A 46,808-nucleotide genomic window follows, 5' to 3' on the forward strand; every position below is an offset into this window, starting at 1 on the left:
GGTTGCTTTTAGTGGCTATTTTTAGGGGTTGGGGCAGCATACAAGCAACTCTTTTACTCATAATTTGTCAATATGGTTGCATTTTCCGGTCGATTTCCCCCATTCTTACGATAAAACACAGTGAAAAGACAACTCTTTTTCCTATTTTCATGCATTTGGGTTGTTTTCATGTCAAAAATTTTTTTCATCATGCAACGCTTTTATGATATAAAGCCCATTTAGGTTGCTTTTGATACGCCAAAGGCTTTATGGCAAAAAAATAAGACCTACCGGTCTTACACAAAACTTTTTGAATCCTATAAAAGCTGTTAACGGGACTCGAACCCGTGACCTCCGCCTTACCAAGGCGACGCTCTACCACCTGAGCTATAACAGCACCGTGGTCATAAAAGACCTTACGAGTTGATATTCTACCAAAAGAATTGGTTCGTGTCAACTATTTTTTTCTTGAGTTTCCGCAGTTAAACATCTGGACTGATAGAACAAAACACCAACACTCACTTGCCCCTAGCATTTTCCCACCATTTGAATTAAAATAAACCTAACAAAACCATCACAAAAACACTCAGGAGGATGCTGCTATGAAGAAACGCTTACAATTTTATCTGAACTACTACGAAACATTAACAACAAAAAAATCCCTGACCACCGCAGAGGCCGCCAGGGAACAAGAGCAATTGCTCATTCAAATTCAATTTTTTCAGCACGAACGCCTGATTCACTTAATCGTGACGGCACTTTTTGCACTACTCACGATACTAAGTTTATTCGCCAGTCTGCTTCTTCCAAAGCAGCCGGTACTGCTTGCACTGGATGTATTATTCCTTGTGCTTTTAATTCCATACATCTTTCATTACTACCGCTTGGAAAACGGCGTACAGAAGTTGTACGAATATTACGACAAACTTAATTGCCGGTGAAACCGCCATATGCTTTTCCGTTGTGCATAACAGCACCTTTTCGCTTGGCAAGCTCGGAAACCGTCAAGATGTCATAATCATTTTTTACAAGCCACGGAAGAACCTTCTTCAGCGCCTCCACGGTAGTCGGGTGAATATCATGCATCAGAATAATGCCTCCATCTTTGACATTTTTCTTGATTTCCTTCATGATAGCTTTTGTATTTTTTGATTTCCAATCCAACGTGTCGGTATTCCACAGTACCATCGGATGTTTTAATTTTTTACGCATTTTCTCACTGATGGCACCATATGGTGGACGTAGCAGTGTAATGTCGTAACCAACTAATTTCTTCACCAAATCCGCCGTCTTATCGTACTGTTTATCCACTTTTTCCATACTCAGTTTTGCTAAATTGGCATGATCCCACGTATGGTTTCCAATTTCACATCCCTGTGCCACTTCCTGTTTCAAAACTTCTGCGCCTTCCTTTACACGGGATCCTACCACAAAAAAGGTCGCATGTGCCTGATACTGTTTTAATAAAGCAAGCACTTTTGGTGTATTCACTGTGCTTGGACCATCGTCAAACGATAAGGCAACCGCTTTCGAGCGAATCTTTGGCACAGGTGTCGGAATGGTCTGCGGCGCAAGTGTCGGAACCGCGGCAATTTCATTTGCAACCCCATCCGGCGCATAGGTTGCCTGTCCCTTTTCAGGAACTTTTGTCTGCTGTGACGCAGCACTTGCACTATTCGCTGCCGCCGTCACTGCTGCCGTTGCCTGTGCCGTCTGTGTTACCGTAACACCGCTTCCACTCGCCACAGCCTGCCCTTTTGGCTGTTCATCATCAGAGAACTCAGCCTGAACCAAGCAGACGGCACCCACTGCAATCAGCACAATTACTGCAATGAGACAGACAATCCATCGTCCTGACACTGCCTGTCCCATACTACTTCGATATTTACTTCTGCTTGAATATGAACTGTTTCCTATATAGTTATCAGAGCCTTTAGAAAAACGGCTGCGCCTTCTTCTTCGTCTCTCGCGATTATTATAACCTTTCATATAATTCATCTTTACACCTCATTCCGAGAGCAATTCCCTGCTCCCATTACGTAGCCCTAGTATAACACTAATCTTTCGGCTTTTCAATGACGATTTTCCCTCCAATAAATTCCAGTTTTACTTTATTTCCATCCATTCCCATTTGTTCCAGCAACTCACTTGGAATCTGCACACGTCCGGCGCGGTCAAGAACCGCAAACTCTTCCTGCGTCTCTTCTTCCTGCCAGTCAATGTCCAAATGTTCCATGCGCTCGCGGTAATCATTTTTCATAATACGCTCGCTGCTCGTTTTCCCATCGCGGATAGAAACAACACGATTTACCTTTTTTGCCAACTCTTTATCATGCGTTACAATGACAATCGTAAGTCCGAGTTTCTCATTTAACTTGCGGAACATTTCCAAAATGTCATCCGCAGTCTTTCGGTCAACGGCACCGGTTGGCTCATCCGCCAGTAACAGTTTCGGATTATTGGCAAGCGCAATTGCAATCGCAACTCTTTGCTGCTCACCACCGGAAAGCTGGCTTAATTTACTGTCCTTTCTGTGTCCAAGACCTACCAGTTCCAGAAGTTCCAGTGCCCTTTTCTTTTTTTCCTCCTCAGAAACTGCCTTTTCTTTTTCTTCCACAAAAAGCATCGGTGTCATTACATTTTCCCACGCAGTCAAATAAGGAAGAAGATTTCTCGCATTGTTCTGCCACACAAAACCAACGGTACTTCTCTTATATTTAACCAGTTCGTTTTCCGTCATTTGAAAAAGATTTTTGCCATCCACATACAGTTTACCCGCTGAAGGCCGATCTAATCCACCAATCATATTTAAAAATGTGGACTTACCGCTTCCGCTGTTTCCAATAATCGCCATAAGTTCTCCACGCTTCACGGTCAAATCCAACCCTTGAAGCGCCAGCACTTCAATATCTTTGGTCTTGTAAATTTTAACCAGACTGTCACACTCAATCATCACATCGTCCGGCACATCCATCGTCTGTTCCGGATTTTCCATTGCAGATTCAGGACTCTTTATTTGTTTTACTTTGCTTATTTTTTCTTTTAAATTAATCTTCATCGGCAATCTCTCCATCCTCAATATGATAGATGCAGTCGGCAATCTCCATCAATCCGGTATCATGCGTCGTCATTACTATGGTTACTCCCTGTTTTTCAATCAGTTCCTTAAAAATCTTCATCACCTGAAGCCCGGTATTGCTGTCAAGCTCCGCCGTCGGCTCATCGGCAAAAATAATCTTTGGCTTGTGTGCAATCGCACGTGCAATCGCCACTCGCTGCTGCTCACCACCGGAAAGTTCCTGTGGCATATGATGCATACGGCTTCCGAGGCCAACTAATTTCAGACATTCTTCCGTCCGCTTTCTCCTGTCCCCTTTGTATCCGGCGAGTCTGAGAACAAACTCAACATTTTCGTAGGCGGTCATCATCGGAATCAGTGCCACTGACTGAAAAACAAATCCAATCTGCGTTTTCCGCATCTGCTCCCTGTCATGTTCCGGCAAATCTTGAATCGGTTTTCCTTCAAATAAAATTTCACCGCTTTTCGGGTAATCGAGTGCACTCAAAAGATTCATCAGCGTCGTTTTACCGGAGCCGGAACGTCCTCTTAGCATCGTAAGTTTCCCGGTCGGAATCTGAATGTTAATGTTTTTCAAAACCACTAACTCCTTGCCACCGGCAATCGGAAAGCTTTGAATCACATCTTTAGTTTCTATCATATTTTCCATTCTGACACCTCCCTAGTCTTCACCAAGCTTCAACGCCTGGGAAATATTAATCTTACTAATCAGCTTACCAAGAACTACCATGCAGATTACAATCACAATGCCGATGACGCTAAAGAGACGAATCATATCTAACGCCTTAAACACAACTGCAAGCGGTACCGTCTGGTCGGTTGATGCATAGAAAATCTGCACCAGTGGCACAAACAGAATGGATGACAAAACACCAAGTCCGGCACCAATCAGAATGGAAATTCCGGAACTGAAAATCTGTTCATTGATTAACATCTGAATAATCTCTTTTTTTGTCATGCCCATCGCACGGAATACACCGAAAAGCAATTCTCTCTGCCGGATTGACAAAATCCAGTAAATCAAAAATCCGGTACTGCACAAAATCAAGATAATGATAAAACTCATCGTCAAAATACCATTGGTTCCTTGGAACAGTGCATCGTTTTTAACGTCTACCAGTTTGGATGCCACATCATCAAACACCGTATATTCGATGCCGTTTTTCTTCGCATAATCGTAAATAAATTTCGAAGAACCGTTGGTCTGAATCCACACCTGATACGGCTTCACGCCAAGCGTCTGTTGAACCGGTGCCAGATTGGCAACAATCAGATAATGATCCGTTGTCACAAGCGTATCCTGCTGATTTAGTTCATGCGTCTGCTTCACATAACTTGGAAAATAATCAAAGAACCCATACACAACTCCTGTCATTTCTTTTTTATCTTTTGTTGTATAGGTTACTTTATCCCCCAGCTTGACGCCCATTTTTTTCTGAAAATTCATGCTTAGAAGAATGGCATCCGGATTACCCGCCATTGCATTCAAATAATTGTTCAGATGCGTCGGCAAAAGTGTCGAATCAAAATCACTTACCGTCAATCCAAAATTTTTCGTGTCAATTGCCATCAACGAAGTTTCTGTTTCATTGTCACTCATTTTTTTGCCAAGTGATGTAGAAATCTCATCCTCACAGTAAACTTTCGTTGCATGTTTTACACCTTTCATGCTCTCATAGGTCGAAAAATCCGGCTCCGTATAGGATACTTCCTTATCCGGATTATCCGCAAGGAACGCTTCGTTGCTCTCCCATTGCTCTTTAAGAACAAGTGTTGCTCCCGTTTCATACCGAATATTACTCTCCGAATTGGAAAGAATCGTCCGCGCCACCGTTGCGTTAAAAATACCAAGTGCAACCGTCAGCATCAAAAAGACCATCATAAAGCTCTGTTTTCCCTTTGTTCTCAAAATCTGTAAAAACGAAGCGAAAAATGCCGGTTTCCAGCGTTTTTTCCCAATCAGATAAACCAGTTTAATCAAAAGCGGCTGAATACGCAGCGCTACCAGACTGGCACTGATGATAAACAGCGAAGAACAAATAAACAAAAACGGGTCTAACGATTCTCCTTCTAGCATCTGCGTCATAAGACTTTCCTTCTGCTCTGTAAAATTATACAAGCCATACAGGGAAATCACGAGCAGTATCACATCCATATATACTCTCTGGAAAATGTTTTTATGCTTTTTGTTTTTGTTTCTTTTTACATTAACAATCGTAACGTTGGCGTCGCGGAAGACCGGTAACACCATGAACGCAATGGATATAAGCATCGCACCAAGCATATACAAAAATACCGAAGTACCAAGCGTGATATGTAATGCTTTTCTTTGAATAAATTCCAAAAATCCATTCGTTGAGCCAAGTGCTTTACATAGGAAATAGCCAAGCGGCAGTCCCACAACAGCACTCATCGCTGACAAAATAACGGACTGCAAAAAATAAATCAGTATAATTTGTTTCTTACTCGAACCACGGCTTTTTAGCAGGGCAATTTCATTTTGTTCCAAATCTAACATCTGTCTGGAAATCATAAAAATGAAAGCCAGCAAAAGCGCCAGTACCGGGAACTGTAAAATAAGAAGTGTTGTGCGCACTTTCTTTGCAGATGTCTGGTATTCACGGAGAACCTCCAAGTAAGCCGGCTCATCAATTTTACAATTATATGCATCCGATGTTTCCTGCATCATATCTTCCGTTTCGCTTACGAACGAATCAATCTGCTCAGCAGCCAGTTCTTTGTAATCGAAAACCAACGACCATGTGGTGGTCATTACAAAAGACTGTTTCTTTAAGTTTATAAAATCACTTTCAAATACTTTTGGTGAAATAAACAAATCCATATAATAATCGGACGGAGATTGTACCCAGTAGGTATCATCTGCCTCTTTATTTGTAAACACACCAACAATTTTTACTCGGATGGCATTGCCCTTAGCATCCATAAAACGGTTGAGCTCAATGATGTCACCCACCATAATATCTAATTTGCTCATACATTTCTGGGAAACAATTGCTTCCAATGCACCATCTGCACCCACTTTATCCTGATACATTTTTCCGGACAACATCGTGCTGTGTTTCTCCAGTTCTGACAAACTGCTGATTTTAATTGTCTTTGTCATGTCATCTTTATTGCGGGTTCCTACATAGTGTCCTCTGGTTTTTGACGACTCGTTATATGTCACAAAATAGCTTTGCTCCACATCAAGGCGGTCTGCTGCACCGGCAGCCTCTTCCTTCATGCTCTGATATTCCTTTTCCTGTCCATCCTGCCCTTTCATGTTGGCCTCAAAAGAAATCACACCCGGGTTTTGATTCTCCTCTTGGATATACTCATCCAGTTTTGAGGACAATGTTTTCTGCAGTGCCGCTCCTTGATACATTGGATTGCTGCAAGCAATGGCAATCAACAAAATATTACCGATTAAAAGACTTACAACCATCCATTTTTTATGGAGAAGTTTCTGCTTGATAAAATGAATCATAACGACTTACCTCTCCTTTCTACTTTGATACAATCGCCAGCGTCTGGCCTTCTTCCAGACCTTGGTTTACCAAATACGTTTTTTCCTGTTTATAGTTACTAACAATATAGCGTTTATGTAATTTGCCGTTTTCTACAAGATAAACAAAATTCTTGATTTCCTCATTCTCCGTTTCCTCGTATACGGCATCCGCATCGACAAGTAAGGCATCCTCAATTTTCAAACTCACTCCTGTGATGTAAATGTTATATTTTGAAAATTGGTAGGATTCTCTATCTTTCTTAGAAAGACGAATTAACTGAGCACCGCCGCTTTCATTTTGCTGCTCACCGCCATTGTCATTTCCATCCTGCAAATCCTGCTGCAAATTATCGGTCGAAATCACTTTGCCTTTTAAGTGATACTTAATACTATCAAGTGTTGCTCCCAAACCAACATCTACCGTCATGTTATACCGCAGACCGGAAGCATCTTCTGCACTTAACAGAAAATCTTTTTTATCACGAATCAGCATAATATTTTCACCGGACGCCTCATCACCGATAGAATCCGTTATCTCTGCAACTGTTCCGCTGTACGGAGACGTAAGTGTGGCAGATTTCCGTTTTTGTACCAAATCGTTATATTCTTTCTCTTTTTTCTGAATGGATTTTCCCTGCTTCTGCAAATCTTTGTACTCACTTTTTAATTTGTTTAACTGTAGCACTGCCAGTTTTTTTTCAGTTGCATCCGTGAGCGTTTTTATCGTTCTTTCCTGCTGCAGCACTTCGTTTCTCTTGCTCTTTAGGTTCACGTCATACTCAGACCTTGCCTGTTCCGTTTCCAGCTTTTTCTTTTTTAACTTTGTATCTGAAATCTTTACGTGATAAGTGGCAAGTTTTTGTCCCTTCACTACCTTCTGTCCGTTCTTTACCAAAATCTTATCCAGATAGGCATTGGAATCTTTAATCGTTACTGCTTTATCATTCTGATAAACCAAGCTGGCTGTCGCCGAAATTTTCTCTTCGTAGGTACCTTTTTTCACCTTCGTCGTTTTATAATGCTCTTCTTCCTTTTTGTTTGTATCTCCTTGATACAGCATTACTTTGGACTTCTGCTGCTCACCGCTTCCACAGGCGGTAAGCACCATACATAAACCAAGGAGAATTGCCAGTTTTTTAATCCTGCACATAGACAACATCTCCTTCCTTTAATCCTGACATAATCTGTGTATACGCATCGGTCTTTGTTCCCAGTGTCACTTTCACTTTCTTTTTCGCATCTCCATCCATACGGTATACATAATGCTCGCTTTTTGCTTTAAAAACCGCATTGCTCGGTACAACCAAAGCGTCTTCTGTGGCATTGTTGTAAAACTCCAGCGTCACTGAATCTCCAACCGAAACATTCGCATCTTTTTCATAATCAAAATAAGTACTTGTCGGGAGATTACCCATCTCCACATCCATCTGTGAAACGTCCTGTTCCTGTGCCGTTACTTTATATTTTTTTCCATTAATCACGGCCTGGTAGCCGCTTGCACGATCTAACACCGAAGAACCAATGTATTCGGTGCGAATCTGTGTTTTATCCATATCGGCAATTGTAATCACCGAAACACCGCCTGTCACAAAATCTCCGGGCGCCAGATTTTTCGCAATTACTTCTCCATTTACCGGGGAATACAACCGGTTCAATTTGCTTGTTTTTTTCGCATTTGCAATATCACTTTTTAATTCACCGATGTACTGTTTCTGCGTCTGTTTCTGCAATTTCAACCGTAGTCTTTCCGTTTTGATTTCTTCCTGTTTCTGCACAATCTGCTTACCAAGGTTGTTCTTATCTTTCGTATTTTTCGCTTGCTTTTTCTGTTTTTTCACCGCTTTTAATTCGATGTTTAACTGCTCGATTTTACTCTGAGAGGAAGCATTTGTCTCCGCATTTTCTGCAATCTGAGATTCTAACTCCTTCTGCAAATCTTTCACCGTCGATTCCGAACCGGTAAGTGTAGCCAAAAGCTGACCTTTCTTTACCTTATCGCCAATTTCTACTTTCACGGCACCAGCCTGTCCCGAATTTGCAAAATAAGCGCCAACCATATCCGGCACTACCTCGCCGGAATAGGAATTCACACTACTTAAATTCATTTTCTTTACTTTTGCCGTATCCACATCAACGCCAACCGGGTCTTTGAGTTTTGGCACGTTCGCTGTCGATTCCTGTCTGCCACAGGCAGAAAGTCCCATCAGCGATAAAATCAAAAGTCCCATCACCAATACACGATACTTTTGCACTTTACAATTCATGGTTTCCTCCCTTTTTGCAAAATACTCCATTAGTTTGTCAATATCTGCTCGTTTTCTTTTAATCCACCGGTAATTTCGATTTCATTCTGAATCTGTTCTCCGGTTGTAACTTCTCTCGTTTCCTTTACTCCCTCTTTTCCCTCTATGTAAACAACTTTTTTGCTTCCCATATCAAAAACAAGTGCTGACGGAACATAAAGAACATTTTTCTTTTCTTTCAAAACCAAATCTACTGTTCCTGTTACTGCATTTTTCAAAGCCAATTCCTGCTTCGGGACAAAATAAATCTGTTTCCCTTTTCCTTTTTTCACCGTGGTCTTGTACTGCTGTCCCATAACCGTGACGGTTGCCTCACTTCCCTGCGAAAAATGGGACGTATATTCGGTTTTACAGGAAAACCGGTTCTTCTTCGCCGCCCTTATCGTGACAAGTAGATTTTCCTGATTTGCATAACCGCCCTCAAGCGATTTTTCTACAAATGTCACCGTTCCGCTAATCGGCGCCTTCAAAGATGCTTCCCGTATCGTTTCTTCCAAACTTTGAATATCTAATTTTGCTAATTCTAAACTTGACCGGCAGCTCTTAATCTGCGCATCATACTGCGTCTTTACGTTTTCTTTTTCTTCTTTACTGCCACCTGTATGATTTAACTGCTCTAGTTCTCTCTGCCGCATCTGTTTTGCCTGACTAATCTGAAGGGTAAGCGTACTGACCTGACGTTTACTGGTCTTTAGCGACTCTTCTTCATCTTCCAGATATTCCTGTAAAAGGACATCACCTTTTTTTACGTGCTGCCCTTTGGAAACACACAATTTCTTAATGCGGATACCATCATCCGTACCATACACATCGGATTTTTTCGTACCTTCATACCGAACGGCAATCGATTCGCTTTGAATCATATCCCCCCTCGTAACAGTATATTTTCCTACATTTTCATCGCTGTACTCTTTTACTAACGGTGCTGCGTCAAACTCTTCTTCTGTTGGCAGAATACCACATCCACACATCATACAAGCTGCTATCCCTATACATAACAAACGGCTGCCCCTTCTCATATCCTTCATCCTTTCTTATTTTCGTCCCCCGGCTCCCAGGCATCATCCCATGCCTTGCAGTAACATTCTGTCTCCGTCGGCAACTGCTTTTTCGCAAGCCGTCCGGCACAGAACCGTTTCACCATGCGGTAAATAACGGCAAACACCGGGACTGCACAAATCATACCTAAAACTCCAAACAAGGAGCCAAAGAATAAAATGGAAAATAAAATCCAAAAACTCTTTAAGCCAATGGAATCGCCAAGAATTTTCGGTCCTAATACATTTCCATCAAACTGCATTAAAATGATAATTAAAATCAAGAACAAAACACCTTTGCTCGGACTTGCAATAAAAACCAGCACCGCACTCGGAATAATACCGATGTACTGGCCAAAAAACGGAATGATGTTTGTCACACCAATTAACACGCTTATCAAAATGGTGTACGGAATTCCCGCAATGTTCATAATGATAAATGTCAATACACCAACAATCAGGGAATCAATAATTTTTCCGCTGATAAATTTTGCAAAAACACCATGCGTTTCGCTTAACACAGACAACACGCTTCCCGCTCTTTTTGCCGGCAGAACCGCAAAAATCAGTTTTTTCGCCTGAGCACAGAAGTTTTCTTTTCCTGCCATTAGATAAATGGAAACGATAAGCCCGATAAAAAAGTCAACCAAAACACTGGTTGCATCCATAACACCGTCGGTAATTGCCCCCAAAAACTTATCACTATTTGGAAGCAAATCATTTTGCAGCCAATCTAACAATTTATCAAATATATCTTTAGAGGCTTTCGTAAAATAATCCGCAAATTCCGGATTCGATTTAAAAATATGTGTCCCCCAGTTCTTCACATTGTTATAATACTCCGGCATACTCTTTGCAAGCCCTGTGATACTGTCAATAATCTCCGGTATTACTAACATCATAATTCCAAATACAACAAATATCGCCAGAAGAAGTACAAAAAACACGGAACATCCCCTCGCAACATTTGATGCTTTTTTCTTTTTCCCCTTAAAAATTTTACTCCACAACGGAATAAATATATAACGGTCCGATTTATTCACAAGCGGACTGAGAAGATACGCAATCACAACGCCTATGTACACCGGCATCAATGCCGAATTAAGTGCGCCAAATATTTTCCCAAGCCCCGTCAAATTACTCGTTATTGCATAAACTACCAACGCTGCCACAATAACAAAAAATCCCGTGAGTCCGGCGTACCAATACTTTTCCAATTCCTTCCCCGGTCGTTTCAAACAAGCTCACCACTTTCTATAAACTCTTATTCACTATATGCCAAACCGACAAGGGGTATCAGCCAAACGACACCCCTTTGCCCCTTTGGAAAACATTGTATCACAACCGCTTTTTCAAGTAAATGTACAAAACGATAAAAACGTGGATATTTTACATCATTTCATTTTTGATTTAAAAACAAGGCTTGCCAGATATCCCATAATTAATGCACCGGAAATACCGACCGCCGCACTTTCTAATCCCCCATAAAAAGTACCGATAAATCCCTGCTTGTCAACTGCCTCCTTAACGCCCTTAAACAATAGATGCCCAAATCCAATCAGCGGCACGGATGCGCCGGATTTTGCCCAGTCGGCAAATGGCTCATATAGTCCAAAGAAACTTAAAATAGCACCTGCACAGACAAGTCCTACCATAATTCGTCCCGGGAGCAGTTTCGTATTATCCATAATAACCTGCACAATCGCACAAATTGCACCGCCAATCAAAAACGCTGTTACATAGTCCATTCTCCCACCCCCTTTCCGGAGCCGGAAATTTCCTCCAGCATAACTGCATGGGCAATGCCCGGTATCGAATTTCCCTCGTTAAAACTTACTGTAGATAACAGCGCACCGGTCGGAACAAACAGCACCCTTTTCCACTCTTTCTTTTTCATTTTCTGAAGAATATATCCACAAAGTGTTATCGCACTGCATCCGCACCCACTGCCGCCGGCATTGGTTCCCTGCTCTTTATTGTAATAAATTTCGGTACCGCAGTCGAAGTGCTGTTTTTCAATGTCGTAGCCATAGCCCCGCAGCATATCAATCAAAATTCTCTGTCCAATGGTTCCCAAATCGCCGGTCACAATGCAGTCATAATAATCCGGTCCGATTCCCATATCTTTAAAGTTATGAAGAATGGCATCGCAGGCAGCCGGGGCCATACAGGCTCCCATATTCATGCTGTCTTTGATTCCATAATCGGTTATCGTTCCTGTTGTAATCCCCGTCACTTCCACATAACCGGTCTCTTTGCGTTTCCATTTTGCCCGTGAAGATGCTAAAACCACTGCACCACTGCCCGTCACCGTCCACGTTGCAGAATACGGACGCTGGCTGCCATAGGCAAGCGGATAACGGAACTGTTTCTCCGCACTGGCAAAATGACTTGAAGTTAATGCGACCACATAATCGGCAAACTCTCCATCAACGAGCATCGCTCCAATCGCCAGAGACTCTCCCATCGTTGAACATGCACCATATACACCAAACATCGGGATATTGAAATTCATGATACCAAAAGAAGTGGCAATTAACTGTCCAAGCAAATCTCCTGCCACTAAATAACGGATTTCCTGCGGCTCTAGCCCCGCTTTTCTCAGTGCAATCCGGGTCGCCAGCTGCTGCATTTTGCTCTCCGCTTCCTCCCACGTTTTTCCGCCAAACAAAGGGTCTTCCTCAACCATGTCAAAGCACTTGCCAAAAGCACCGTTTCCTTCTTTTTCCCCGGCAACACTGCCCGCACCAATGATAATCGGCGGTCTGGAAAATAAAACGCTCCTTTTGCCTACCATTTTTTTCTCATTCATAACCATGTATCCTTTCCGCTTAACTTAGGATTTAGTATGGTTTATGGATTTGTTCTTTATACATTTGAGATTAAAATTCTGCGTGACCTTCTAAAAGATAATCATAAGAAGTTTCGAGTACACGAGTCAATTGCATTAACGTATCAACAGAAAAACCAAAGCCCTGCTTTTCAATTTGAAAAATATATTTAGGCGAAATCCCTGACATATCCGCCAAATCACCTCTGCTAAGCCCCTTTTTCTTTCTCACCTCTTGGATTCTCAATCCAATTTCCTGATTCATTCTTTTTTCCTCCTTCTTTTCTTCACCAAAGCAAAGACATGCTATTTTATCATTCCCCAAAAAAGCCTATATTCTTTTTTCATAACGCATCCCTTTTATGGCATGAAAGCATTATTATTTTCCAATTTCATAAAAATCTATGCGTTTATTCTAAAAAATCTTGCACTTATGCATATTTGTCCATTTTAAAAAACTATCACCTTATACTGCTTTTGAAGTGGAACGGTGGGGAAGGCGCAGCGCTAAAGGAATCTATGCAGAAAGGAGATACTCATTCATGAAAAAGTTTAACAAATCTTTTTTGTACAAAATCAGCTCTTTATGTATCGCTCTTGGCGGTCTTATCTATGCACAGGGAATGTGCATGATGTTTTTTGGAGAGCCTGACTTCAAAGAAGTAAAAGAAGATTAAGAAAAAAGGCTGCAAGTCACTTTCGATTTGCAGCCTTTTTACAATTTACAAATCCCCCCTCTTCATGATTTCATATAACGAAGATAACATAAGATACACTTTTCCCAATTGATTTGGTTCAAATTTTTCTATCAACTCTATAATTTCATTTTCATAAGGAAACTCCGTATGCCCTCTAAGCAGATAATCACAGGATGAATCCAGTGCTTTGGTCAGTTTTAACAATATGTCTACCGAGAAGCCTGTGTGCTGCCGTTCAATCTGGAAAATATATTTTTCCGATACTCCCGACATCATGGACAAGGTATCTCTTGTATATCCTTTGTCCAGTCTCACGTGTCGTATTCTCTCTCCAACCTCTTTGTCCATTGCAAATTCCTCCCTTTTCTTTATTTAGAGATGAAATATTTTATCATTTATAAAGAAATGAGTGTTTTTATTTTCATAACGTATTTATTTTCTTGCACAAAAGCAATTTTCTTATCCTTTTTCTACTATATGACGCTTTTATTCCGTGCAGTATTTACACTTACGCATATTTTTCCTCTTCCAATTTTTTCTTTTCTATACTGGCTTGCAAAAGGAGGGAACAGCATGAGCGTCTATGATAAATCGCTGGAACAAATTCAAAGTTCCTATCAGTTTACAGACTTGGAAATGGCAAAAATGGACTACACATTAAAAGTGTTCGCCTATGAGTTATCAAAGCTCGTTTTCTTTTTCGTATTTTTCGCTGTCATCGGAAAATTTTCAGAATTTGCAGTTTGCTTGGTTGCTTTATTGCCGTTTCGCTGGATTTCCGGCGGTATTCATCTGAAACATTATTGGAGTTGTTTTATTTTCAGTTTTTGCTTTTTTGCTGTTATTTTGTTCATGGGTGAAATGTTTACACTTCCCCTATATGCACAAATCAGTTTGTTTGTTTTAAGCAATTTACTTCTCTTTTTTATCGGACCTGTTCCCTCTGCCAAAAGAAAGGTAATGACAAAAAAACAGTATACAAATAAGCGTTTTTTGTCTTCTTTAATTCTTTTGGTTTACACCATTCTTTATTTTGCCTTGCAAAATGTGCCCCATCGCTCTGTCGTTTTTTGGAGCATCATTTTACAAATTATACAATTAATTTGTGCCAAGTTGACACGGAAAGGAGAGATATATGAAAAAGATTAACAAATCATTCTTGTACAAGTTTAGTTCCTTGTGCATCGCTCTGGGCGGTATAATTTTTTACCATGGTCCATGCTTAATGTTCTTTGGTGAACCTGAATTTAAAGAAAAATAAAAAACAAGCTACAAATCATCTATTTTCGATTTGTAGCTTATTTTTTTCTAAATCACAATCCACAGTTCGAAACAATCAAACCCATCCCTTTGTCCATTCTGAACAATTAAATCACCCTTATTTTTATGAACCAGCATTTTGACATCATAGAGTCCGATTCCACGCCCTTCACCTTTTGTACTATATCCATACTCAAATAATTGCTCTAGTTCATCTTGGCTTTTCTTATAATAAGCATTAGCAATATAGATTGATACCTTTCCCGTATTTCCTTTTTGTTCTTGTATTTCAATCCACATCTTCTTTTGTCCAACAAATTCTTCCTCCGCTTCAATTGCATTATCAAGCAAAGTGCCTAAAATCTGTACCCAAATAACATCAGAAACACCTCTATGCAGCATACTACAAGAAAAAATCGTATGAACTTCAATTCCTTCTTCAATCGCTTCATTAATTTTCTCATATATTAACGCTACCACCGCTGGCTCTTCCAAAACAATTGCATCCGTTGGCAGTTCGTAATCCCATATTCTTCCTAGAAATTCCTTCTGCTTCGCAACTAATTCGTCGTAATTGTCATATAAGCGATACATCCCAAACGCTGTATCAAACTGATTCTTAACTTTATGCTGTCTCCTCCGAATTTGCGAAATAATCTCGGTAAAGCTTTCCAAATACTTTTTACGCAATTGATTTTCAATTTTATTTTTCTGTATTTTTGATATCAAAAACCACATAACCAAAATACAAACTGTAATGTAAAAATATTCCGCTACGACCAATTCTTTAAATGCTCGAAGCACAACAACTGGGGCAAAAATCATTAAACTCAAAAACGCAACAAAGAAATATGAGACATCCCAGCGCTCAAAAAGCCCCATAAGCCTATAAATTTTTAGTTTTGACAAGAGTGCGCTTACAACCACTAACAGCGTAGATGATATTGCCTCTAACCAGCCATCTGCCAAATCAAGAGGCACAAAATAATAAACTCCCTGAGACAGTAACAATTCAACAACACCAAGTATTATTAAGCCCATTACACACATAGCCAGTGTCTTTACAATTCCATCATGATAACACCAATAAATGTATGCATATAATAAAACATATCCAATCACAGAACATATCTGAGGCAGCCCAAAATACATAAAAGCTGCATAATATAACATATTTCCTAAGAAGTATACCCCTGCCTTTTTAGGTTCTATGTGATACTGTTCATCTCCCAGAGCTTTCACCACCAAAACAATCCCGACCCATTCCATCAATGTTATATAGATCCAAAGCCAGCTCATCATCTCATCCTTTGCAATTCTTCAATTTCATCTAAAAATTGTTTCTTCATTCTTGTTCCAATTTCTATGAGTTCGTCCCGTCCGCGCAGTTTCACATAGCGGTTCACGGGATCCACATACTCCAAATAGGCGTAGTTCACCGCAATTCCTTTGGTTGGAATCAAAAATTTCTGTGTTCTAATTTGTTTTAAAAAGTGATTTAGGGATAGATTTGGAATTTCTAACTCATCATCCGTCTTAATAATATATAACTTCTTATGTCTGCTGGAAAGCATAACAATATCCTTTTCATGCACAGCGTAAGAAACTTTATCTTTTCTAACAAAACAGACGGCATCCTCCAAAACTGTACTGTGCATTTTACGGAATGCCTGCATGACGACCTTACGGACACGACTTTCTTGAATTGGTTTTTCTATATAATCATAGCAATGTATCTTTCGTAAAAGTTCTGCCTCAAGTCCAATCAGACTTGTTACAAAAATAATATCCACACCAAAATATTCTTCCTGTTTCCTTACATACTCTGCAAACTTTATCCCTGAAAAATCATTTGCAACTTGTGGTTTTAATATAATATCTACAAAGAACAAATCAATATGATTTTCCATCATACATGCAAGAGCAGGTCCCACCTCAGAAAATGCATACGCTGTAATTGCATCATCACATGATTCCACAATACGCTTCAATGCAGTCCTTGTGGTTTCCATATCCTCCAAAATAAGTACCTTTTTTCGCATCACATATTCTCCTACAACATTTCTTCAACATAAGAAATAAGGCGGGCAAGAATAAGTTTTTTCTCCACACGACTTGCCGTAAGCCAAAGCTGCCGCAAATGATTGTCAAAATCAGGCTTATTACCTGTTAAAAGATAAGTGATATCAATCTCATATTTATCATACAACATCTGTGCTTTATCAGAAGTTAATAAAGAGCAGCCCGTCTCAATTTTACGATATGTATTCACATCCCAGTGCATTTCTTCTGCAAATTCTTTTTGAGTCATATGCATCGATAAACGGAATCCTTTCAACCTTTCACCAACAGCTTTCTTAGAAAAGCTCTCCTTCAAAAGAAAACACCACCTTTAACCTTCTTTTTCCTATATTTTATCAATGTGTTTTCTCTTTGTAACTGCACTTTATATTCCGCTTTATCGTATTTATTTTACTATCCGAGAGCCACATCAAGAACCATCATCAGTGTAAAACCAACCGCCACACCGATGGTTGCTATATTGGTATGCTCCCCCATTTGTGATTCCGGAATCAATTCTTCCACCACAACGTAAATCATAGCACCTGCCGCAAACGACAAAAAATAAGGGAGAAATGGAACAATGATACCGGTTAGCAAAATTGTAAGCATCGCTCCCACCGGTTCAACAAGCCCGGACAACACGCCATACAAAAAAGCCCTCTTTTTCGACACACCAAGACTGCAAAGAGGCATAGAAATAATTGCTCCTTCCGGAAAGTTTTGAATCGCGATTCCAAGCGCCAGGGCAAAAGCACCCGAAAGTGTAATCCCTGTATTGTCAATCAGCACTCCCGCAAATGTAACACCGACTGCCATCCCTTCCGGAATATTATGCAGTGTCACCGCCAGCACAAGCATGGCTGCCTTCCCAAGTTTCGTTTTCGGTCCCTCCGGCTTATCACTATCCAAATGAAGATGTGGAATCACACTGTCTAACAATAACAAGAATATCATGCCAAGCAAAAAACCGACACACGCAGGAATCCACGCAATGCCGCCCGCCTGCTCCGTCATCTCAATTGAAGGTATAAGAAGCGACCACACTGAAGCTGCAATCATAACACCGGCGGCAAACCCCAAAAGCATTTTCTCCAGCTTTTGATTCATACTTCCCTTCATGAAAAATACCATGCCTGCTCCCAATGTTGTTCCCAGAAAAGGAATCATTAATCCAGAAAAAATCATCAATTACCTCCTTGTTTTCCGACAACAAACCATCCTTTGGTTATCTTATTGATATGCCAAAAAAGCTCGTCTTGTTATCCATGTTTGTTCGTTATCGCCCACAGTATATCACAACGAGGGGGGGCTGTAAAATGCTTCCTTGGAAATATTTCTTTATTATTGACCCCATCCCCATTCTCCGATATACTTAAATCAGCATAGGAGGGATTCACATGAAGACTACATCAAGAACCATTTCACAAATTGTCCGGGCGCATACGCTTACCTATTTCAACTTGCTGAATGTAATTTTAGCAGGTTTTATCATTCTCTCCGGACAATATAAAAATATGCTTTTTATGGGAATTGTCATTTCCAATTCTTTGATTGGAATTATTCAGGAATGTAAGGTAAAATCCCTCATTGATAAGCTTTCCGTAATCACGGCAACAAAAGCAAGAAAACTTGCAGCCGATGGCACAATCACAGAAATTCCGATTGAATCCCTGGCAGTTTCCGACACCATACACATTATGACAGGCGACCAGATTGTCGCAGATGGTGAAGTTCTTACCTCGGATGGATTAGAAGTCAATGAATCGCACCTGACCGGCGAGTCCATTCCGGTATTTAAAAAGCCGGGTGACTTTCTCTATTCCGGCAGTTTCATTGTAGCGGGTTCCGGCACGGCAAAAGTTTTGAAATCCGTTGAAGACAGTTATGCAGCCAAATTAACGAAAAAGGCACAGACAAAACGTCGGGCAACGTCTGAAATGCAGGATGCCATTAAGCGAATTATACGCTATGTTAGTTTTGCCATTGTACCAATTGGTGCTGCCCTTTTCTGTATTCAGTATTTCCGTGCGGACGACACCTTATCAAATGCTCTGGTAAGTACGGTTGCCGGTGTTCTTGGCATGATTCCGGAAGGACTGGTGCTCTTAACCAGTGTTTCCTTTATTCTAGGCGTAGGACGCCTTGCGAGAAAAAAAGCACTGGTGCAGGAAATGGAAGCAATTGAGGCGTTAGCCCGCGTAAATGTATTATGTTTAGATAAAACCGGAACGATTACCACCGGCGAACTGACCGTTGATGAAGTAATTCCTTTCGGTGTGGACAAAGAAATGATTCACGATATCATGGGGACACTTGTCTATGCATTTACTGAAACAAATGCCACAAGCACGGCACTACAGGCTTTTTTCAAAGAAACTGATACATATTCGGTAACTGACAGTGTTCCATTTAGTTCCCGACGCAAATTTATGGGAATCCAAACGAAAGACAAATGTTTTCTTCTTGGTGCTCCGGATTATCTCACAAAAGATGACGAAATATTAAAAAAAGCAGCCACTTACTCCAATGAAGGACTTCGTGTACTGCTGCTTGGTTCGTGCCAAAAATTATACAAGGATGCAAAAGAAATCGAGGAATTCACCCCACTTTCTCTTATTGTACTCTCTGACTGCGTAAAAGAGGATGCGCTCGATACATTCGCCTTTTTTGCAAAACAAGGTGTAGCAGTCAAAGTCATTTCCGGCGACGATCCGGTTACTGTTTCATACATTGCAAGACTTGCCGGAATACCGGGGGCAGATGCATATATCGATGCCGGAACACTTCCGGATGATATCGATGAGCTTTGTAAAATAGCACCAAAATACAGCGTATTTGGGCGCGTTACACCGGAAAAGAAGCAGGCACTCGTTCACGCCTTCCAAAACACCGGACATGTTGTCGGTATGGTGGGCGACGGCATTAACGATGTTCTCGCACTCAAAGATGCTGACTGTGGAATTGCCATGGCAAACGGAGCGGACGCTGCAAAACAATGTGCACACATTGTACTGATGGATTCCAATTTCGCCTCTATGGAAAATATCGTAAAAGAAGGACGAACTACCATTGCCAACATTGAGCGTGTCAGTGCGCTCTACCTGACAAAGACAATTTACTCCGTCCTTCTGTGTACCATATTTATTATTATTGGAAAATCCTATCCGTTCATTCCGATTCAGCTCAGCTTAATTGGTGCTACGGCAATCGGAATTCCAAGTTTCTTTCTTGCCCTCGAAAAACACGAAGAGCCGACAACAACCGGATTCTTACGCCATGTCCTGCGTATTTCGCTTCCTGCCGCACTCATTCTGTGTGTCGGAATTTGCGCCATCCAGTTTTTGTCCCTTCGTTTTGGTTTTACAACAGCATTTCATCAGACGCTGAATCTGTTAGCCGGTGGCGTTGTCTCCCTCGGTGTCGTAGCACGCGTCTGCCATCCATGGACAAAGCGCAGAACGCTTTTATTCACCCTAATGACAATTATTTTCGTTTGCGCCATCCTTGTCGCACCACACTTTTTCGGAGTCTTGTCCCTGCGGGAATTTATTCATGTAATATCATTCATATAAGAACAGGTTCTTCCTCTAACAAACAGATCGCCTGTGCCGATATGCCCTGACCGCTTCCGGTGAAACCAAGCCCTTCTTCCGTTGTTGCCTTAATGTTAATCCGGGAAACATCTACACACAAAGCTTTCGCTACATTTTCACGCATTGATTCAATATACGGACGCATCTTCGGTTTCTGTGCAATAATGGTTGCATCCACATTTCCAACAACATATCCCGCCTCTTTCACTTTGCCACGGACACACTCTAACAGCCACAGACTGTCTGCACCACGATATTTCTCATCATTGTCCGGAAAATGTTTGCCAATGTCACCAAGAGCAGCCGCACCGAGCAGAGCATCCATAATCGCATGCAGTAAAACATCCGCATCCGAATGACCTAAAAGTCCCAGTTCATAATCGATCGTCACACCACCAAGAATCAATTCTCTATTTTCCACCAAGCGGTGCACATCATATCCCATTCCAATTCTCATCGTGTCTTACCTCACTTTCTTCTCATGCTATGTCAAGATATACAAAAGACCTCCGAAGTTACCTTCGGAGGTCTGTAGTAGCGGGAAAGGGATTCGAACCCCCGACACCACGGGTATGAACCGTGTGCTCTCGCCAACTGAGCTATCCCGCCATCTAAACTGCCAAGACGAAACTGTCTTGACATATATAAAAACTTTTCACAATTGAAAAGTTCAATGGGACCTACAGGGCTCGAACCTGTGACCCTCTGCTTGTAAGGCAGATGCTCTCCCAGCTGAGCTAAGATCCCATGCGTCACTCACAGCGACTTCTTCATTATACCAAAAACATCCATTTTGTCAACACTTTTTTCAAAAAAATTATACTTTTTCTTGACGCTCCCTACATATATCATGTACAATATGGATTGGACTTATCCAACAATTGTTTATTATTAGGAGAAATATTATGTTTGTAAAATATCTGATTTTGTTTTTCATTTCCATGGTGCCTATTGTTGAACTGCGTGGTGCCATCCCTTATTCCGTTGTTTTCGGACTGCCGCTTATACCATCTTACATCATCTGTGTAATTGGTAATATGCTGCCGGTTCCTTTTATCTACCTTTTCGCAAGAAAAATTTTGATTTGGGGTTCCGATAAAAAGGGCATTGGCAAGTTCTTCCGATTCTGCTTGGAAAAAGGCGAAAAGGGCGGACAGAAATTAAAAGAAAAAGCAGGACGAGGTACATTCGTCGCACTGCTTCTCTTTGTTGGTATTCCGCTTCCGGGCACCGGTGCATGGACCGGCACACTCGCTGCCAGTCTTCTCGATATGGATTTTAAATCCTCGATTTTAGCATGCATGGGTGGCGTACTGCTTGCCGGAATTATTATGGCTGTTGCCAGCACCGGCGTATTCAACGCAATTTTAGCACTTTTTTAGTAGGGCATTTCACACATACGAAAATCTATTTTCCCATCTTCACGAATTTCCATCACCGTGTAGGTGGGAATTTTATTATCCTGTCTCGGTTTTGAAATACTCCCCGGATTCAAAAGAATCAAATCATCGGTTTTCTCTAAATATGGCACATGCGTATGTCCAAACATAACAACATCGGCATGATTTTGCAGCCCAAAGTAGCGCAGAGCGTCCGGCGCCCCGCCATACGAAAGATATCGGTGTCCATGACACATCGCAATGCGCTTGCCGCCAAATTCAATCACCATACTCTCTTTGAGCGAAGATGAAAAGTCACAGTTTCCTCTCACCATATAAACCGGATACGGCGTCAGCGAACGGATATAAGCCTCATCATTTCCTACATCCCCAAGATGAAAAATCGCCTGAAAATCCGGATACCTGTCCATCGCTTTTACAAGATTTTCGGTTCTTCCATGTGAATCACTAAAAATCAGTGCCTTCATTATGCCTCGCCTCTCTTTTTCAAAATCTCAACCATTTTACGGATTGCAATGCCGCGGTGGCTGATTGCATTTTTCTCTTCCGGCTCCATTTCTCCGGTCGTCATGCCTCGCTCCGGCAGATAAAAAATCGGGTCGTAGCCAAATCCATTCTCTCCTTTTGGCTCTTTAGCAAGTTTTCCTTCAATAATTCCCGTTGCCGTATCAACTGTTCCGTCCGGGTAGGCACAGGCAATCACGCAGACAAACCTGGCGTCTCTCTTTTCATCCGGCACACCCTCACAGCGTTTGAGAATCTCCGCATTTTTAATTGAATACGGGGTATCTTCCCCCAAATATCTCGCCGAATAAATTCCCGGCTCTTTGTTCAGATAATCCACCTCAAAACCGGAATCGTCCGCAAGAACCATCTCACCGGTCTCTTCCATAACTGCTTTCGCTTTAATCACAGCATTTTCTTCAAATGTCTTTCCGTCCTCTACAATATCAATATCCACACCAATATCTTTCATAGATAAAATCTCATAGTCATCGCCTAGCATCTGGCGGAATTCGTTGACTTTTCCCTGATTTCCGGTTGCAAAAACCAATCGTTTTTTACTCATTTTCTTTTTTATCCTTTCTTCTCGCCGGCGGTTTTTCGCCCATGTACTGATACAAATACGTTTTCATCATGCCATTGTAAATTTTACGGTTTTTCGTTGCTTTTTTTCGGTTTCCGCCCGCTGCCACAGCCTTTTGCGCATCCTCATATCCACTTAGCAAAAAGAACGACCACGTATCATTTTCCGACATCACACGTCCAACCGTTTTGTACAAATCAAACATTTCTTCTTTGGTCGAGAGACGCTCGCCATACGGCGGATTGCTGATTACAAAACCATACTTTTTCGGTGTATTAAAATCAGCCACATCACGCTGCTGGAAATGAATGTACTCATCCACACCGGCAAGTTTTGCATTTGCCCTCGCCATTTTCAGCACCTCATCGTCTATGTCATATCCCTGAATATGAATCTCTGCATCATTTCGGATAGCGTCTTCCGCTTCATCAATCGCATCGTACCACGCCTTTTTCGGCACGAGATTTTTCCAGCTCTCCGCAGTAAATTCACGGTTCATCCCCGGCGCCATATTCAAAGCAATCATCGCTGCTTCAATTGGTATCGTTCCACTTCCGCAGAATGGATCAATCAGCATACGATCGGCATGCCACGGCGAAAGCAGAATCATCGCTGCCGCCAATGTCTCCGTAACCGGTGCCGGTGCCGTAAATTTGCGGTAACCGCGTTTGTGAAGTGACTCTCCGGTCGTATCCAGCCCAATCGTCACAATATCTTTCACAATACTAATCCGAAGTGGGTAAGACGCCCCGGTCTCTTCAAACCAATCCGTGTGGTAGGTCTGTTTGAGTTTTTCAACCATTGCCTTTTTCACAATTTTCTGAATGTCCGACGGACTGAACAGTTTACTGCTCACAGAGTTTGCCTTCGTCACCCAGAACTTTCCGTCTTCCGGTATGTAATCCGCCCACGGAATCGCTTTTACCGCCTCAAACAAGTCATCAAAACTCGTCGCACGGAAACTGTCAATTTTCAGCAAAATTCGTTCCGTTGTCCGCAGAAAAATATTGGCACGGGCGATTGCCGCCGCATCTCCGAAAAATGTCACTTTGCCATTATCCACCTGCGAAATTTCATAACCAAGATTTTGTATTTCACGTTTCAGCACCGCCTCCATTCCAAAATGACACGGTGCAATCAATTCATACTGTTTCATAGTAACCTCATTTTTTTATTTCTTCGTATCCTCCGGCGATACTGGACGCCCATTTTCCTTTTTTCGCCAGTTCTCTCGCCGCCTGCAGACTATGATTTCCATGGTCGCAGTAAAAAATAATTCTGTCGTAGTTCATCATTTCTTCCTGATACTGTGAAAGTTCCTCATACGGGATATTCCACGCACCGGAAATATGTGACGTTGCAAATGCTTCCCTGCTTCGCAAATCCACGAGAAGTGTTTTACTGTGGTAAATATATTTTGACGCTTCTGAAAAAGACACTAGATTAGGTTTCATATCATACCCTTTTCTTTTTAATCTATTCCAGCCTCTGCGTCATTATGACCAAAGAGCCGGTCTTAATCGACCGGCTCCGGAAAATTAATAACAATCTTTGGAATTGTTTGCAGCAGAATCTTTTGCACGGTTCTTGCTGCTATTTTTGCTCGCATTCTTACTTGCATTTTTACCAGCGTTTTTACTTGCATTTTTGCTGGAATTTCTGCTTGTATTCTTGCTATCATTTTTGCTGTTATTCTGAGCATCGTTATACTCATCTAAAAAATTCTTAGCCATGATTTCCTCCTTCGCTGCATTCTTGTGAATACGTTACGAAATTAGTATGTCACATGACTGATTTTTTATGCAAAAATTTAATGTCAGGCTTTTCCAACTGAACCAAATAATTCCATTTTTTCTTTTACTGTTGCTTTGATTGCTTCTGTACCCGGAGCAAGCAGTTTACGTGGGTCAAAACCTTTACCTTCCAAATCTTTGCCTGCTTCAATGTAAGCACGTGTTGCTTCCTGGAACGCAAGCTGGCACTCTGTGTTTACGTTAATCTTAGATACACCAAGAGAGATTGCTTTCTTAATCATATCTTCCGGAATTCCGGTACCACCATGAAGTACAAGCGGCATCGTTCCTGTTTTCTCCTGAACAGCAGCCAACGTATCAAAGCTGAGTCCTGCCCAGTTTTCCGGATATTTACCATGAATATTACCGATTCCTGCTGCTAACATGGTAACACCAAGGTCAGCAACCATCTTACACTCGTTCGGATCTGCACACTCACCGGCACCAATGACACCGTCTTCTTCACCGCCGATTGAACCAACTTCTGCTTCAATAGACAATCCTTTTTCTTTACAGATAGCTACCAGTTCTTTTGTTTTCTCAACATTTTCCTCAATCGGATAATGAGAGCCATCGAACATGATGGAGGAAAATCCTGCCTCGATACAAGCTTTTGCGCCTTCATAACTGCCGTGGTCAAGGTGAAGAGCAACCGGAACTGTGATGTTCAATTCCTCAAGCATTCCATTTACCATACCAACAACGGTTTTATAACCGCACATGTACTTTCCGGCACCTTCAGACACACCAAGAATAACCGGTGAATTTAATTCCTGAGCTGTAAGAAGGATTGCCTTCGTCCACTCAAGGTTGTTGATATTAAACTGGCCAACCGCATATTTTCCTGCTTTTGCTTTGGTTAACATTTCCTCTGCTGAAACTAACATAATAAATTCCTCCGTTTTCATTTATTTAGACAGATGGGAAGTTTTTCGCTGTTTTATTTTTTAAACGTTCATTTTTCTTCGCCAGCTGTTCCATTTGCTTTTGATTAATATAATGCCCAATCATCTCATTTTTCTTCATTAGAGCACATCCGTACAAAAAACGTCCATCGTCAAGCGGCATCGTCCTTACGATTTTTCCAAACAAGGCAATTTCCGTAACTTTTTTTTCGTACTGCGCCATGTATGTCATATAGACGAATGCACCATCTGCGTCCTTTAATTCTTCCTTGTAAATAAAGGCAAATCCGGTGTTGCTTAAATCTTTGAGATGAACGATTTTTTCACGCCCGCTATGCCCAATTCTTGCGTGAATTTCTTCTCCGATATACAATCTGTATGCGCCGCGCCGATTGTACTCACGACCTTCGTTCGCCGCTTCCGATGCATAGTAAATTTTGTGTTTGTGGCGAATACAATCCATCTTCGCCTCTTTCCACAAAATCGGTTTGTCATCTTCACGCATATACATAATGTCTACATCAACCTGGTCGCTCTGAACATTCAAAATTTTCTGGTCTTTGCGAATCGGCTCAAACAAAACATCATGCTTGTGCTTTCCCTGCACGATTGTCTCAAACTCAAAATGTTTGCCATCAATCGTAAGCAGTAGTAAAACCTTAGCCCCCTGCTCTAATTCTGATAGTAACAATTTAGACTTTCTCCTTTCCTTTGTAACCCCATATAATATAGGATAACACAATTGGATTGGTTTTTCAATAAGCGGTGACGACAGATGGGTAATTAATTGCTGCTATTTTTTTAGATTCCGTGTTTTGTTAAGAAAAGTTTGCATCACGTGGGTACAAATCTTTTCTTAAACAAATCACTGGAATTCTTAAAAGATTAGCAACAACTATTTACACATACCTGCCCTGCACACACATCTTCAATGAAACTAACTCTACATTTTTCCCGTAATGATTACTAATCTTTTTGTTATCAAACTTAGGAACAATAGGAAGCTTCCCGCATGGGTTTTAAGCACGTCGGTATGAGGGTTGTCAGGTGTTTTTCTGACAATCCCATACCGCTACGTGCTTAACGAGCGAAAGCGCCCATGCGGGAACTTCCTGTTGTTCCTTAATTTGAAAAGAAAAAGAATATATAACACCAAAAAAAGGACCCACTTCCAAGCGTTTCACTTAGAAGTCAAGTCCTATTAATAACTGGGCTAGCTGGATTTGAACCAGCGAATGTAGGAGTCAAAGTCCTATGCCTTACCCCTTGGCGATAGCCCAACATCCCATAAAGGGAAGGGTGGGTAATGGGATTCGAACCCACGGCCTTCAGAGCCACAATCTGACGCGCTAACCAACTGCGCTATACCCACCATAAAGGATAAGCCGCATACGGCATTTCCTACAGCGTGTCAGGAGGGATTCGAACCCCCGACCCACGGCTTAGAAGGCCGTTGCTCTATCCAACTGAGCTACTGACACGTAGCAATGCTGTTTGCACCACAAAAGCGGGTGATGGGAATCGAACCCACGTATCTAGCTTGGAAGGCTAGTGTTCTACCATTGAACTACACCCGCATAGGGTTTTTTATACAATTAAGCGACTGTATAAAACAGTCGCAGTCGGGGTGACAGGATTCGAACCTGCGGCCTCTTGATCCCAAATCAAGCGCTCTAGCCAAGCTGAGCCACACCCCGGATTGAACACATATTTTTGTGTCTTTCCAACGTCTCTGAGCCGTGACGCAAGACCTATTATATTATAGAACCACCTGCTTGTCAACTAATTTCTCAAAAAAATTAAGACTTTTTTCTTTGGTCGCTCTGTCGTGCCAATCTTTCGTTCTTTTTATGCCATAATACGGTCGATTGCCTGCAGCAGACAATCCATCTGTTGATCTGTTCCAATCGAGATTCTAAGATAATCCTTAATCCGCTCCCCATTAAAATGACGAACGAAGATTTTTTCTTTTTTCAGTTCTTCAAATAACCAGCCGGCATCCACTGAATTCGGTTTTGCAAACAAAAAATTTGTGCTGGAATCAAGCACCTCAAATCCACGGCGTCTCAATTCTTCTTTTGTCCGCTCACGAGTTGCAACCACCATTTGTTTCTTTTCCTGAAAATACTCCTCATCAGCAAGAGAAGCCGCCCCCAACGCAATAGATTCTCTCGTCATCGTATACGAGTTAATTGACTCTTTAACATCAGTCATTGCCTGAATCAAACGTTTATTTCCCATCGCATAACCGATACGCATACCTGCCATGGAACGTGATTTCGAATATGTGCGCACAACAAGCAGATTTTCATATTTTGGCAGAAGCGAAAGTGCGCTCTCTCCGCCAAAGTCAATATAAGCTTCATCCACAATCACAATGACATCCTGATTTGCCGCAATAATTTCCTCGATTTCATCCCGGCTTAACGCAAGAGAGGTCGGGGCATTCGGGTTTGCAATAACAACGCCGCCATTTTCTTTTTTATAATCATCCGGACAAATTCGGAAATCGTCTGTCAGCTTTGGACACTCGTACGGAATCCGGTAAACATTAGCCCAAACAGGATAAAACGAATATGTAACATCCGGAAACAGAATCGGCTTATCGGAATTAAAAAACGTAAGAAATGCAAGTGCCAGAACATCATCTGAACCAACACCGACAAATACCTGTCCGGCATCCAGTCCATGATACGATTCAAGTGCTGTCACTAATTCTTTTGCTGCCGGATCCGGATATAGGGCAAACCGTGAAACTTCCATTTCTTCGTGAGCCTTTTTTACCCCCGGTGACGGCGGATATGGATTTTCGTTTGTATTTAACTTTATAATATCTTTTACCTGAGGCTGTTCACCCGGAATATAAGGAACAACCTTTCGGATATTTTCTTCCCAAGCTTTCATTGGTACCCTCCTCGTTTTTTCTCCCTAAATATACTCCTTTCGCCCTCTGCCGTCAATAGTCTGTTATACTCCGGTACGCATCAACAATGCCATAACCCCACTCGGTATTCGGATAGGGTTCTCCTCTTGGCACGGCCCCTCGGATGAGCGCCTCACGCACCGTATTACTGTTTGCACCGTCATCTGCATATTCCTGCATAAAAAGTGCGCTGATTCCTGCCACAAAAGCCGCTGCTACACTTGTTCCCGTCATTGTGCCATATCGGTTTCCCGGATACGTTCCCGTCAGTTCCACGCCGGGTGCAACAACTTCCGGCTTAATGTAACCAAAAGGAGTAAAACCACGCCCTGACTGCAGATACAGGGCACCATCTCTTACGTCGTATGCCGACACTCCCGTCACAAATGGCGTTGTCGATGGATTTGTAGCCGTCATATCGGGGTCCGAATCTAAAAATACAACTTCCTTTTCCAAAAACTGCTGAATCGGAAGCCACATGGAAAACTTAGGAACTTCATAATCAAACTGTGTTCGCACTTTCCAAATTCCGGTCGTTGGATTCTGAAAGCGAAAAACGACAACCTGCTCTCTCGTCAGTTCCTGCGCTACACCAAAATAAATTTCGACCGTTGTATTTTCCGGCACGAACCGATGCTCATAGCGGATTCCTGAAACCGCACGGATTTCGCGAATTGTCTCCCCGCTCGGTGAAATGACATCCACCGACAAGCTTCCCGGCGTCTGCCACCACAACTGCCCCATAAATCCATTCATATTTGCGGATACACTGATATCTATCGTATCTTCTTTGCGGCGTATTGTGTGATGATGTCTTGTATTTCCCTCATTCCCCACACACGTTACAATTGCCACACTGCCTACCGACAAATACCGGTTCAAATAAACGCCAAGAGCTGTACTTCCGTTGTGGTTTCCCATACTGCTGCCCATACCAAGGCAGAGAATGATTGGCTTTCTCTCCTGCGCCGCCACGGAAAGTAAATAAGCAAGCCCGGTCATCACATCACTTTCCAGATAAGCCGGCACATCCGACGGGATTCTATAATAATTTCGATAACTTTCATTCGCCTGACGGCACTTAACAACAACCAATTCAGATAATGGTGCCACCCCGGAAAATTCTTCGGCTCGGTTCTCGTTTCCTGCCGCTACCCCCGCCATAAATGTTCCGTGACCAATCTCATCCTGACTTGGCACAATTTCAAACGGATTTTCCGACAAAAGTGCCTGATTCAGCTGCTCCCTTGAATACATCCGTCCGTACGGAAATTTTTCATTTCCAACCCCTTCTTCTACACTCTGATCCCAGATTGACACAATCCTTGAAGTCCCATCCGCCGCCACAAATGCCTTATGTGTAAAATCAATTCCGGTGTCCACAATCCCAATCAGTACACCCTGTCCATATAAATCAAGGGACGGCTGCCTGCGAATCCGAAGTACACCACTGGCTTCCAGCGCTTCTTCACTCATCAGACCAAAGACGTTTGGAATTGCTGAAAAACCATATTTTTGTATCGCCTCACCATTTACATTTTGAACCTGCTGGTAAATAATTGCCTGCCTGTCATCCAGCCGAATATAACAGTCCGGGTTGTACACTTCCCTTACATACCCCTCACCACGGTAATTATCCACAACGTAAATGAGAACATCCTCTGCAAAAACTGCTTCCCTGCACTGCATAAAAAAACCTCCTGCGCTTTGTTTCATCTTACGCAGAAGGTCTTACTTTTATCCATCAGCCATTACTTCGCATCAAAATCGTAGGAGAACCCTTTCCTTCAATATAATCTTTGGTAATGATAACTTTGCCAATCATTTCGTCTTTCGGAATTTCATACATAATATCCATCATAAATTCCTCGATAATGGAACGGAGTGCTCTGGCACCGGTCTTTTTCGCCGCTGCTTTTTTCGCTACCGCCATCATGGCATCATCCTCAAATTCCAAATCCACTTCATCCATCTGCAAAAGTTTGCGATACTGTTTCAAAATAGCATTTTTCGGTTTCTTCAACACCTGAACTAACAATTCCTCATCCATTGCCTGTAAGGAAAATACAATCGGCAGACGTCCGATAAACTCCGGAATCAAGCCATACTCGCGGATATCTTCGGTTTCTACTAAACGGAACAAATCTTTCTCATGGTCATACTTATCCCGAAGTTCCGAACCAAATCCAATCGTTCCCTGACTGGTAAGACGTTTTTTTATGATGTCTTCAAGCCCCGGAAAAGCTCCACCACAGATAAATAAAATGTTGCTCGTGTTCACCGTTGTCATCGGAACCATTGCATTTTTATTGGTTGCGCCAACCGGCACTTCCACATCGGCACCCTCCAACAATTTCAAAAGTGCCTGCTGCACTGATTCTCCACTTACATCACGGTTATTGGTGTTCTGCTTTTTCGCAATTTTATCAATTTCATCGATATAAACAATACCTCGCTCTGCTAATTCTACATCGTTATCTGCATTGGCAAGAAGTTTGGAAATAACACTTTCTACATCATCGCCAATATAACCGGCTTCTGTTAATGCCGTAGCATCCGTAATTGCAAGCGGCACCTGCAAAAGACGTGCAATCGTCTTAACCATAAACGTTTTTCCGCTTCCGGTTGGTCCTAACATCAGCATGTTCGACTTTTCAATTTCCACACCGTCATCGGTCTGCTCGGCAAGCACACGCTTATAATGATTATAAACGCCAACAGACAGCACTTTCTTAGCCTGCTCCTGCCCCATCACATATTCATCCAGGTTTCCTTTAATGACGTGAGGTGCCGGAAGTTTGTTAATATCCAGTGCCGGTTTTTCCTGCTTTTTCTTCTTTTTCGTTTTCACCTGATGACGCTCCTGAAATTCATTCGGTGGCTCTAACCCCATACTGCCAAGATTCATCATATCCATTCCCGGAAAACTTGGCATTCCCTGCATTCCAATCTGGTCGAACGTTTTCTGCATGCAATCCGAGCAAATCGTAATTTGATTCGGAATGGTAATCATTTTATCTACTTTACTTTCCGGACGATGGCACAAATAACAAATTTTTTCGTAACCATCGGAATCCTTTTTATGATTCTTATCATCCGGATTCATCTCTTTTATTTCTTCACTCATAGTTTCCTCCATTTTTAGCACAAATCCCACCGCACAAATATGCGGTGGGACTTATTATACCCGATTTCACTCAATTAGTAAATACTTCCGCCCCAAGGTACTACCTGAGAATTGTCATTATCATAATTGTTGTTATAATTATCGTTATTATAATCCTGACTGGAATCATTTTGCTGTTGTGTCGAACCATCATCCAATCCATCTAATGTATCTTTACCTTTGAGCACAACATCTACTTGTTTCGCTTTATAAGTTCCGTCGTTGCTTCGCTGAACGGTAACTTTAATGGTCGTACCGGCTTTTGTACTGTTTACCTTTTCCTGTACTTCCTGAATGGTCTTAACCGTCTGGTCACCAATCTTTGTAATAACATCGCCCTGTTTAATACCTGCTTTATAAGCAGCACCGGTATCGGATACTGCAGCAACATACACTCCAACCGGAATACCATATGCTTTGCTTACACTTTCTGAAATGTCTCTTCCGGTAATACCCAGATAACCTTTTTCGCTGTCTTTCAAAACTTCGCGGTCCATCAAGTCATTGATAACAGAAACTGCATCACTCATCGGGATCGCATATCCCATACCTTCAACATTTGTTGAACCGTAGGAGAAATATTTGGACGAGTTGATACCGATTACATTTCCGTTTGTATCAATCAAAGCACCACCACTGTTACCCGGATTAATCGCTGCATCTGTCTGCATCAAAACCTGCGTCGTACTCTTTCCGCTTCCATCCGATGCAGACACTTCACGGTTTTTCGCACTCAGATAACCAACGGTTACAGACTGTCCATAACCAAGAGCATTTCCGATGGCAATTACCATCTGTCCGACTTTCGCCTGATCTGAATTTCCTAAGGAAGCAACGCGAATACTTTTCTTCGTAGATTCTTTGAGGGAACTTAATTTAACGGTAATAACCGCAAGGTCATTCGACTCACTTGTTCCTTTTACCATCGCATCCGCTACCTCATTATCGTTAAAAGTAACTGAAATTTTATCCGCATCAGCTACAACGTGGTTATTTGTCACAATCAAGAGTTGGTCATTATCCTGCTTTACAATAAATCCGGAACCTGCTCCCTCGGAAGAATAAGTCTGTCCAAAGTAAGAAGTCTGGGTACTCTTCTCTGTAATCGCAACAATCGATGGCATAACCTTTTCCACGATACCGGACACATCGGCAACCGTAGCTGCTGAACCGGATACCGTTGTCAGGGCAACACCATTATTGGAACTGTTATCCACGCCCTGAATCTCGCTCTTTGTTCCGAACAAATCAGATAAGCCCTTATTTACTCCAAAGAAACATCCCGCTGCAATCACGCCAAATAAAACTGCACTGACTAAAATTTTAGGAATTGACATTCCTTTTTTTGCTTTCTTTTCTTTTTTCTTTTTCACATTCTGCGCTTCAACATTCTGGAAACGGTACGTATTATCTTCAGATGGCATCGGTGACGGCTGCACCGGCTGCTCATAATAGGTATTCTGCTGCTGTGCCGGTTCCGGCTCCGGCTGCACCGGCTGGTTCTGATTCTGGTTCTCAGTCTGCGGCTCCTGTGGTTCCTGTGAAGCCTGTGGTGCCGGATTGTCAACCATGACAAATCCATTGGCATCGTTGTTATTTTCTATGCTATTGTTATTTCCCATGTTGTTTTCGTCCATGCTAAAACTTCCTTTCGTCTTAAGTTAGGTTTATTATAGACAGTAATTGTGTTGAGAATGTGAATGATTTATAATATTTGCGTCTTGTGGGCGCTCTCGCTTGACAAATTGCGTAAGGGTATCGGCATGTAAAATACACATGCCGGATACCCACGAATTTGTACCCACAATCCACAAATGTTATAAATCATCTATAAGCAATCAAATAGCTCTGATGTGGCGGCAGGAAGGTTATGCAACCAAAATCCTTACAAACTCCCAAAAACGTTGCATGATTTTAAATTTTTTTCAAAATCATGCAACCAAAACGACTACAATTAAGAGAAAAAGTTGCATTTATCCACGAATTTGTCCTGCCAAACTCGAATAACACGGCTGAAATGCAACCTTATGAGCCAAATCAAGCCAAAAGCGTTGTTCTGTGCAAATTAAAAAACCATTAAATGTGTTTTTGCACCTCTCCACCCCTTCCTACTTAATGCTGTCAAGTGCCTTTTTTAATATTCCAGCAGTTTACCGGGAAGGATTGCAAAGAATGTGCTAGGTACACGCAGGTATCTGATATGCGAATTTTGCATATCGATACCTCTGCGCGTACCTTAAGCGGGAGCGGCACATGAGTAGCAATCCTTCCCGGTAAATTGCGAAAATAAAAAAGCCGCTGACATTTTTCTTGTGAAAAAGGCAAAAATGAGATATACTATTTATACTTATGGACATACTAAACTATAAATAGAAAGGACTGGATTGGTTTGATTAAGGGAAATCAAAAGCTCTTAAATCTTTTTCGTATATTAATAGACACGGCAATTATTGTATTTTCGTTCATCCGCGCATATTACCTGCGCTTTAGCAACGATAGCATTTTAATTCGGTGGGAATGGATTGAGGAACCGGTCGGTATTTACGGCTCGTTAAAGGATTACATGCAAATTTTGATTATGCTGATTCCTTGTTACCTCGTTTCCTATTATTTTTTCCACTTGTATGACCCAAAACGTACCAAGAGCAGAAAATCAGAAATTTTTAACATTTTAAAATCCAATGTTGTAGGAATTCTCTACTGCGTTGCCTTTCTGTTTTTTATTCGCAATGGTACTTACGCCCGTTTGTTTATTATTATTTTTGTTACGCTGAATTTTATACTGGAAGTTTTATTCCGTTTTTGCACGACAACACTTCTTCGCAAGATTCGCAGAAAAGGAATGAACCACAAACATATTTTATTAATCGGTTACAGCCGTGCCGCAGAAGGTTACATCGACAGACTATTGGCACATCCCGAATGGGGTATTTCCATTCATGGTATTTTGGACAACCATAAACCGCTTGGCTATTCTTACCGCGACATTCATGTGATTGGGCGAGTAGACGAGTTAGAGAAAATGCTGTCCGAAAATGATTACGATGAAACAGCAATTACGCTGAGCATCGACCACTACGACAGTCTGGAAGGGATTGTTGCCGTAACAGAAAAATCCGGCGTTCACACAAAGTTTATTCCGGATTACAACAATATCATTCCAACCCGTCCGTATACTGAAGATTTGGATGGACTGCCGGTTATCCACGTGAGAAATATTCCGCTTTCAAACTCGTTTAACCGTTTTTGCAAGCGTGCAATTGATATTGTAGGTGCGCTGCTTTTAATTATCCTGTTCTCCATTCCGATGGCAGTGGTGGCAGCGATTATTAAAATCACATCGCCGGGACCACTTATTTTCAAGCAGGAGCGTGTCGGTCTTCACAATAAGCCATTTAAAATGTTTAAGTTCCGCTCAATGGAAGTGCAGGACGCCTCAAAAGAAAAACAGGCATGGACAGTGCAGAACGACCCCCGCGTAACACCAATTGGCAAATTCATCCGAAAAACCAGTTTGGATGAATTACCACAGTTTTTCAATGTGTTAAAAGGCGATATGAGCCTTGTCGGACCAAGACCGGAGCGTCCGTTCTTTGTTGAAAAATTTAAGGAAGAAATTCCTCGTTACATGATTAAACATCAGGTTCGTCCGGGCATCACCGGCTGGGCGCAGGTAAACGGCTACCGCGGTGATACATCCATCCGCATGCGAATCGACTGTGATTTGTATTACATTGAAAACTGGACGTTAGGACTGGATATTAAAATTTTATTTCTGACAATTTTCAAAGGTTTCGTAAATAAAAATGCATACTAAAATTATGGCGGACTCCAAAGAATATGGAATCCGTCGTTTTTATTCCTGCCAAAACTCTGCAAGCAGTTCTTTCATCTTTTCACAATTCACAACATCAAATGGGTACCATTCCCTCGGGAACAAATCCTGATACTGCTTTTGCATAAACCGCTCATCCAAAAGAAGAATTGCCCCTTTGTCGTTTATTGTACGAATCACGCGTCCACCCGCCTGAAACACTTTATTTACTGCCGGATACAAATAGGCATACGAAAAACCATCCCCTTTTTTCTCCTCATAATAATCCTTAAATAACTCCCTTTCATGGCAGACCATCGGAATCCCGGTTCCTACTACGACCGCGCCAATCAGACATTCTTCTTTCAAATCAATTCCTTCACTGAAAATGCCTCCCATAACGCAGCATCCAATCACGCTTTTGCCTGTTTCCTCAGAAAATGCCTCCAAAAACTCTTCTCTCTCCCGCTCACGCATTTCAGGCATCTGTACAAGAATCTTCTGATTCTCTCTATTAGGAAGTCTTGTTACAATTTCATCCATAAAACGGTACGACGGGAAAAAGAGCAGATAATTTCCCTCCTTTGCTGAGATAAAACTGTCAATGTACGACGCAATCTTTTCGTATTCTGCCGCCCCGCGCCTTGTATATTTTGTCGTCACATCGCGGGCAATCATCACTTTTCTCTGTTCCGGTAAAAATACGGATTTAGCATAAACCGCGGCATCTTCCTTCTCCCCGCCAAGCTGTTCTTTATAGTAGCGGATTGGCAAAAGAGTCGCCGAGAAAAAGATGGTGCTCTGCACCCGTTCCATCACTTCTTTCAGGCAGCCGGACGGGTCCATGCACTGGATTTTAATGCGAAACTTCCGCTCCTCATCATAATCCAGATAAATCCGGTCACTCTCATCAAATTTCTCAAGCACCGCAAGAAACCGGCGGACATCAAAATAAAGCGATAAAATCGTGTCACGCTCTGGCAGTACCGGATATTCTTTTGCCACCAATTCATAATCTCCTGCCACACGAAGAAGAGCAAACTCCAGCGTTCCCGCATCCGAAATCACTTCAAATTCATCGCACTCTTTTTTCCATGCAAGCAGCACACGGTTCGCCGCCTCCAGCGATTTTTCAAATTTCCGCAGTATATAATGTACTTCCGGACGTTTTTCGTGTCGTTCCATCGCCTTCACAATCTTCTTTACTGCAAGAAAATCTTCTTTCACAAGCCTCGCACTATACATTTCCCTGCCGCGCTCCACAAGATTGTGTGCCTCATCCACCAAAAGCACCATATTTCCTTTTTTCTCAGTCGAAAAAAATCTCCGCAGATACACATTCGGATCAAAAACATAGTTGTAATCACAAATCACGGCATCTGCAAAAAGGGCGGCGTCCAACGCCATTTCAAACGGACAAACCTGATGTTTTTCGGCATATTTCTCAATCATATCCCGGCTCATTTTATGCTCATGAATTAACATGTCGTAAACCGCCTCATTCACTCGGTTATAATGCCCTTTCGCACGCTCACACTCACCCGGATTGCAGGAAACCGTGTCCATTACACACATTTTTTCCTTTGCAGTAATCGTTAGGGTTTTAAAAAGCAGTTTTTGTTTTCCAAGCAGTTCAAAACAGTCTTCCGCCACCGTTCTTGTTATCGTTTTTGCCGTCAGATAAAAAATCCGATCGCAAACTTCTTCTCCCATTGCCTTTACCGCCGGAAAGACTGTACTAATCGTCTTCCCTACCCCCGTCGGCGCTTCAACAAACAGCCGCTTTCCTTTTTCCACCGTATGATAAACCATCGCCGCCAGCTCTTTCTGCCCCGGACGATAGGAAAACGGAAAGGTAAGTTCCGTAATGGATGCATCTCTCTGCTTTTTCCAGTCATACTGATAAACCGCCCATTTTTCATATTCATCCATCAAATTCCGAAACCACTGTACAATCTCAATTCGTGAAAAAGTCTCCCGAAACCGCACCACCTGCTCGGTCTCCAGATGACAATAGGTAAGCTGCACTCCGATTTCATCCAGATTTTCATTTTCTGCCACGATATAGGCGTAGCACATTGCCTGTGCCTGATGGATAAACAACGGCTTTTCCAAATCCTGCACCGGCAGATACACGCCCTTAATCTCATCAATCACTGTCAAATCGCCATCGGTAAAAATGCCGTCCGCACGCCCTTCAATTTTCAAGGAAAAATCTTCTTCATATTCGGCACTCTTAAATTTTTGTATTGTAAATAAAGGAACCTCGGATTCATATCCAACGCCCATACTTTTTTGTATTTTTCTGTGAATACGGCTGCCAAGCTGCATTGCCTCTACATTTCTCACACCCGCGCCGCCACTTACAATATCTCCCTCGCGGAAAACAAATTCCACTAGGTTTCTTACGGATATTTTAATCGTCTTTTCTTTGCTCATACCTATAGTATAAAACGAGGATGGCACGGACGCAAGGGGTTAAAATACAATGTTTGCGCCAGAATAGTTGCATTTCCGCTAAAAACATGATACAGTTTAAGAAACAAATTAGAAATCTGAATTGGAGGAAATTATGGCAGATATTAATTATGAAGAATTAGAAGATTTGACACTTACCATGGAAGATGAAGACGGCACAACGACAGAGTGCGAACTTCAGTTTGTGTTTGAATATGATGGACAGGATTATGGTGCTTTTTGTGAGGCAGAGAATGAAACCGGTGAGTTTTATTTCTTCTCCATTGATGGCAGTACAAACTGGAAAGGAGAAACCGAGTTAGAAATTGCGCCGGTCGAAGATGATGCCCTGTTAGAACAGCTTGTCGATGTTTTGCAGCAGATTATTGATTCCGAGATGTCGGATATCGATGTCGAAGATGAGGACGATGCAGAAGAGGATGAAGACGACAGCGTCTGGGATGAATTTATTAATAAAAAATTAGAGGACTAAAAAAGTCCCTTTGTGCAGAGACGGGATATCGCTTCGCGATATATTCTCTCACAAAGGGGCTTTTTTATTTGTTTGTGTACACTTTTCACTGACTAAAATAAAGGGAAAGTTTTTTCTTGAAACTTTTTCCCCTCCCATGACAATATACTTGTGAAAGATGTCTTTTGAGCAAAAGAAAGGAAGATTCATGTGACAAAACAAGAGTTTGATGAATATGTGCAGGCGCAGGGTGCTGACATCCTTCGATTCTGCCGCATGACAACAGCGAGCAAAATAGAGGGGGATGAACTTTATCAAGATACGATGTTGAAATTGCTGGAACAATTACAGCATTTGAATGTTGATAAAAACCTCAAAAGTTACACGCTGTCTGTAGCCATCTTCCTCTGGAAAAATCAAAGAAGAAAATATGCAAGGCGAAAGCGGCTGGCATCCTTTGAAAGTTATGAAGCACAGGATGAGAGCGGCAATTTGAAAGTTATTTCGGCTGACACTAAAACACCGGAGCAAACGGTAGTGCAAAATGAAACCAATGCACTGGTGCAAAAAATGGTTTTTGATTTACCGGAAAAGTACCGCACGGTAATCGAACTATTCTACTCTGCCGATTTAAAAATTTCAGAAATTGCCACTTGTCTGCAAGTTTCAGAAAATACGGTAAAGAGCCGACTGCGCCGCGCAAAAATGATTCTTAAAAAGAAATTGGAGGCTGCCTTATGATGAATGATACTGAATTTGAAAACATCTTAAAACAAGCACTCAGACCGGATATTTCCGATGAGGAAATCCTCATAAAGGAAACTCCGTCTAGGTCAAAAAGGAGGAAAAGCACTATGAGAAAACATCGAATAATACAAAGCGCCATTGCCGCAGCCGCTTGTCTGGCACTTATTTGGGGCATTGGATATAAAACTATTAAACCGGAAAAAGCCCAGAACACAGCCGTCACAAATTCCTTTGTTGTGAAAGTCAACGCAGCAGAAATCAAACACACAAAGAAAAATCAGATGAGGGTCTATGCCAATCCCGGTTATACCTCGATGTGGTGTGGCGGCGAGGCAGGCAAACAGTTTGTTTCCTACAGTATAAATGCCCCGTTGCAGTTTGAGGGAAACAACATTAAAACGGTCACATACCGCATCAATAAGGGGCATTTCTTTGTTACAAAAGCAGAACACTCCAAATATTTCAAGGAGGGCGAATTGTGCAAAGGAAGCTCTCAATCAAATTACCGTTTCTTCACCGTAAACGCAAAAGAAACACCGGAAAAACAGTTTACTGTAAGTATAACCGATGACGACTGTAAAATTTCTTCTGCCGATGCAACGGCACTTTTCGATGGAAAAGCAGAAAGCGATTCAGAATTACACGCAAGAAACAAAGCACTTGGCAATGTTACCATAACCTGCACTGCTACATTTAATGATGGAACACAGAAATCCGTGAATATCAAAGTAAAACACCAGAAATTAACAGGAGCACAAGTTCAAAATTCAAAATTTAACAAAGACAAAAAGTATATCTTCGTTACCTTTGAAGTAGATGCCTAGAACAAGAAGTTCCCTTGTGAGAGACTATAACGCAAAGCGTTATCTCGTCTCTGCACAAGGGAACTCTTTTTTCTATTTCTTTTTCGGCTTTTTGCCACAGTTTGCACAATCGCCATGGCATCCGGAACACATCGAGGAACCACGGTCATGTGCCACATAAGTAATCACAAAGATAGCCGCAACTACAATTAACACAAGAATCAGAACACTAATTGGATTCAAACCAATCCCTCCTTATTTGGCAGCGTTCAGCACAGCAAAATAAGCTGATTTCGCTGCATAGTCTGCTCCAAAGAGCAATGGATAACTCGTTTCTCCTTTGAAATCAGACAACCAGGAATCCCCATCGGTAAGTCCCCAGAAGGTAACACCGGTAATATTGATTTTCTGATTTCTTCTGCTGTCTACCAGCATGTTAAATAATGACTGGTATTTTGTTGCTACACTCTTTTGGTCTGCTGCCGTCCGAAACGTATTGTGAATATCTAACTCCGTCAACTGAATTTCAATCTTGCCCGGATCAATCTGGTTGTACTTCTGAATTGCTACCTTTACCGCAGCAATTGTCGGACTTGTCATGGAGTAATGAGACTGCATACCAACGCCGTCACACAAGCCTTTGTCATACAAGTCTTTTACCACCTGATAAATACGGTCTCTTTTTGCCGCTGCATACTCATTGTAATCGTTTAAGAAAAGTTTCACATCTTTATCTGCATATTTACGGGCAAAAGTAAACGCATCTGTCACATAGCCGGCATCACCATATACTTTATACCAGTTGGATGATGTGCGCATCGTACCATCATCATTGACCGCCTCATTTACAACATCCCATGCATAGACAACACCCGGATAATTTTCCTGGCAGTATGTGAGAACCTTCTTGATATAGCTTTCCATTCGTTGACGCATCACATCCTTAGAAACAAGTGACTTGTCAACATTATAATCTTTATGGAAGAACCATTCCGGCGTCTGACTGTGCCATACAAGCGTATGTCCACGCAGTTTTAATCCGTTATCACTGGCAAGTTTCAATACTTTCTGAAGAATTTCTTCATTAATCAAAACATTGGTGTCGGTTCCGCGTGTCTGATTTTCTTTGCTCAGAAGTGACTCCGGTTTCATCTGGTTTTCCATTGTAATCGAATTAAACTGATTGGTAATCAGTGCCTTCGCTTTTGCGTAGGCTCCGGCTCCCTCAAGCTGCCACGTATTCACCGCTGCACCAATCTTAAAATCTTTGATGTAAGCGGTCTTTAACGTATCACTAAGCACCGGTGCTTTTACCGTAACTTTTACCTTGATGCGCTTGCCGCTGTAGGTCTTTGCACGAACCGTCGTTTTTCCGACATACTGACCGGTTACAACACCTTTGCTTGTAACGGTAGCCACTTCCGGATTGTAAGACTTCCACATCACTTTGTCGTTTGATTTCTTTGGTGAAACTACACCGGTCAATTTCACAGAATCAAATTTATTTAAAACAATGGAATTGACACTCTTTTTGTCTTCGTCCACAATACGAAGTTTCTTTGCCCCCTGCAAAACCGTAACACGGCACTTTAATTTCTTCTTTTTTCCACGGTAGGAAACGGTTGCTGTTATGGTTGCTTTTCCTTTTTTCTTTGCCTTCACTTTACCACGTGAAGAAACACTCGCAATCTTTTTCTTGGATGAACTCCAGCGCACCTTTGCCTTTCCTTTATTTTTCACCTTCAGCGTAACCGATTTTCCGGTTGCCAAGGTAACCGATTTCACATTTAATTTTCCCTTTACAGACGCCTGTGCCTGTTCTGATGCTGTCAGCCCTGCCACTTCAAACATCATTACTCCGGCAAGCACATAAGCTATTGCTTTTTTCACCTTCATCTACCTCGCTTCTTATTTATTTTATTCTTCAGAGCCGGCGAAATTTCATATAAAAATGGTGACGGCTCCGCCTCTTTATGGAAACGCTCTTTCACAAATGACAGATGCAAATATGTTTTTGCACGTGTCATTGCCACGTAAAGCATACGTCTTTCTTCTTCTAAATTTCCCTCTTGAACAGCCTTGCGGTACGGTACAATATCCTCATTTAATGTCGGCACAAACACAACCGGAAATTCCAAGCCTTTGGAGGCGTGCATCGTCATCAATGAAACACCCGGTTCTTCTTTGACCTGCTGCTTCTTCTGCTCCTGCCGTATTTCCTCCAGCGTATCCCCGTAATTTTCTACAAAAGAAAGGAACTCCGGAATGCTCTTTTTGTCGCGTGCCATCTCCTGCATTTCATCCAGCACATCAAACCAGTCATCGGCATTTACATTTCTCTCATCGGCATAAGTCTTCAAAAATTCATCGTAACCAATGCCTTTTCGTATAAAATGAATTGCCGCATAGGGTGAAAGCGATGCCAGATTTTTTAAATCATACTCAAAATTCCAGATTCGCTCTTCCATCCACTCCTGATTTTTCACCGCATAATAGGCACGGAGTTTATCAAAACTTACTTCTGATTCTGTAAAAGCCGTACGGCTTAAGTATCTGACCGGGCGGTTTGCAATCTTTAAAAATTTCTCACGGCTCCGGTTTCCAAGTGCAAGCTGCAAATAGCACATAATATCTTTTGCCATCCAAGTATCAAATAAATTCGGAAGATTTTCCCGCATGGTAAATGGAACTCCATGTTCCATCAGTTTCCCGGCCAGCAAACGCATCTGCATATTCGTCCGAAATAACACCGCCATCTCCTGATACGCAATGCCTTCTTTCTGATACATCTGTATCTGTGCCACAATCTTCTCGGCTTCATCCGGTAAATTCTCGCATTTTTTCATATGCACCGGCTGTTCCTTGCCCTTGTTTGCAACAATATGTTTTTCGTACCGTTCATTATTTTTTCCAATCAGCCGTTCTGCCGCTTTCATAATCTCATCCGAACAACGGTAATTTACGCCAAGCACAATCTGTTTTGTGTCCGGGAAGCGTTTCGGGAAAGAAAGCATGATACCCGGCTTAGCACCGCGGAATCCATAGATTGACTGGTCATCATCCCCGACAATAAACAGATTATTCTCCGGTTCTGCCAACATACAAACCGTCTCGTACTGCAAACGGTTGATATCCTGAAATTCATCAATCAGTAAATACCGAAACTGTGCCTGCCAGCGTCTGCGGATATCTTCTCTCTCTTTTAGAAGCTGATATGTATATACTACCATATCATCAAAATCAAGACAACGGTGTCTTTGTAGTTTTTCCTGATATCCCCGGTACATTTTCTGAAAAATTTCAGCGGAACACGCCGAGGAAAAATAGCAGTCTATCTCGATTCCTTCCCCTTTTACACGGCTGATTTCTTTTTCAATATCGGAAAGAAATTCCTTTTTATCGTCCACCTCGTATCCGGTTTCATTGAGTGTTTCTTCCAGAAAACGGTATTTTAATGCCGGAGTTGCAATGTCTTTTACCTCATAATGGTACGCCAGCCGCAAAATCTGAAAAAAAACAGAATGGAACGTTCCAAATCTGACTGGCAGACGCCGTCCACCCGTCATCATTTCAAAACGTTCCTTCATCTCCACTGCCGCTGCTTTTGAAAATGTTACAACAAGAATTTGTTCCGGCTTAACTCCATATTCATCAATCAATGCTTTCACACGATTGGTAATAACATAGGTTTTTCCTGCACCGGGACCCGCTAATACCATAGCAGGTCCATCCCGGTGCATAATTGCCTCTTTTTGTTCTTTATTGCACTCCATTAAGCAACTCAATTCCTTTTCTAATTCGCTTTAATGACTCTTCTTTTCCAAGAATGTCCATAATCTCATAAGCACCACCCGGTGTCATCTGTTTACCGGAAACCGCTGTACGAAGCGGCCACAGTGCCAATCCATTCTTACATTCTTTTTCAGCCACATAATCCTTTACTACTTTTTCTACATTCTCAAATGAGAAATCCGGTAATGCTTCTAATCGTGGAAGCATCTCGTTCAATACTTCCAATGAATTTTCACTGTTTGTTTTCATTTTCTTATGAGTGTACATTGCCACATCATATTCCGGCAATTCTTCAAAGAAATCAATCTTCTCCGTAATATCCGGGAATACTTCAATTCGTGTTTTTACCAAATCCGCAATTTTTTTCAAATCCAAATCTTTGGTAATCACTTTTTTGATAATCGGAAGTGCATGTTCATAATACGCATCATCGGACATCGCCTTGATATATTCACCATTCATCCAGCGAAGTTTCACAATATCAAATACTGCCGGTGATTTATTAATTCTATGATAGTCAAACACTTCTTCCAATTCTTTCAAGCTGAAAATCTCACGGTCATCCGCCGGACTCCAGCCAAGTAAAGCAACATAGTTTACAATTGCTTCCGGCAGAAAACCAAGTTCTACCAAATCCTCAAAGGAAGAATCACCACGGCGTTTGGATAACTTTTTATGCTCCTCATCCGTAATAATCGGACAATGAATATAGGCTGGCACTTCCCATCCAAAAGCCTCATACAGGCGATTGTACTTCGGTGCGGAAGACAGATACTCATTTCCACGGACAACATGTGTAATCTCCATCAAATGGTCATCAATTACATTGGCAAAGTTATAGGTTGGATAACCATCTGACTTAATCAGAATCATATCATCCAATTCATCATTTGGTGCTGTAATTTTTCCATAAATTACATCATCAAAGGATGTTTCTCCTTCCGTCGGGTTGTTCTGGCGGATAACATACGGCACACCTGCTGCCAGATTTGCCTCAATTTCCTCTTTGGTCAAGTGAAGACAATGTTTGTCGTACTTTGCAGCCTTTTCCCCTCTTGCTTCTGCTTCATCATGAAGTTTCTGCAGTCTTTCCTTTGTACAAAAACAGTAATAAGCCTCTCCTTTTTCTACGAGTTTTTTCGCATACTCAAGATATATACCGGTTTTTACACGCTCGCTCTGTACATAAGGGCCATAGCCGCCATCTTTGTCCGGACCTTCGTCATGCTTAAGTCCTGCCTGGTCCATCGTTTTATAAATCAAATCAAGAGCACCTTCAACATAACGCTCCTGATCGGTATCCTCAATACGTAGAAGGAAATCTCCGCCTTCATGTTTTGCAATCAAGTACTCATATAACGCTGTTCTTAAATTGCCTACATGCATTTTACCGGTCGGGCTCGGTGCATATCTTGTTCTAATTTTTTTACTCATTGTCTTCGTTCTCCTTTAATCTTATTACATCTGGTCTAAATATGCTTTCAGACACGCAACGGTGCCATCAATTCCGCACAAGTCACTACGAATAGCAAAATCATAATTAAGCACGTTATCCCAGCGTTCACCAGAGTGATACTTATAATAGTTCGCTCTGCTTTTATCTTTTTTCATAACCATTTCTGCTGATTTTTCTTTCGGAATTCCCTCTACCTCAATCGCACGTTTAATGCGGAAATCGAGTGTTGCGCGAATAAACAGATTGACTACATTTTCCTGATTTTTCAAAATGTAATCCGCACATCTGCCAACAATTACGCAAGGACCTTCTTTTGCCACATTGCGAATTACCTTCGACTGCGCTAAGAAAATACGGTCATCTAACGACAAACCGGAAAATCCGACATCCTGACTGGAAAATACATTCATTCCCATCGCAATGGAATAAAGCAGACTGTTGCTTGCTTTATCTTCTGCGCGCTCAAAAGCCGCCTCTGCAAAACCGGTGTCTTTTGCCGCACGAGAAATGATTTCATTATCATAAAATGGAATTCCATAAGCCTCTGCTAACTTCTTTCCGATTTCTCTTCCCCCACTGCCAAACTGTCTTGTAATCGTAATTATTTTATTCATGATAATCCCCGCCTTTCTGTAAAAAAGAACTCTTTTTTATACTTTCTATTTTACCATTTTAGCAGAGATTCGCAAGCGGTTTTTGTGCTTTAGGGACTTATATTCTGTTAAAAAAAGTTATCAATTCCGTCCGCAATTCCCTTGACAATCTTCTTCTGATAAGAAGCTTTTGCCATCTTTCTATCCTCGCTTGGATTACTCATAAAGCCCATTTCCACAATTGTAACCGGAACTTTACACCAGTTGATGCCTGTCATGCTGTTCGTGTACATAACACCACGGTTCTTTGCTCCTGTCGTTTTACACATTGCTTTTAAAACCTTTTTGGAGAGTTTCTGGCTTGCCTTACGGTTTGCTTTTGTCATATAACGGTTATTAGACGCCGGTGCTATCGTCAGTGCCCCTTTGACACTCGAGCTTCCCGCACTGTTTGCGTGAATTCGGATAAAAGCGTCCGCTTTGTATTTGTTCGCTACTTTAGCACGCTGCACATTTGACATACGGACATTATTTTTAGTACGCACCATGATTACTTTATAACCACGATTTACCAATTCTTTCTGTAACTTTTTAGCCACCTGAAGATTCAATTTATATTCCGGCAGATGTGTCACACAGCCACTCGCTCCTCCGGTCACCTTTGCCTTTCTCTGACTTGAGCCCGGTCCAATCGGCTCCGTTGCACTCATCGCACGAATCTGGTGTCCTGCATCAATTACAATCACTTTCTGTTTTTCTTCTGCCTGTGCTGTCTTTGTCTTTGCTGCTCCCGTCACACAAAGGGATAACAAAAGCACTGCTGACAAACACATAGAAATAATTCGTTTCATCCTGTTCCTCCTATTTTGCTGCTTATCCATTTTCTTAATTTTTTTCGTGATACAAAAGCCTTGTACCGCATAAAAAAGTGTATCATATCACGCCCTATCTGTAAAGAAACATCGACAGCGTATCACGCCACTCATTTTCCTTAAAACAATCATGACCACCAGCTCAGCTGGTGGTTTCCTCTGCGGCTATAAGCCTGT

44 protein-coding genes and 8 tRNA genes are annotated in these 46,808 nt (G+C 41.8%); 9 read left to right on the forward strand and 43 right to left on the reverse strand.

Annotation, left to right across the window (positions count from 1 at the left end):
* Positions 1-303: 303 nt before the first annotated feature.
* Positions 304-376 (reverse strand) — tRNA-Thr (locus DW005_RS06630).
* A 205-nt stretch (positions 377-581) separates the two neighbouring features.
* Between DW005_RS06630 and DW005_RS06635 the strand changes: the two genes are divergently transcribed.
* On the forward strand, positions 582-920 hold the full coding sequence (locus DW005_RS06635) for a hypothetical protein (protein ID WP_117478666.1): 339 nt from the start codon (positions 582-584) through the stop codon (positions 918-920).
* Here the strand turns inward: DW005_RS06635 and DW005_RS06640 are convergent.
* The 11 genes from DW005_RS06640 to DW005_RS06690 form a co-directional block, all read right to left on the reverse strand.
* Complete coding sequence (locus tag DW005_RS06640) at positions 907-1,977, reverse strand: polysaccharide deacetylase family protein (RefSeq protein ID WP_117478667.1); 1,071 nt, start codon at positions 1,975-1,977, stop codon at positions 907-909. The genes DW005_RS06635 and DW005_RS06640 overlap by 14 nt on opposite strands.
* A 58-nt stretch (positions 1,978-2,035) precedes the next feature.
* Complete coding sequence (locus tag DW005_RS06645) at positions 2,036-3,037, reverse strand: ABC transporter ATP-binding protein (RefSeq protein WP_347461498.1); 1,002 nt, start codon at positions 3,035-3,037, stop codon at positions 2,036-2,038.
* On the reverse strand, positions 3,027-3,707 hold the full coding sequence (locus tag DW005_RS06650) for an ABC transporter ATP-binding protein (RefSeq protein ID WP_022376072.1): 681 nt from the start codon (positions 3,705-3,707) through the stop codon (positions 3,027-3,029). Before DW005_RS06650 ends, DW005_RS06645 begins: the two co-directional genes overlap by 11 nt.
* 12 nt (positions 3,708-3,719) lie before the next feature.
* Entirely contained in the window at positions 3,720-6,545 is a 2,826-nt protein-coding gene (locus DW005_RS06655) for an FtsX-like permease family protein (protein WP_117478668.1), read from the reverse strand.
* 19 nt (positions 6,546-6,564) lie between these two features.
* Complete coding sequence (locus DW005_RS06660; RefSeq protein ID WP_117478669.1) at positions 6,565-7,716, reverse strand: efflux RND transporter periplasmic adaptor subunit; 1,152 nt, start codon at positions 7,714-7,716, stop codon at positions 6,565-6,567.
* Positions 7,703-8,830 carry an efflux RND transporter periplasmic adaptor subunit gene (locus tag DW005_RS06665; protein WP_118442789.1) on the reverse strand — a complete coding sequence of 376 codons (1,128 nt, stop codon included), beginning with the start codon at positions 8,828-8,830 and terminating at the stop codon, positions 7,703-7,705. Before DW005_RS06665 ends, DW005_RS06660 begins: the two co-directional genes overlap by 14 nt.
* Before the next feature lie 29 nt (positions 8,831-8,859).
* Positions 8,860-9,888, reverse strand: a complete 1,029-nt coding sequence (locus DW005_RS06670) for a biotin/lipoyl-binding protein (protein ID WP_117478671.1) — start codon at positions 9,886-9,888, stop codon at positions 8,860-8,862.
* A 5-nt stretch (positions 9,889-9,893) separates the two neighbouring features.
* The gene (locus DW005_RS06675) at positions 9,894-11,144 is read right to left on the reverse strand and encodes an AI-2E family transporter (RefSeq protein ID WP_117478672.1); all 1,251 of its coding nucleotides are present in this window, start codon (positions 11,142-11,144) and stop codon (positions 9,894-9,896) included.
* Between the two features lie 156 nt (positions 11,145-11,300).
* Entirely contained in the window at positions 11,301-11,654 is a 354-nt protein-coding gene (locus DW005_RS06680; protein ID WP_022376078.1) for a SpoVA/SpoVAEb family sporulation membrane protein, read from the reverse strand.
* On the reverse strand, positions 11,642-12,718 hold the full coding sequence (locus DW005_RS06685) for a stage V sporulation protein AD (RefSeq protein WP_117478673.1): 1,077 nt from the start codon (positions 12,716-12,718) through the stop codon (positions 11,642-11,644). The genes DW005_RS06680 and DW005_RS06685 overlap by 13 nt, the downstream gene beginning before the upstream one ends.
* A gap of 70 nt (positions 12,719-12,788) precedes the next feature.
* A complete protein-coding gene (locus tag DW005_RS06690) occupies positions 12,789-13,001 on the reverse strand; it encodes a helix-turn-helix transcriptional regulator (RefSeq protein ID WP_117478674.1) in 213 nt (70 codons plus the stop codon).
* 277 nt (positions 13,002-13,278) lie between these two features.
* On the opposite strand from DW005_RS06690, the gene DW005_RS14335 reads away from it, so the two are divergent.
* Positions 13,279-13,413 (forward strand): hypothetical protein, encoded by a 135-nt coding sequence (locus DW005_RS14335; protein ID WP_022376081.1) that lies wholly within the window; start codon positions 13,279-13,281, stop codon positions 13,411-13,413.
* A gap of 45 nt (positions 13,414-13,458) precedes the next feature.
* Here the strand turns inward: DW005_RS14335 and DW005_RS06695 are convergent, their stop codons facing one another.
* On the reverse strand, positions 13,459-13,782 hold the full coding sequence (locus DW005_RS06695; protein WP_022376082.1) for a helix-turn-helix domain-containing protein: 324 nt from the start codon (positions 13,780-13,782) through the stop codon (positions 13,459-13,461).
* Positions 13,783-14,007: 225 nt separating this feature from the next.
* Here DW005_RS06695 and DW005_RS06700 point away from each other — a divergent pair, with 225 nt between their 5' ends.
* Positions 14,008-14,583 (forward strand): accessory gene regulator B family protein, encoded by a 576-nt coding sequence (locus DW005_RS06700; RefSeq protein WP_022376083.1) that lies wholly within the window; start codon positions 14,008-14,010, stop codon positions 14,581-14,583.
* Positions 14,584-14,742: 159 nt separating this feature from the next.
* Here the strand turns inward: DW005_RS06700 and DW005_RS06705 are convergent, their stop codons facing one another.
* The 4 genes from DW005_RS06705 to DW005_RS06720 all read right to left on the reverse strand — a co-directional run bounded on the left by DW005_RS06705 (position 14,743) and on the right by DW005_RS06720 (position 17,943).
* Positions 14,743-15,996, reverse strand: coding sequence for a GHKL domain-containing protein (locus DW005_RS06705; protein ID WP_117478676.1), 1,254 nt, complete (start codon positions 15,994-15,996; stop codon positions 14,743-14,745).
* On the reverse strand, positions 15,993-16,736 hold the full coding sequence (locus DW005_RS06710) for a response regulator (RefSeq protein ID WP_117478677.1): 744 nt from the start codon (positions 16,734-16,736) through the stop codon (positions 15,993-15,995). Before DW005_RS06710 ends, DW005_RS06705 begins: the two co-directional genes overlap by 4 nt.
* An 11-nt stretch (positions 16,737-16,747) precedes the next feature.
* The gene (locus DW005_RS06715; protein ID WP_022376086.1) at positions 16,748-17,071 is read right to left on the reverse strand and encodes a helix-turn-helix transcriptional regulator; all 324 of its coding nucleotides are present in this window, start codon (positions 17,069-17,071) and stop codon (positions 16,748-16,750) included.
* Positions 17,072-17,169: 98 nt separating this feature from the next.
* Positions 17,170-17,943, reverse strand: a complete 774-nt coding sequence (locus tag DW005_RS06720) for a ZIP family metal transporter (RefSeq protein ID WP_117478678.1) — start codon at positions 17,941-17,943, stop codon at positions 17,170-17,172.
* 212 nt (positions 17,944-18,155) lie between these two features.
* On the opposite strand from DW005_RS06720, the gene DW005_RS06725 reads away from it, so the two are divergent.
* Entirely contained in the window at positions 18,156-20,330 is a 2,175-nt protein-coding gene (locus DW005_RS06725) for an HAD-IC family P-type ATPase (protein ID WP_117478679.1), read from the forward strand.
* On the opposite strand, the gene ispF is transcribed toward DW005_RS06725, so the two are convergent.
* The 3 genes from ispF to DW005_RS06740 form a co-directional block, all read right to left on the reverse strand.
* The gene (gene ispF, locus DW005_RS06730; protein ID WP_117478680.1) at positions 20,323-20,808 is read right to left on the reverse strand and encodes a 2-C-methyl-D-erythritol 2,4-cyclodiphosphate synthase; all 486 of its coding nucleotides are present in this window, start codon (positions 20,806-20,808) and stop codon (positions 20,323-20,325) included. The two genes, DW005_RS06725 and ispF, sit on opposite strands and share 8 nt — an antisense overlap.
* 78 nt (positions 20,809-20,886) lie before the next feature.
* Positions 20,887-20,960: transfer RNA gene (locus DW005_RS06735), tRNA-Met, on the reverse strand.
* 65 nt (positions 20,961-21,025) lie between these two features.
* Positions 21,026-21,098, reverse strand: a tRNA-Val gene (locus DW005_RS06740).
* Positions 21,099-21,256: 158 nt separating this feature from the next.
* Here DW005_RS06740 and DW005_RS06745 point away from each other — a divergent pair.
* Complete coding sequence (locus DW005_RS06745; protein ID WP_022376092.1) at positions 21,257-21,733, forward strand: small multi-drug export protein; 477 nt, start codon at positions 21,257-21,259, stop codon at positions 21,731-21,733.
* On the opposite strand, the gene DW005_RS06750 is transcribed toward DW005_RS06745, so the two are convergent.
* The 16 genes from DW005_RS06750 to DW005_RS06825 all read right to left on the reverse strand — a co-directional run bounded on the left by DW005_RS06750 (position 21,730) and on the right by DW005_RS06825 (position 33,262).
* Complete coding sequence (locus DW005_RS06750; protein ID WP_117478681.1) at positions 21,730-22,218, reverse strand: metallophosphoesterase; 489 nt, start codon at positions 22,216-22,218, stop codon at positions 21,730-21,732. The two genes, DW005_RS06745 and DW005_RS06750, sit on opposite strands and share 4 nt — an antisense overlap.
* Positions 22,218-22,820: an XTP/dITP diphosphatase gene (locus DW005_RS06755; RefSeq protein WP_022376094.1), complete on the reverse strand. Its 603-nt coding sequence runs from the start codon at positions 22,818-22,820 to the stop codon at positions 22,218-22,220. Before DW005_RS06755 ends, DW005_RS06750 begins: the two co-directional genes overlap by 1 nt.
* Complete coding sequence (locus DW005_RS06760) at positions 22,813-23,994, reverse strand: class I SAM-dependent RNA methyltransferase (RefSeq protein ID WP_117478682.1); 1,182 nt, start codon at positions 23,992-23,994, stop codon at positions 22,813-22,815. The genes DW005_RS06755 and DW005_RS06760 overlap by 8 nt, the downstream gene beginning before the upstream one ends.
* 7 nt (positions 23,995-24,001) lie before the next feature.
* Positions 24,002-24,292 (reverse strand): rhodanese-like domain-containing protein, encoded by a 291-nt coding sequence (locus DW005_RS06765; protein WP_117478683.1) that lies wholly within the window; start codon positions 24,290-24,292, stop codon positions 24,002-24,004.
* Between the two features lie 84 nt (positions 24,293-24,376).
* Positions 24,377-24,571 carry a hypothetical protein gene (locus DW005_RS06770; RefSeq protein ID WP_117478684.1) on the reverse strand — a complete coding sequence of 65 codons (195 nt, stop codon included), beginning with the start codon at positions 24,569-24,571 and terminating at the stop codon, positions 24,377-24,379.
* Positions 24,572-24,654: 83 nt separating this feature from the next.
* The gene (gene fba / locus DW005_RS06775) at positions 24,655-25,518 is read right to left on the reverse strand and encodes a class II fructose-1,6-bisphosphate aldolase (protein WP_117478685.1); all 864 of its coding nucleotides are present in this window, start codon (positions 25,516-25,518) and stop codon (positions 24,655-24,657) included.
* Positions 25,519-25,543: 25 nt separating this feature from the next.
* On the reverse strand, positions 25,544-26,227 hold the full coding sequence (locus DW005_RS06780; RefSeq protein ID WP_117478686.1) for a PilZ domain-containing protein: 684 nt from the start codon (positions 26,225-26,227) through the stop codon (positions 25,544-25,546).
* A 517-nt stretch (positions 26,228-26,744) separates the two neighbouring features.
* Positions 26,745-26,816 (reverse strand) — tRNA-Gln (locus DW005_RS06785).
* A gap of 18 nt (positions 26,817-26,834) precedes the next feature.
* Positions 26,835-26,908 (reverse strand) — tRNA-His (locus DW005_RS06790).
* A gap of 35 nt (positions 26,909-26,943) precedes the next feature.
* Positions 26,944-27,017, reverse strand: a tRNA-Arg gene (locus DW005_RS06795).
* A gap of 25 nt (positions 27,018-27,042) precedes the next feature.
* A tRNA-Gly gene (locus tag DW005_RS06800) sits at positions 27,043-27,113 on the reverse strand.
* A gap of 45 nt (positions 27,114-27,158) precedes the next feature.
* Positions 27,159-27,233, reverse strand: a tRNA-Pro gene (locus DW005_RS06805).
* A gap of 151 nt (positions 27,234-27,384) precedes the next feature.
* The gene (gene hisC / locus DW005_RS06810; protein WP_117478687.1) at positions 27,385-28,440 is read right to left on the reverse strand and encodes a histidinol-phosphate transaminase; all 1,056 of its coding nucleotides are present in this window, start codon (positions 28,438-28,440) and stop codon (positions 27,385-27,387) included.
* Positions 28,441-28,492: 52 nt separating this feature from the next.
* Positions 28,493-30,148 carry a S8 family peptidase gene (locus DW005_RS06815; RefSeq protein WP_181974965.1) on the reverse strand — a complete coding sequence of 552 codons (1,656 nt, stop codon included), beginning with the start codon at positions 30,146-30,148 and terminating at the stop codon, positions 28,493-28,495.
* Between the two features lie 55 nt (positions 30,149-30,203).
* Entirely contained in the window at positions 30,204-31,586 is a 1,383-nt protein-coding gene (gene clpX / locus DW005_RS06820; protein WP_242989381.1) for an ATP-dependent Clp protease ATP-binding subunit ClpX, read from the reverse strand.
* 74 nt (positions 31,587-31,660) lie between these two features.
* Entirely contained in the window at positions 31,661-33,262 is a 1,602-nt protein-coding gene (locus DW005_RS06825) for a trypsin-like peptidase domain-containing protein (protein ID WP_117478690.1), read from the reverse strand.
* A 752-nt stretch (positions 33,263-34,014) separates the two neighbouring features.
* On the opposite strand from DW005_RS06825, the gene DW005_RS06830 reads away from it, so the two are divergent.
* A complete protein-coding gene (locus tag DW005_RS06830) occupies positions 34,015-35,442 on the forward strand; it encodes an undecaprenyl-phosphate glucose phosphotransferase (RefSeq protein ID WP_022377593.1) in 1,428 nt (475 codons plus the stop codon).
* 39 nt (positions 35,443-35,481) lie between these two features.
* On the opposite strand, the gene DW005_RS06835 is transcribed toward DW005_RS06830, so the two are convergent.
* Positions 35,482-37,878: an ATP-dependent DNA helicase gene (locus DW005_RS06835; protein ID WP_117478691.1), complete on the reverse strand. Its 2,397-nt coding sequence runs from the start codon at positions 37,876-37,878 to the stop codon at positions 35,482-35,484.
* Positions 37,879-38,011: 133 nt separating this feature from the next.
* On the opposite strand from DW005_RS06835, the gene DW005_RS06840 reads away from it, so the two are divergent.
* The 3 genes from DW005_RS06840 to DW005_RS06850 all read left to right on the forward strand — a co-directional run bounded on the left by DW005_RS06840 (position 38,012) and on the right by DW005_RS06850 (position 39,939).
* Entirely contained in the window at positions 38,012-38,389 is a 378-nt protein-coding gene (locus tag DW005_RS06840; RefSeq protein ID WP_022377591.1) for a DUF1292 domain-containing protein, read from the forward strand.
* 189 nt (positions 38,390-38,578) lie between these two features.
* Positions 38,579-39,109 carry an RNA polymerase sigma factor gene (locus DW005_RS06845; RefSeq protein ID WP_181974966.1) on the forward strand — a complete coding sequence of 177 codons (531 nt, stop codon included), beginning with the start codon at positions 38,579-38,581 and terminating at the stop codon, positions 39,107-39,109.
* Between the two features lie 113 nt (positions 39,110-39,222).
* On the forward strand, positions 39,223-39,939 hold the full coding sequence (locus DW005_RS06850) for a hypothetical protein (RefSeq protein ID WP_147324420.1): 717 nt from the start codon (positions 39,223-39,225) through the stop codon (positions 39,937-39,939).
* A 72-nt stretch (positions 39,940-40,011) separates the two neighbouring features.
* On the opposite strand, the gene DW005_RS06855 is transcribed toward DW005_RS06850, so the two are convergent.
* The 6 genes from DW005_RS06855 to DW005_RS06880 all read right to left on the reverse strand — a co-directional run bounded on the left by DW005_RS06855 (position 40,012) and on the right by DW005_RS06880 (position 46,610).
* Positions 40,012-40,161: a FeoB-associated Cys-rich membrane protein gene (locus DW005_RS06855; protein WP_181974967.1), complete on the reverse strand. Its 150-nt coding sequence runs from the start codon at positions 40,159-40,161 to the stop codon at positions 40,012-40,014.
* Positions 40,162-40,173: 12 nt separating this feature from the next.
* Positions 40,174-41,808 carry an endo-1,4-beta-xylanase gene (locus DW005_RS06860; RefSeq protein WP_181974968.1) on the reverse strand — a complete coding sequence of 545 codons (1,635 nt, stop codon included), beginning with the start codon at positions 41,806-41,808 and terminating at the stop codon, positions 40,174-40,176.
* A gap of 2 nt (positions 41,809-41,810) precedes the next feature.
* Positions 41,811-43,691, reverse strand: coding sequence for an ATP-dependent helicase (locus tag DW005_RS06865; RefSeq protein WP_117478696.1), 1,881 nt, complete (start codon positions 43,689-43,691; stop codon positions 41,811-41,813).
* Positions 43,678-45,144, reverse strand: a complete 1,467-nt coding sequence (gltX, locus tag DW005_RS06870) for a glutamate--tRNA ligase (RefSeq protein ID WP_117478697.1) — start codon at positions 45,142-45,144, stop codon at positions 43,678-43,680. Before gltX ends, DW005_RS06865 begins: the two co-directional genes overlap by 14 nt.
* Before the next feature lie 24 nt (positions 45,145-45,168).
* The gene (locus DW005_RS06875) at positions 45,169-45,780 is read right to left on the reverse strand and encodes a cytidylate kinase-like family protein (RefSeq protein ID WP_022377585.1); all 612 of its coding nucleotides are present in this window, start codon (positions 45,778-45,780) and stop codon (positions 45,169-45,171) included.
* A gap of 107 nt (positions 45,781-45,887) precedes the next feature.
* Complete coding sequence (locus tag DW005_RS06880; protein ID WP_181974969.1) at positions 45,888-46,610, reverse strand: N-acetylmuramoyl-L-alanine amidase; 723 nt, start codon at positions 46,608-46,610, stop codon at positions 45,888-45,890.
* Positions 46,611-46,808 lie beyond the last annotated feature (198 nt).

Origin of the sequence: Clostridium sp. AF36-4 (assembly GCF_003435975.1) — a bacterium.
In the GTDB taxonomy this organism is placed as follows: Bacteria; Bacillota; Clostridia; order Lachnospirales; family Lachnospiraceae; genus Eubacterium_F.

Excerpts from the sequence above, each read along its gene's own strand:
- DW005_RS06635 (WP_117478666.1), top strand. The coding sequence starts at position 582 with ATGAAGAAACGCTTACAATTTTATCTGAACTACTACGAAACATTAACA.
- DW005_RS06640 (WP_117478667.1), bottom strand. The coding sequence starts at position 1,977 with ATGAATTATATGAAAGGTTATAATAATCGCGAGAGACGAAGAAGAAGG.
- DW005_RS06645 (WP_347461498.1), bottom strand. The coding sequence starts at position 3,037 with ATGAAGATTAATTTAAAAGAAAAAATAAGCAAAGTAAAACAAATAAAG.
- DW005_RS06650 (WP_022376072.1), bottom strand. The coding sequence starts at position 3,707 with ATGGAAAATATGATAGAAACTAAAGATGTGATTCAAAGCTTTCCGATT.
- DW005_RS06655 (WP_117478668.1), bottom strand. The coding sequence starts at position 6,545 with ATGATTCATTTTATCAAGCAGAAACTTCTCCATAAAAAATGGATGGTT.
- DW005_RS06660 (WP_117478669.1), bottom strand. The coding sequence starts at position 7,716 with ATGTGCAGGATTAAAAAACTGGCAATTCTCCTTGGTTTATGTATGGTG.
- DW005_RS06665 (WP_118442789.1), bottom strand. The coding sequence starts at position 8,830 with ATGAATTGTAAAGTGCAAAAGTATCGTGTATTGGTGATGGGACTTTTG.
- DW005_RS06670 (WP_117478671.1), bottom strand. The coding sequence starts at position 9,888 with ATGAGAAGGGGCAGCCGTTTGTTATGTATAGGGATAGCAGCTTGTATG.
- DW005_RS06680 (WP_022376078.1), bottom strand. The coding sequence starts at position 11,654 with ATGGACTATGTAACAGCGTTTTTGATTGGCGGTGCAATTTGTGCGATT.
- DW005_RS06685 (WP_117478673.1), bottom strand. The coding sequence starts at position 12,718 with ATGAATGAGAAAAAAATGGTAGGCAAAAGGAGCGTTTTATTTTCCAGA.
- DW005_RS06690 (WP_117478674.1), bottom strand. The coding sequence starts at position 13,001 with ATGAATCAGGAAATTGGATTGAGAATCCAAGAGGTGAGAAAGAAAAAG.
- DW005_RS14335 (WP_022376081.1), top strand. The coding sequence starts at position 13,279 with ATGAAAAAGTTTAACAAATCTTTTTTGTACAAAATCAGCTCTTTATGT.
- DW005_RS06695 (WP_022376082.1), bottom strand. The coding sequence starts at position 13,782 with ATGGACAAAGAGGTTGGAGAGAGAATACGACACGTGAGACTGGACAAA.
- DW005_RS06700 (WP_022376083.1), top strand. The coding sequence starts at position 14,008 with ATGAGCGTCTATGATAAATCGCTGGAACAAATTCAAAGTTCCTATCAG.
- DW005_RS06705 (WP_117478676.1), bottom strand. The coding sequence starts at position 15,996 with ATGATGAGCTGGCTTTGGATCTATATAACATTGATGGAATGGGTCGGG.
- DW005_RS06710 (WP_117478677.1), bottom strand. The coding sequence starts at position 16,736 with ATGCGAAAAAAGGTACTTATTTTGGAGGATATGGAAACCACAAGGACT.
- DW005_RS06720 (WP_117478678.1), bottom strand. The coding sequence starts at position 17,943 with ATGATTTTTTCTGGATTAATGATTCCTTTTCTGGGAACAACATTGGGA.
- DW005_RS06725 (WP_117478679.1), top strand. The coding sequence starts at position 18,156 with ATGAAGACTACATCAAGAACCATTTCACAAATTGTCCGGGCGCATACG.
- ispF (WP_117478680.1), bottom strand. The coding sequence starts at position 20,808 with ATGAGAATTGGAATGGGATATGATGTGCACCGCTTGGTGGAAAATAGA.
- DW005_RS06745 (WP_022376092.1), top strand. The coding sequence starts at position 21,257 with ATGTTTGTAAAATATCTGATTTTGTTTTTCATTTCCATGGTGCCTATT.
- DW005_RS06750 (WP_117478681.1), bottom strand. The coding sequence starts at position 22,218 with ATGAAGGCACTGATTTTTAGTGATTCACATGGAAGAACCGAAAATCTT.
- DW005_RS06755 (WP_022376094.1), bottom strand. The coding sequence starts at position 22,820 with ATGAGTAAAAAACGATTGGTTTTTGCAACCGGAAATCAGGGAAAAGTC.
- DW005_RS06760 (WP_117478682.1), bottom strand. The coding sequence starts at position 23,994 with ATGAAACAGTATGAATTGATTGCACCGTGTCATTTTGGAATGGAGGCG.
- DW005_RS06765 (WP_117478683.1), bottom strand. The coding sequence starts at position 24,292 with ATGAAACCTAATCTAGTGTCTTTTTCAGAAGCGTCAAAATATATTTAC.
- DW005_RS06770 (WP_117478684.1), bottom strand. The coding sequence starts at position 24,571 with ATGGCTAAGAATTTTTTAGATGAGTATAACGATGCTCAGAATAACAGC.
- fba (WP_117478685.1), bottom strand. The coding sequence starts at position 25,518 with ATGTTAGTTTCAGCAGAGGAAATGTTAACCAAAGCAAAAGCAGGAAAA.
- hisC (WP_117478687.1), bottom strand. The coding sequence starts at position 28,440 with ATGAAAGCTTGGGAAGAAAATATCCGAAAGGTTGTTCCTTATATTCCG.
- DW005_RS06815 (WP_181974965.1), bottom strand. The coding sequence starts at position 30,148 with ATGCAGTGCAGGGAAGCAGTTTTTGCAGAGGATGTTCTCATTTACGTT.
- clpX (WP_242989381.1), bottom strand. The coding sequence starts at position 31,586 with ATGAGTGAAGAAATAAAAGAGATGAATCCGGATGATAAGAATCATAAA.
- DW005_RS06825 (WP_117478690.1), bottom strand. The coding sequence starts at position 33,262 with ATGGACGAAAACAACATGGGAAATAACAATAGCATAGAAAATAACAAC.
- DW005_RS06835 (WP_117478691.1), bottom strand. The coding sequence starts at position 37,878 with ATGAGCAAAGAAAAGACGATTAAAATATCCGTAAGAAACCTAGTGGAA.
- DW005_RS06840 (WP_022377591.1), top strand. The coding sequence starts at position 38,012 with ATGGCAGATATTAATTATGAAGAATTAGAAGATTTGACACTTACCATG.
- DW005_RS06850 (WP_147324420.1), top strand. The coding sequence starts at position 39,223 with ATGAGAAAACATCGAATAATACAAAGCGCCATTGCCGCAGCCGCTTGT.
- DW005_RS06865 (WP_117478696.1), bottom strand. The coding sequence starts at position 43,691 with ATGGAGTGCAATAAAGAACAAAAAGAGGCAATTATGCACCGGGATGGA.
- gltX (WP_117478697.1), bottom strand. The coding sequence starts at position 45,144 with ATGAGTAAAAAAATTAGAACAAGATATGCACCGAGCCCGACCGGTAAA.
- DW005_RS06875 (WP_022377585.1), bottom strand. The coding sequence starts at position 45,780 with ATGAATAAAATAATTACGATTACAAGACAGTTTGGCAGTGGGGGAAGA.
- DW005_RS06880 (WP_181974969.1), bottom strand. The coding sequence starts at position 46,610 with ATGAAACGAATTATTTCTATGTGTTTGTCAGCAGTGCTTTTGTTATCC.